Source organism: Paenibacillus radicis (ex Xue et al. 2023) (genome assembly GCF_024722015.1).
Lineage (GTDB): Bacteria > Bacillota > Bacilli > Paenibacillales > NBRC-103111 > Paenibacillus_S.
The window spans coordinates 57,672-115,342 of the sequence record NZ_JANQBD010000011.1 but is presented as its reverse complement, the minus strand read 5'-3'; the positions used below and the strand labels follow the sequence as shown (position 1 = coordinate 115,342).

The 57,671-nt window shown below is 44.4% G+C and carries 43 protein-coding genes (2 of these 43 cut by a window edge); 34 read left to right on the top strand and 9 right to left on the bottom strand.

Going from position 1 to position 57,671, the window contains the following annotated elements; genetic code table 11:
* Positions 1–716 carry the 3' portion of a phytanoyl-CoA dioxygenase family protein gene (locus tag NV381_RS16315; protein ID WP_258214355.1) on the top strand. It extends 178 nt beyond the left edge of the window, so the window shows 716 of its 894 coding nt (coding positions 179–894); its start codon lies beyond the left edge, outside the window; it ends in the stop codon at positions 714–716.
* Between the two features lie 209 nt (positions 717–925).
* On the opposite strand, the gene NV381_RS16310 is transcribed toward NV381_RS16315, so the two are convergent.
* On the bottom strand, positions 926–1,303 hold the full coding sequence (locus NV381_RS16310) for a winged helix-turn-helix transcriptional regulator (protein ID WP_258214354.1): 378 nt from the start codon (positions 1,301–1,303) through the stop codon (positions 926–928).
* A 144-nt stretch (positions 1,304–1,447) separates the two neighbouring features.
* Here NV381_RS16310 and NV381_RS16305 point away from each other — a divergent pair, with 144 nt between their 5' ends.
* The 22 genes from NV381_RS16305 to NV381_RS16200 all read left to right on the top strand — a co-directional run bounded on the left by NV381_RS16305 (position 1,448) and on the right by NV381_RS16200 (position 39,727).
* On the top strand, positions 1,448–1,810 hold the full coding sequence (locus NV381_RS16305; RefSeq protein WP_258214353.1) for a DoxX family protein: 363 nt from the start codon (positions 1,448–1,450) through the stop codon (positions 1,808–1,810).
* A gap of 196 nt (positions 1,811–2,006) precedes the next feature.
* Positions 2,007–2,858: an SDR family oxidoreductase gene (locus NV381_RS16300; RefSeq protein WP_258214352.1), complete on the top strand. Its 852-nt coding sequence runs from the start codon at positions 2,007–2,009 to the stop codon at positions 2,856–2,858.
* A 769-nt stretch (positions 2,859–3,627) separates the two neighbouring features.
* Entirely contained in the window at positions 3,628–3,891 is a 264-nt protein-coding gene (locus NV381_RS16295) for a copper amine oxidase N-terminal domain-containing protein (RefSeq protein ID WP_258214351.1), read from the top strand.
* Positions 3,888–4,994 (top strand): low temperature requirement protein A, encoded by a 1,107-nt coding sequence (locus NV381_RS16290; RefSeq protein WP_258214350.1) that lies wholly within the window; start codon positions 3,888–3,890, stop codon positions 4,992–4,994. Before NV381_RS16295 ends, NV381_RS16290 begins: the two co-directional genes overlap by 4 nt.
* 251 nt (positions 4,995–5,245) lie before the next feature.
* On the top strand, positions 5,246–5,677 hold the full coding sequence (locus NV381_RS16285; RefSeq protein ID WP_258214349.1) for a hypothetical protein: 432 nt from the start codon (positions 5,246–5,248) through the stop codon (positions 5,675–5,677).
* Between the two features lie 879 nt (positions 5,678–6,556).
* Positions 6,557–8,074: a malate:quinone oxidoreductase gene (locus NV381_RS16280; protein ID WP_258214348.1), complete on the top strand. Its 1,518-nt coding sequence runs from the start codon at positions 6,557–6,559 to the stop codon at positions 8,072–8,074.
* Between the two features lie 348 nt (positions 8,075–8,422).
* Positions 8,423–9,283 carry an ABC transporter permease gene (locus NV381_RS16275; protein WP_258214463.1) on the top strand — a complete coding sequence of 287 codons (861 nt, stop codon included), beginning with the start codon at positions 8,423–8,425 and terminating at the stop codon, positions 9,281–9,283.
* Entirely contained in the window at positions 9,277–10,137 is an 861-nt protein-coding gene (locus NV381_RS16270) for a carbohydrate ABC transporter permease (RefSeq protein ID WP_258214347.1), read from the top strand. Before NV381_RS16275 ends, NV381_RS16270 begins: the two co-directional genes overlap by 7 nt.
* A gap of 86 nt (positions 10,138–10,223) precedes the next feature.
* Positions 10,224–11,747, top strand: coding sequence for an extracellular solute-binding protein (locus NV381_RS16265; protein ID WP_258214346.1), 1,524 nt, complete (start codon positions 10,224–10,226; stop codon positions 11,745–11,747).
* Positions 11,748–12,020: 273 nt separating this feature from the next.
* Complete coding sequence (locus NV381_RS16260; protein WP_258214345.1) at positions 12,021–12,905, top strand: carbohydrate ABC transporter permease; 885 nt, start codon at positions 12,021–12,023, stop codon at positions 12,903–12,905.
* Positions 12,902–13,783, top strand: a complete 882-nt coding sequence (locus tag NV381_RS16255; RefSeq protein ID WP_258214344.1) for a carbohydrate ABC transporter permease — start codon at positions 12,902–12,904, stop codon at positions 13,781–13,783. The genes NV381_RS16260 and NV381_RS16255 overlap by 4 nt, the downstream gene beginning before the upstream one ends.
* Before the next feature lie 243 nt (positions 13,784–14,026).
* Positions 14,027–15,856: a sensor histidine kinase gene (locus NV381_RS16250; protein ID WP_258214343.1), complete on the top strand. Its 1,830-nt coding sequence runs from the start codon at positions 14,027–14,029 to the stop codon at positions 15,854–15,856.
* A gap of 33 nt (positions 15,857–15,889) precedes the next feature.
* Positions 15,890–17,530 (top strand): response regulator transcription factor, encoded by a 1,641-nt coding sequence (locus NV381_RS16245; RefSeq protein WP_258214342.1) that lies wholly within the window; start codon positions 15,890–15,892, stop codon positions 17,528–17,530.
* Positions 17,531–17,645: 115 nt separating this feature from the next.
* Positions 17,646–18,953, top strand: a complete 1,308-nt coding sequence (locus tag NV381_RS16240; protein WP_258214341.1) for an ABC transporter substrate-binding protein — start codon at positions 17,646–17,648, stop codon at positions 18,951–18,953.
* A 162-nt stretch (positions 18,954–19,115) separates the two neighbouring features.
* Positions 19,116–25,430: a discoidin domain-containing protein gene (locus NV381_RS16235; RefSeq protein WP_258214340.1), complete on the top strand. Its 6,315-nt coding sequence runs from the start codon at positions 19,116–19,118 to the stop codon at positions 25,428–25,430.
* A gap of 78 nt (positions 25,431–25,508) precedes the next feature.
* Entirely contained in the window at positions 25,509–27,299 is a 1,791-nt protein-coding gene (locus NV381_RS16230; protein WP_258214339.1) for an S-layer homology domain-containing protein, read from the top strand.
* A 280-nt stretch (positions 27,300–27,579) separates the two neighbouring features.
* Positions 27,580–32,283 carry an NPCBM/NEW2 domain-containing protein gene (locus NV381_RS16225; protein ID WP_258214338.1) on the top strand — a complete coding sequence of 1,568 codons (4,704 nt, stop codon included), beginning with the start codon at positions 27,580–27,582 and terminating at the stop codon, positions 32,281–32,283.
* A gap of 77 nt (positions 32,284–32,360) precedes the next feature.
* Positions 32,361–32,501, top strand: coding sequence for a hypothetical protein (locus tag NV381_RS16220; protein ID WP_258214337.1), 141 nt, complete (start codon positions 32,361–32,363; stop codon positions 32,499–32,501).
* A gap of 412 nt (positions 32,502–32,913) precedes the next feature.
* Positions 32,914–34,701, top strand: a complete 1,788-nt coding sequence (locus NV381_RS16215) for a sensor histidine kinase (RefSeq protein WP_258214336.1) — start codon at positions 32,914–32,916, stop codon at positions 34,699–34,701.
* Between the two features lie 17 nt (positions 34,702–34,718).
* A complete protein-coding gene (locus NV381_RS16210) occupies positions 34,719–36,182 on the top strand; it encodes a response regulator transcription factor (RefSeq protein ID WP_258214335.1) in 1,464 nt (487 codons plus the stop codon).
* A 107-nt stretch (positions 36,183–36,289) separates the two neighbouring features.
* Complete coding sequence (locus tag NV381_RS16205; RefSeq protein WP_258214334.1) at positions 36,290–37,369, top strand: alpha-L-fucosidase; 1,080 nt, start codon at positions 36,290–36,292, stop codon at positions 37,367–37,369.
* A gap of 48 nt (positions 37,370–37,417) precedes the next feature.
* Positions 37,418–39,727, top strand: coding sequence for a glycosyl hydrolase family 95 catalytic domain-containing protein (locus tag NV381_RS16200; RefSeq protein WP_258214333.1), 2,310 nt, complete (start codon positions 37,418–37,420; stop codon positions 39,725–39,727).
* Between the two features lie 261 nt (positions 39,728–39,988).
* Here NV381_RS16200 and NV381_RS16195 read toward each other — a convergent pair whose 3' ends face one another.
* Positions 39,989–40,783 carry a helix-turn-helix transcriptional regulator gene (locus NV381_RS16195; RefSeq protein ID WP_258214332.1) on the bottom strand — a complete coding sequence of 265 codons (795 nt, stop codon included), beginning with the start codon at positions 40,781–40,783 and terminating at the stop codon, positions 39,989–39,991.
* A gap of 282 nt (positions 40,784–41,065) precedes the next feature.
* Here NV381_RS16195 and NV381_RS16190 point away from each other — a divergent pair, with 282 nt between their 5' ends.
* Positions 41,066–43,117, top strand: coding sequence for a carbohydrate-binding protein (locus NV381_RS16190; RefSeq protein WP_258214331.1), 2,052 nt, complete (start codon positions 41,066–41,068; stop codon positions 43,115–43,117).
* Positions 43,118–43,263: 146 nt separating this feature from the next.
* Here the strand turns inward: NV381_RS16190 and NV381_RS16185 are convergent, their stop codons facing one another.
* A complete protein-coding gene (locus tag NV381_RS16185; RefSeq protein ID WP_258214330.1) occupies positions 43,264–44,025 on the bottom strand; it encodes an SDR family oxidoreductase in 762 nt (253 codons plus the stop codon).
* A gap of 14 nt (positions 44,026–44,039) precedes the next feature.
* The gene (locus NV381_RS16180; protein WP_258214329.1) at positions 44,040–44,417 is read right to left on the bottom strand and encodes a MerR family transcriptional regulator; all 378 of its coding nucleotides are present in this window, start codon (positions 44,415–44,417) and stop codon (positions 44,040–44,042) included.
* Between the two features lie 357 nt (positions 44,418–44,774).
* Here NV381_RS16180 and NV381_RS16175 point away from each other — a divergent pair, with 357 nt between their 5' ends.
* A complete protein-coding gene (locus tag NV381_RS16175; RefSeq protein WP_258214328.1) occupies positions 44,775–45,368 on the top strand; it encodes a YdeI/OmpD-associated family protein in 594 nt (197 codons plus the stop codon).
* A 78-nt stretch (positions 45,369–45,446) separates the two neighbouring features.
* On the opposite strand, the gene NV381_RS16170 is transcribed toward NV381_RS16175, so the two are convergent.
* A complete protein-coding gene (locus tag NV381_RS16170; protein ID WP_258214327.1) occupies positions 45,447–45,851 on the bottom strand; it encodes a CBS domain-containing protein in 405 nt (134 codons plus the stop codon).
* A gap of 543 nt (positions 45,852–46,394) precedes the next feature.
* On the opposite strand from NV381_RS16170, the gene NV381_RS16165 reads away from it, so the two are divergent.
* Together NV381_RS16165 and NV381_RS16160 are read left to right on the top strand one after the other, a co-directional pair.
* Entirely contained in the window at positions 46,395–47,000 is a 606-nt protein-coding gene (locus tag NV381_RS16165) for a zinc dependent phospholipase C family protein (RefSeq protein ID WP_258214326.1), read from the top strand.
* Positions 47,001–47,713: 713 nt separating this feature from the next.
* The gene (locus tag NV381_RS16160) at positions 47,714–49,558 is read left to right on the top strand and encodes a copper amine oxidase N-terminal domain-containing protein (protein ID WP_258214325.1); all 1,845 of its coding nucleotides are present in this window, start codon (positions 47,714–47,716) and stop codon (positions 49,556–49,558) included.
* Positions 49,559–49,830: 272 nt separating this feature from the next.
* Here NV381_RS16160 and NV381_RS16155 read toward each other — a convergent pair whose 3' ends face one another.
* Positions 49,831–50,658: a copper amine oxidase N-terminal domain-containing protein gene (locus NV381_RS16155; protein ID WP_258214324.1), complete on the bottom strand. Its 828-nt coding sequence runs from the start codon at positions 50,656–50,658 to the stop codon at positions 49,831–49,833.
* A gap of 498 nt (positions 50,659–51,156) precedes the next feature.
* Here NV381_RS16155 and NV381_RS16150 point away from each other — a divergent pair, with 498 nt between their 5' ends.
* On the top strand, positions 51,157–51,936 hold the full coding sequence (locus NV381_RS16150; protein WP_258214323.1) for a sugar phosphate isomerase/epimerase family protein: 780 nt from the start codon (positions 51,157–51,159) through the stop codon (positions 51,934–51,936).
* A gap of 131 nt (positions 51,937–52,067) precedes the next feature.
* Here NV381_RS16150 and NV381_RS16145 read toward each other — a convergent pair whose 3' ends face one another.
* The gene (locus tag NV381_RS16145; RefSeq protein ID WP_171656115.1) at positions 52,068–52,319 is read right to left on the bottom strand and encodes a hypothetical protein; all 252 of its coding nucleotides are present in this window, start codon (positions 52,317–52,319) and stop codon (positions 52,068–52,070) included.
* Positions 52,320–52,650: 331 nt separating this feature from the next.
* Between NV381_RS16145 and NV381_RS16140 the strand changes: the two genes are divergently transcribed.
* From NV381_RS16140 to NV381_RS16120, 6 genes are all read left to right on the top strand, one after another.
* Positions 52,651–53,037 carry an AraC family transcriptional regulator gene (locus NV381_RS16140; protein ID WP_258214322.1) on the top strand — a complete coding sequence of 129 codons (387 nt, stop codon included), beginning with the start codon at positions 52,651–52,653 and terminating at the stop codon, positions 53,035–53,037.
* Positions 53,037–53,171, top strand: a complete 135-nt coding sequence (locus tag NV381_RS16135; RefSeq protein ID WP_308861937.1) for a hypothetical protein — start codon at positions 53,037–53,039, stop codon at positions 53,169–53,171. Before NV381_RS16140 ends, NV381_RS16135 begins: the two co-directional genes overlap by 1 nt.
* 370 nt (positions 53,172–53,541) lie before the next feature.
* Positions 53,542–53,898, top strand: coding sequence for an NAD-dependent epimerase/dehydratase family protein (locus tag NV381_RS38220; RefSeq protein ID WP_308861934.1), 357 nt, complete (start codon positions 53,542–53,544; stop codon positions 53,896–53,898).
* Positions 53,899–54,086: 188 nt separating this feature from the next.
* Complete coding sequence (locus NV381_RS38215) at positions 54,087–54,398, top strand: nucleoside-diphosphate sugar epimerase (RefSeq protein ID WP_308861932.1); 312 nt, start codon at positions 54,087–54,089, stop codon at positions 54,396–54,398.
* A gap of 477 nt (positions 54,399–54,875) precedes the next feature.
* Positions 54,876–55,781 (top strand): AraC family transcriptional regulator, encoded by a 906-nt coding sequence (locus NV381_RS16125; RefSeq protein ID WP_258214321.1) that lies wholly within the window; start codon positions 54,876–54,878, stop codon positions 55,779–55,781.
* 155 nt (positions 55,782–55,936) lie between these two features.
* Positions 55,937–56,734, top strand: coding sequence for a phytanoyl-CoA dioxygenase family protein (locus tag NV381_RS16120; protein WP_258214320.1), 798 nt, complete (start codon positions 55,937–55,939; stop codon positions 56,732–56,734).
* Between the two features lie 148 nt (positions 56,735–56,882).
* Here NV381_RS16120 and NV381_RS16115 read toward each other — a convergent pair whose 3' ends face one another.
* Together NV381_RS16115 and NV381_RS16110 are read right to left on the bottom strand one after the other, a co-directional pair.
* Positions 56,883–57,323: an RrF2 family transcriptional regulator gene (locus NV381_RS16115; protein ID WP_258214319.1), complete on the bottom strand. Its 441-nt coding sequence runs from the start codon at positions 57,321–57,323 to the stop codon at positions 56,883–56,885.
* Positions 57,324–57,468: 145 nt separating this feature from the next.
* On the bottom strand, positions 57,469–57,671 hold the 3' portion of the coding sequence (locus NV381_RS16110; protein ID WP_258214318.1) for a nitroreductase family protein. The gene runs 451 nt beyond the window's last position; 203 of the gene's 654 nt are visible here — the last part of the coding sequence; its start codon lies off the right edge, out of view — the gene reads right to left on this strand; the stop codon is at positions 57,469–57,471.

Here is a 57,671-nt window from a genome sequence, read left to right as displayed (position 1 = left end):
TGTGGCATGACCAGCAAAGAGGCATGATACCTTTTATCCATCATCCTTCGCTTTGGGATAATCGTCAATTCCCGCGGTTGTATCAGGCTTTTGCCGAGCTGCTGGAGGAAGAGAAGCTGTGGGTGACGGTCGACCGGGTGAACATGAAGCCGCCGAAGAGAGAAGACAAGCCGGAGCTTAATACCAGCTTCATTCATTGGGATACGGATACGACAAATTTGACGTTCCCTTTGCCACGACCGCGTCCTTTACAAGGCGTTCTGTTCTTGGAGGATACGAATATTCATCAGGGTGGATTCCGTTGTGTGCCCAGCATCTATAAAGACTTCGAGCAGTGGATCAAGGAGCAGCCGGCGGACAGAAACCCGATCAATCCGGATTATACGGGGCACGAGGTGAAGGTAATTCCCGGCGAAGCAGGTGATTTGCTCCTGTGGGACGTTCTGGTTGCCCATGGCAACGGTGAAAATTTATTCGACCGTCCACGACTGGCTCAATATATTACAATGTTCCCTGCCAAGGAAGAATTGTTCGAAGAACGTAGAAGACTTGCGCTTGAAAGCTTGAAGAACAAAACTTCGATGCATCAACAGTCCAATAAGTTTAATCCGTTTCTTAAAGATCCGCGAGACTGGGAGCATGCTCATACGCCTAATGATCCCGAGCTGACCGTTCTGGGCAGAAAACTGCTTGGTCTTGAAGCCTGGAACTGGTAATAATTATTGTTGGTGCATAAGAGGATGATTGGCTGATTAAGCTACAGATGCTAAATACAACAAGGCAAGCACCCCGAATTTCTTTCCGGGGTGCTTTTGAATGTTGATAGATAGTGTGATACCGTTATACTTCGTATTTCCGTATCTTTTGGGTTGAGTACAACATTTTTTGAAGAACCGAACTCGGATAGTGGTTATTACTACATGTATTACTTCCCTACGAGCTCATCATTTACTTCGAATGATTCCACGGATTGATCTTTCCCATATAACTCATTCAAATGCTCAACATGAGCCATTCCCCAATCATTCATCGCCTGTAATAGAGGGGTCATTTTTTTACCGTATTCAGTAATGGAATATTCAACTTTGGGGGGGATTTGGAGATAGATCTCTCTATGAACGATATCATGATATTCTAATTCCCTTAATTGTGCTGTAAGCATTTTTTTTGTTATATCCGGAATTGCTTTTTGAAGTTCGCTAAATCTCATCGTACCGCTCGAAAATAGATGAAACAGAATGACAGGCTTCCATTTACCGACCAGGATCTCTAATGCAGTTTCGACTCTGCAACTATCAGCCATTTGAAGTCCTCCTTTAGAAATAATATATCCATGTAAGGTATCATTTTGTATACTATGTTTATTTTAAGTGCCTACTTCCGATAATCTATCCTTGGCATTATTATAGCTCTATAAGTAAGTCATATACAAGGAGGAAGCGTCAAAATGAAGTGGGCAGTTCGAATATTGCAGGGCTTGGTTGGAGTTATGTTCTTATTGACCGGTTTTATGAAATTAAGTGGAAATCCAGATCAGATAGAAGCATTTAATGAGATTTACGGGTATGGTTCCGGTTTTATGTATGTTGTAGGGGGGATAGAAGTTCTCTTAGCAGCGGGATTACTGCTAGGCTTTTGGAGGAATAAGCTAGTCTCTGTATCTAGCGGTGCATTGATTATTGTTATGGCAGGAGCTGTATTTACGCATCTCAAGGCTGGTCAAGGTTTTGGCATCGCCGTCACGCCATTGGTGCTTCTGGTGCTGAGTTTAATTGTGTTTTTGGGGCAAAAAAAATTCATGAAGACATAAATGGCTTAAAAGGGCATTCCCTTAATGAATACCGCAACATGGATCTTCGAAGAATCTGAATTCACAGGATTTCTGAAACGCTTCTGCAAAGGAAATCGACCCAAGGCGATTGTAATATTTTCCGGCCATTTTGAAAATGATATTACGACTATTGCCGCTATAAAATAAATAAGTTTACATAACGGAGGCATTTATTATGAAATTAATGGTAACTGGAGCAACAGGAAATCTTGGAGCGTTAGTCGTTGAAGCATTACTGAAGACTGTTCCGCCAAAAAGTATCGCTGTAAGCGTGCGTGATCCGAAGAAGGCAGAACACTTGAGCGACCTGGGAGTCGATGTGCGGTACGGGAATTTTAATGAATATGAATCGTTGGTAGCAGCTTTCGCCGGCATTGACAGGTTGCTTATAATTTCATCAGGGGATTTGCAAAATCGAATTGAACAGCACATGACAGCTATAAGAGCTGCAAAAGAAGCTAATGTTGGCTTCATCGTGTATACAAGTGCACCAAATGCCACAGACAGCCAATTTGATCTTGCCAAGGACCATCGCGAAACGGAGGAAGCAATCAAAAAGTCAGGAATTCCATACTCCTTCTTGCGCAATAACTGGTATTTAGAAAATGAAATGGGGACGTTCCAAGCCGTTCTGAATGGAGCGCCATGGGCCGTAGCCTCGGGATCGGGCAAATTAGGTTGGGCAGCCCGCCGCGACTATGCTGAGGCAGCAGCTCATGTCCTTGCAGGACAAGGACATGAGAACACGACTTACGAATTGTCGGGCAAGCTGTTAACGCAAGATGAGCTTGCATCGATCTTTGAGGAAGCTATGAACCGTGAAGTACGCGTTCTGCATTTAGATGACGAATCCTATGGCAAAATGCTGGGTGAAGTCGGTGTACCTGAAGCTGTGATTCCATTTCTTATATCTATGCAACGCGGGATTCGGGAGGGCGGGCTAGACGTTGAGAGCAAGGATCTCCAACAATTACTAGGCCGTCCAGCTACACCGCTTAGCGAAGCCATTCGTCAAATGTTAAGCTAATGGATTTTATTACCTAGCAGAGTGGTAACGCGGAAAAGGGCTGTCCCAAAAGACATTTTGAGACAACCCCTCCACCATTTTATCCTGAATAGATGGTTGCAAAAGAGCCCTCAATTCCACTTTAATAGTTGAAGGCTTTTTTGCATATTCTTGTGTATTCTTAGTGATGAATAGGATGAAGTCGCTTTCCAGCGCGTACTCATCGCGGGTATCGAGTTCGTGGCTCAATGGTTCGTGGTTCGGTTACGGCATTGCATGGCAGTCTGGCGCACTTCGTGCAATTATCAGGAAAATGTCAAGTTAGTTACTCCGAAAATAGCGTTCCAAGTCTTATAGCTGGAATTCCTCATGTTAATTCTACGTATTTTGGCTGATATCGACCATTTCACCTCTATTAGAGTTAGTTTTTCCAGTTAGATTGATTTCAGGCGATATCCACGCTGGATTAGCGTTACAATTTCCATCTATTTTCTTTCCTTCCGCAGCGGCCCCGACAAATCATGGTCTCCTCTAGATTGAAAGCAGGCTTTGAACATCGCTTCTCGCCCCATCACTTAAGTAACATCCAAAAAGCGGCCGGATTCATTTTTGGATTTTCGAACCGCCTACTCTGATGGGAATTTCCCTACAACAAAAGCGCTTCCATTTCCGCTTACATGGTGGCGAACGGGCAGGAAAATAGGTGTTTTTGGAGAATACTGAAAGGCAACATTATACTTAAGCTGAATCGGCTGAATGGTCAATAACTAACAGAAATGAGAGGCTTGCTATGCTTTTCTCAAAGAGTAGGAAGAGGAATAAGCGAAAAATTATGTTTGGTACCCTGTGCTTGATGGTAGGGATGATGGTTCTCTTTAGCCAGAGCAGCGCAAAGGCCGATGATTTTCAGGAAGCGAGGGTCACAGTAGACAACACCGAACTGGCGTTGGAAGTTCCACCTATAAACTATCAGGGGGCCGAGATGGTTACCATGCGTTCAATCTTTGAAGCACTAGGGAATAACATCACCTTAAGTTGGGGAGCAAAACGATGAATGAACACTTATTTGCTGAGAAGAAAGTTACCTGGCTGGAGTTATTTTATGATCTGCTGTTCGTAGCTGCAGTTTCTAAGGCGAGTCATGTCTTGCTGCATGTCGAATCTGGTTCAATTCCAATTGAATACTTATCCAAATTCATTCTTATATTTGTTCCGATCTGGTGGGCGTGGGTTGGGCAATCTCTCTTTGTAAACCGGTTTGGACAAGACATCCTGTCACACCGAGTTTTTCTGATTGTACAATTATTTTTTGTATTAATAATGACAGCGAGCCTATCGGTTAATTTTGATCAATACTATGTTCCATTCTTGATAGGCTATGTTGGGTTAAGAGCTATGACCGCCATTCAGTATCTTTCAGTACATAAGAAAGAAGAGGATCATAGAAAAATCACTGCCCGTTATTTGGGGAGTCGTTTTTGGATCGGATTGGTGATCTCATCTTTATCCATTTTCTTTGATTCTTGGATTCGTTATGTAGTTTTGTATGCGGGAATTATTGTAGACATATTGCTCCCATTAATCGGCCGGCAATATTTAGTGAAAAGCCCTATAAATACTCACCATTTATTAGAACGCTTCTCGCTGTTCACACTCATTCTTCTTGGTGAATCAGTGATCAGTATACTTGCAGTATTGCAGCAGTCTAGCTACTGGACGTGGCAATCTATTTTATTTGCGTCAATAACTTTTTTATTAATTATTGCTATATGGTGGCAATATTTTGATAATGTTGAAAAGAAAGTGAACAAGAGCATAGAGACAGCCGGGCAGACTATAATTTACGGACATTTATTCATTTATTTATCCTTGTGTATGCTTGCAGCTTCGATCCAATTGCTATTTCTGGAACAATTAAATTATACATTTATGCTAAGCTTTATTTTTGGATCTGTACTGCTCTATTTCTTCTCAACCTCGCTGGTTTTCCATAAATATAGGCACATCCATCAACGATTGGGGAAATTTCATTTAGTTTTATTATTAGGCTTACTTGGAGCTTTTTTCACAGTAGATTTATTTTTCCTTGTACCAAATTACTTGATCATTGGAGAGATGATGTTGTTTTTTATTGTATATGCTAAATTAACGACTTGAGCTTTGCTTTTTTTGAGTATGTTAACGGTAGAGTGTTGTTTATCAGAAAAAGCTGGCTGACGAGCTCGCGGCGGAAGGTGAACATGCCGTGGTCATGATGGAACAGGGTAATTCCTTATTGTTCCGCAGGAAGCTATGCAGCGAAGTGCTAATATAATTCCATGTCGACTATACAAAAAACCATCTCAAAATATAGTGTAATTCTGTAAAATACAGGTAGAAATCCTTACTATTATTTTAGGAGGCTTACTATGCCAGAAATCTCTATAGAAGAAGCACGTTCTTTTGGTATTGAAACTAAATATGATTTGATGCCGAATGGCGAACGTAGATTCAGATTAAATTGTTCAACTGATGGAAATTCCTATTGTCGAACAGTAGCCTCAGAGAATGGTGCTTGGCAAAATAGCCATTACCATAAGTCGGTATCAGAGTTTTATATTGTACAGTCAGGATGGATTGTGTATGCGGAAAAAAGAGAAGGTGAATTAAAGTTTCGGTTATTACGGGAAGGGGAGAATGTCTCATTCGAACCATTAGTTCATCATAACATTTATTTGTCTTCAAACTCAGTCATACACACTATAAAATATGGTCAAGCTCTAGACAATGACTGGTTCGCCTCCCCGGAATTAGATAATCTGACAAAACATTTACATCCAAATGCCCTTTTTTCATTGTAGAATGGATGTTGGCATTGCTTGATCCTCTTTCGAACATCAGTCCTCAAAAAAACTGCAAACATGCAGTTATTTTCTAACAAAATTGCCGTTTAGACAACATACCTGCAAAAATACATCAATTTTCATGGAAAACTCCTCGGTCCGGCTAACAATGAAAAAATAACTGCACATTTGCATGAATTCAAAAAGACTGCCGATATCAAGCCAAAAGGATGTATAGAAGCAGGTTTTTAGGAAGAGGCATTGACTTCGAATCGAATAATTCGTATTAAGCCGTGTGTGCTAGCATTGTCGTTCTTAAGGTTTTGTCTACAGCTGGGCAGGGCACGGCACGGCATGTAAGACAATCGAATAACTTCTTCGTCAAGCGCTGATTTCATTTTTAAGTCATTTTAGTAACACTATAAATTAGGTAGTGCAATACTATATATAGACCTTCAATCGAGGATGTTCTGTTGCATGCAAAAGCTCTAACTAAGGCAGTACTACAAACAAAGGTTTTACGTATCTGAGTGATTAAGCTCCCTCAAGAAACAAGAGTTCAATAATAGCAAGGACGAGGCTGCCGGCACAATTAGGCGGCCTCGAAACGCTATCAGACACAATTCATTTCACAAGTGGATTGGATTGCTCTATGATTTCACAATAATGATACAAATGAAGCAAGATAAAGGTTATAATAGGATTAGTGAAAACTAAAAAAAAAGGTACAAGGACATGCACAATTATTTTAATATATAATTAATAATGATACACTATGATAGGGTTATAATTGATCCAGAAAAGATGTGTGACTAGGTCGCGCCTTGGCTTGCTGTGGCGCCTAAACAGGATCGCCTGCATCCTTTCTGAAAATATTAGGGTATAAGGACGGTAAAAATGAGCAACAGACAAACTAAAACAGACGTTATCTTAATTGGTGCCGGAATCATGAGTGCTACTTTGGGTTCACTGCTGAAAGAATTAGTACCGGACTGGGAAATTACAGTGTTTGAAAGGCGCGCAAATGCAGGAGAGGAGAGTTCTAACGAATGGAATAATGCGGGAACGGGGCATTCTTCACTATGCGAGCTTAACTACACTGTCGAACAACCGGACGGATCCATAGATATTAGCAAAGCTATAAAAGTTAATGAAGAGTATCAGGTTTCAAAGCAGTTTTGGTCTTATCTTATAAACAGCAATCTAATACGTAATCCACGGGATTTTATCATGCCAGTGCCTCATATGAGTTTTGTACAAGGGGAACAAGATGTAACATTTTTAAAAAAGCGTTTTGAAGCACTGTCTAACAATCCCCTGTTTCAAGGGATGGAATTTTCCGATGATCCGGCAAAACTGATGGAATGGATTCCACTTATGATGCAAGACCGGAAAATGAATAAACCAATAGCGGCAACAAGAATCGAATCTGGAACGGATGTCAACTTTGGCGCTTTAACGCGGCTATTGTTTGCCCATTTAAAGAGTAAAAATGTGGATATAAAGTTCAAACATGATGTTGATGATATTAAACGTACTAGCGACGGCTCTTGGGAGTTGAAAGTGCGGAATGTCGATACCGGTACCGTCGAGCGACGTACTGCAAAATTCGTCTTTATCGGCGGCGGGGGAGGAAGCCTGCATTTGCTGCAAAAATCCGATATTCCTGAAGGAAAAGGTATTGGAGGATTTCCGGTAAGCGGACTATTCATGGTGTGTCAGAAACCGAATATTGTAGCGCAGCATCATGCAAAAGTGTACGGCAAAGCTTCTGTGGGTGCTCCTCCCATGTCTGTTCCGCATCTTGACACAAGAGTTATCGACAAAAAGGAATCGTTATTCTTTGGACCGTTTGCAGGCTTCTCACCCAAATTTTTAAAATTCGGTTCCATGCTCGATTTGGTGACGTCCGTAAAAACGCATAATCTTGTTACTATGATGGCGGCAGGCGTAAAAAACGTTCCATTGACAACATACCTGATCAAGGAAGTTATGTTATCAAAAGAGAAGCGCATGGATGCTTTACGGGAGTTTGTCCCGGACGCCAAAAGCGAAGATTGGGAGTTACTTGTGGCAGGCCAACGTGTGCAAATTATCAAAGATACCGCTGCCGGCAAAGGAACGCTTCAATTTGGTACGGAAGTCATTAATGCCGCTGATGGCTCGATAGCTGCTTTGCTCGGTGCTTCTCCGGGTGCTTCTACAGCCGTTTCCGTTATGCTTGAGGTAATAAAAAAATGCTTCCCGCAGCATTTGAAAGCATGGGAGCCGAAAATTAAAGAAATGATTCCTTCCTATGGCGTGTCACTAATGAAAAAACCAGAGCTAATCAACGAAATTCATACTTCAACGGAGCGGACGCTTGGTCTAGGCGAAAACTTGCCGTTACAGATAGCACGCCGAACTGTATCATAAATAACGAAGCTATGCTATCAAAAAGAATCGTAATTCAAGCTGCCGTTACGTTCATATATAAGCACGGGCAGTAAAGCTTGGTACCAGGGTGATATCTTCCTAGTTCATCCTGCCATTAGTTCAATAACACAAAGAGCAGTCCAAACTCTAGTTTGGACTGCTCTTTGTGTTATTGAGAGAGGTAATAAATGCTATTACTTTGAGAGATAAGTAAATTTGTTACTGATGATGAATAAATCTATTCCTTATTTTAAATGGACTTCATAGCTGATAATAGGGTTACAACTAAGAAATAAAAGGAGGTCTGGCAATTTGACAGCACTATGGAAGAATAGAGTGCTTTACATCATGCTTTTGCCACTGATGGCGTGGTATATCATTTTCAAGTATGTGCCAATGTATGGTGTTATCATCTCATTTAAGGATTACAATATTATGTCGGGAATCGGCGGATCCGATTGGGCTAATCCGTGGTATAAATACTTCGAGATGTTTTTCAGTTCGCCCTATTTCTCCCAATTGCTCACCAATACGCTATTGATTAGCTGTTACAAGCTGATTTTCAGCACGATACCCCCTATTTTACTAGCCGTTCTGTTGAATGAAAGCAGGAGCATTCATCTGAAAAAATGGGTTCAAACTTTGAGTTACATGCCGCATTTTCTATCCTGGGTTATCGTTTACGGTATCGCTGTTGCATTCTTCTCCGAGACGAATGGGTTGATCAACCGTTGGATAAGTGATTTGGGATTTGATGCCATCCCTTTTCTGAATGCGCCGGAATGGTTTCGTTCTGTTCTGGTCGGAACGGATATTTGGAAGGATCTTGGCTGGGGAGCGATTATTTATATAGCTGCAATAGCCGGAATCGATCCTTCGCTTTATGAGGCGGCCATGATGGATGGCGCAGGACGCGTTCGGAGAATCTGGAGCATAACATTGCCCGGTATTGCAAATGTTATCGTTCTGCTCTTGATATTAAGACTTGGATACATCTTGGACGCCGGGTTTGATCAAGTTTTTATGTTCTATAACATTCGGGTCTATTCTGTGGGCGATATTATCGATACGTGGGTCTATCGCACAGGTCTAGAGCAATTGAACTTCAGTATGGCATCTGCAGTAGGCTTGTTTAAATCGGTCATTGGCATGGCGCTTGTTCTTGCCGCTAATAAGATTGCAAAACGATGGGGGGGCGGCATATGGTAATCAATCGCGGAGAGCAGGTTTCGGCAGCAGCTATCAACTTGATTTTATTGCTTGTAGGTTTTGTGAGTCTTTTCCCGTTGTTGTTCGTTGTGTCGATGTCGCTGACCCCTTACAGCGAAGTTATTAAAAACGGGGGATTTCTAGTCATCCCCAAATCAGTAACATTTGAAGCCTATAAATATCTCTTTCAAACCAAAGAGTTACCCCAATCGATGCTAGTATCTCTATTCACTGCCACGGTAGGGACAGCGGTAAACTTGCTTCTCACGATGCTTGGCGCTTATCCCTTAAGCAGGAGATTGCTTCCTGGACGGAAGGTCATCCTTCTTATGATCGTATTTACGATGCTGTTTAATGGTGGTTTAGTGCCAACGTATCTGCTCATTCAATCATTAGGCATGCTGAATACTGTATGGGCTTTGATCATTCCGAGTGCGGTCGCTACTTACAATCTTTTGATTATGAAAACGTTTTTCGAAGGTCTTCCAGAGGAATTGTTTGAGTCCGCTCGCATAGATGGAGCCGGAGAATTGAGGATACTGTTCCGTGTCGTCGTTCCACTATCGGTGCCATCGTTGATGACCGTAGGTTTGTTCTATGCTGTATCTAACTGGAACAGCTTTTTCGCAGCCGTTCTCTACATTACAGATTCGCATTTAAATCCGCTGCAAATTGTCGTTCGCAAACTATTGCTCTTGAGTAATTCCGTAGACAACATGACGGATATTGTCGTACCGACACCGACCCTACAAATGGCGTCTGTTATCATCGCCAGTCTGCCCGTTTTAGTGGTGTACCCGGTTATTCAAAAATATTTTTCCAAAGGCGTACTAATTGGGGCAATTAAAGGATGAGTACATTGTGTTCCACATTTTCTCGTACCGTAGAGGGACGAGCCTAACGATCACTTATACAAATTACCATGGAAGAAGGGGTAAAAATGAAAAAAAATGCAACAGTTGCTGTTCTCCTCACCGTGAGTTTGCTTACTGCATGTTCGGGCAACAATTCTTCGACGGGCGCTTCACCTAATGGGGAGGCAATGAATGCTGCTCCTATGAAGCTGGAGGTCATGCAGGAAGGGACTATCACATCTGCAGACGGACCTGGCTTTCCCAAGGATGATTTTGTTAAAAATGAGCTGAATAAAAAGCTTAACATTGATTTGAGGATGACGCTGGAAGCAACCGATTTTCCTACCAAACTCAGCGCACGTATGGCGGGTGCGAATGCTCCGGATGTCATGCTCATTTTGAAAGACCAGGTTCAGAAATTTGCCCAAAGCGGCGTACTGTTAGATATGGGACCCTATCTGGATAAACTGGCCGATTATAAGAAATTTGTAGGCGTAGACGAACTGAAGAAAGGGTTTGTGAGCGGTAAGCAATTTGCTCTGCCTAAGGCGCCTCCGCTTTTGAACGGTACGTATTGGATCCGCAAGGACTGGTTAGACAAATTGAAATTGGCCGCACCGACTACGGTAGATGAGCTGTACAATGTGGCCAAAGCATTTACGGAGAACGATCCTGATGACAACGGAAAGAAGGATACGCTCGGCATTTCGGGGACTGGTATGGATACGTTTGCACCTGTGTTTGGAGCCTACGGCATCAGCCAAAGCACGATATCGCTTTCGGTAAGTGCTCTAACAGATGGCAAGATTGTTAACGGATTTTATGATCCGGCGATGAAGGATGCTTTAGCGGAAGTGAAGAAATTCGTTGACGCTGGCGTTGTCGATCCTGAGTTTTTGAGCAATAAAGGGAATACTTCCAAAGATAAGGCATTCCAAGGAAAAGTCGGCATCATTTATGACGGCTGGGCAGGCATAATTAAAGATGCGGCGGTTAAGATTTGGAAGGATGCAAATCCAAATGCCGATTGGGTTCAGCTTCCGGCACCAAAGGGACCGAAGGGCTTGCAGTTTGCCGGCATAAATGATTTAGGGGCTTCCGGCTACTTGGTCGCTCTTCCGAAGTCGTTAGAGAAACAACCGGAGAAGCTGAACAAAATCATCGAACTGCTCAATTATGTCTCGACGACTGAAGGCAATCGCTTGGTTGATTACGGGCTCAAAGATGTTCACTATAAGGTGGAAGGTGATAAAATCACTATCACGGACCAAGGCAAGAAGGAAAACGGGTATACGTTCGTTTATCAGTTCACTGGTCGGCCGGAGCTTTCGTACTTGCAAACCAAATTCCCGGCACAAGCGTCATATATAGATTTTGAAGCTAAATTGCCGCGTTTGCCTGTCGTGGACAAATTGGTCGATTTACCGAGTGGCTACAATAAGGCTGATGCGGATAGGTTCGTGCAAGAAGAAGTTACAAAATTCATTTATGGTAAAACGCCGATTGCAGATTATAGTAAATTCCTTGCTACTTTAGATGGTACATTCAACTATAAGCTTTATACCGACGCGGTTGCAAAGCAAGCGAAGGATCTCGGGCTCACCAAATAATAGGAAAATCCCCCATTGCACAAGAAGCGGTGGGGGATTTTTAATCAGGAAACATTATGGTGCAGCCCTTATGTGAAGGTTGAACCTGGATGAATCCAAATGCTGATTCGTCCGGGTTCGTTCTTTTAGCCCAACAAAATTTATCAATTGAAAGCACAAAAATTATCATGTGAAAGCGTGTCCAATCTCTCTAAAATTAGGCTTACAAAAGGATGATCTAAGGGAAGTACTTAGTCATTACGGCATCATAGATCAAGGAATGAGGGGTAGCACATGAGTAACATGATGCAAAAGAGAGTGCTTGTTTTTTCTTTTCTGGCGTTGCCGGTTGGATTATTGCTGTTATTTCTGATTTATCCTACAGTGAAGCTGTTTGAATACAGCATGACTGACTGGAATGGGATCAGTAGGGAACTGCATTTTGTAGGAATTGAAAATTATTTGAAAGCGCTCAAAATGTCGCAAGTTTGGGAATCGCTGTCGAACAACTGGCTTTATTTTATCATCCATGCCCTGCTGATTCCGTTTGAGATTTTATTAGCAGTTATGCTAAATGCCAAAATGAGAGCCAGCGAATTTTTCCGCTCGATCATTCTATTGCCCTACATCATCAATGGTGTAGCTGTCGCTTACATTTTCGGTTATTTGTACAACCCGGTGAACGGTCCCATCAATGAGCTGTTGACAGCTGTCGGCTTGGAAGGATGGATTCATAATTGGCTAAGTGATGTGAAAATTGTAAACTATTCGCTTGTTGCTATCTCGCTATGGCGGTTTGCAGGTTTTCATATCATATTATTTCTGGCGGGCGTCCAGTCCATTCCGAATGATCTGTATGAAGCTGCAACCATCGACGGAGCAAACAAAATGCAGCAGATTCGTTATATTGTCCTGCCAGGTATCCGCCGCGTCATTGAAATTATATTGTTTCTGAATATTCGGGGAGCGCTCCAAGTATTCGATATTCCTTTCCTGGTTACACAAGGCGGTCCAGGAACTTCAAGCAGTACGTTCACAATTTTCACTATCGATACAGCATTTAAGTTTAATAGTTATGGTTTAGCGTCAGCAATGGCCATTATTTTGATGGTTATGATCATCGCATTCAGTTTCATTCAAAACTTATTGATCCGTGAGAAGGGAGAAAAATCATCATGAGCATGTACCAAACAGAAATTGCAATCAAGTCAAACAAATTGGAAAAGGCTGCGATGCTTTCCTTCCTCGGTAAAATCCTTTATTACGTCATTCTTTCCATCATTACGTTAATTATTTTTGTACCGCTGCTTGTGGTTGTTTTCGCAGCCTTCAAAACATCCCCGGAGCTCGCGGCTACATCGCCGTTTTCACTTCCGAAGAGCTGGTCGCTTCACAATTTTGCCGTTGCATTTGAGAAAGCGAATATGCTGGTAGGACTCATTAACTCGCTTAGCGTTACGGTGTCTAGTGTAGTCATTAATGCTATTCTCGGAGCTATGACAGCATTCGTACTGAATCGATTTAATTTCCGTTTCAAGAAAACGATATTTCTATTATTTATCGTGGCATCCGTCGTACCCGCTTATACCACGGAAGTAGCGCGTTTTCAGACCATTAAGTCACTAGGATTGTATAACACGATTTTCGCGCCGCTGATTATTTATGCAGGTACGGATTTGATGCAAATTTTCATTTACTTGCAGTTCATCGAGAAAATATCCAAGCAACTGGATGAAAGCGCGCTTCTGGATGGCGCATCGTATTTCCGGATTTTCCGTTCCATCTTATTCCCGCTCTTGCTTCCGGCAACGGCTACACTGGCGATTATCAAAGCCGTTGATATTATGAATGACATGTACATTCCTTATCTATACATGCCGTCTAAGAAGCTAAGCACGTTATCAACCGCTTTGATGACGTTTGTAGGCGAGCGGGCTACCTATTGGAATGAACTGTCGGCCGCTATTATTTTAGTCATGCTCCCAACCGTTTTGATTTACTTGGTTTTGCGTAAATTTATTTTTGCCGGACTAATGGATGGAGCGATGAAAGAATAGATCTGTTCGACTATTCATAGGGTAAATCCAGTGAAAAACTGGTAGTATCAGGGTGTTGACGAAGTAAGTAATTAAATTTATGATGACGGTAATTAATGTCGAATTCTGTTGAAAAGAGAATAGAGAATTAATGAAAGCGCAACAACTTTGACACAATACACTTGGTGTCCCGGTTATCCCATCCGATGTGGGAATATGTAATCTCATTGCATAGTTGTTATTTGAAAATGGGGGGACGCCGCAGTGAATATTTTAAAAAAGAGATGGCCAATCACATCGATCCTATACGTGATGTTCTTTTTCGTTATTGTGATGCCTATTGTTTTGGTTGCTTTTTTGTCATTACGAGCTTATACCAATATTTTGCTGACTAACATCACCTCGCGTACGATGCAGACATTAGAACAAGTATCTTACTCCATTGATCAGGAAAAAAGTAGATATATCAGGACCGTTGCCGCCATTGCCTCGGATAATAATTTAATTTCCCTTGCCACTTCTTTTCATCGCAGCACGCAGTCCAAAGACCAATTCAACTATTCCTTCCAACTAGAGCATCAATTAAAAAATTATTTGCACGATATGCCTGACGTTGTTTCTGCAATGTTCGTCTATCGCGACGGGGGTGCATACTTTTTTGAGGGTACCCATTTTCATAATATCGACACGCGGATCAACGAAAGTTTATTGAAGACGACGCCGCTTTATCAGAAAACACTTCAAAACCAAGGGCGAGTACAGTTATTCGGTTCTGAAGAAAATGTATTGATTGAGTCGAATGATAAATATATTTTATCCGCAGCCATAGCACCTCCGTATGAAAGGTCATTTAGCGATGTAGAAATGATCTATTTTGTGATTCAAGCAAAGACTTTCGAGAACCTGGCAGAATCCACTTCCAACCAAAACGGCAGCTTTATCATCCTTGACGGGAATGGAAATATCATGTTGGACACGAGCAAAGATAAAAATAAAAACATCGAAAAGCAAGCGATCGAACAAGCTCGAATTAAGAAAAGCGGCAACTTTAAAACAATGGCTTCTGGTGAGCAAATGTTTGTTACCTTTCTGACCATGGAGCGAACGGAATGGAAAATCATCTATATTGCTCCGTATGATCAGATGACTTCTGAGGTCAGGCAAATATATAGATTTATTATGAATGTATCAGCGGCAGGTTTGATCTTGTTTTTGATTGTTTCTTTTTTCTTAGTTCGTAGTATCGTAGGCCCGATCAAATCATTAATCTATCAAATGAATAGAATGAAAAGCGGATCCTTTCATGTCGATCTGGATCTTTCAGGGCCATTAGAGATTTATTCGTTAGGAAAAACATTTCAAAATATGACAGTGCGCATCCAGGAGCTTATCATCGAAAGGCAAGAACAAGAAAGGCTAAAAAACCGTGCAGAAATTGATGCGCTTCAATCTCAAATTAATCCTCATTTCTTGGTGAATACCTTAAATGCCATAAAAATTATGGCGATGTTGTCCAAAGCTGCCAATTTGGTTGAAATGACAGATTCTCTCATCAAATTGTTATCTTCTACGTTCCATCGTGGCGGCTCTTACATCCAATTGTTTGATGAGATGCAGAGCTTGGAAAAATATATTCATATAATGAAAGTTCGTTATGGGGACCGTTTTAAGGTTGAATACGACTTCGATGAAAGTGTAACAAACACCTATATTCTCAAGCTGCTTCTGCAGCCTATTTTGGAGAATGCAATTATTCACGGATTTTACGGCAAAGAAGCGATGGGGATCGTCAAAATTACATGTAAAAAACATAGAGATCAACTCATTATTACAATCACTGACAATGGGAAGGGGATGGAACAGAGGACGATGGAAGCCTTGCTGCAGGAGAAAAAAGTGGAGTCACTATGCGGTATAGGCATTGCCAATGTCAATGATCGGATTCGCTTAAATTACGGAGAACCGTATGGGTTGGAAATTGACAGTGAGCTGGGTGTTGGAACAGAAGTCATTGTGGTATTGCCGCTCTTACCGAATAATCCGGATCAACCTTCGACTAGATTGACTGACGAAAAAATCAGCTTGGACCGATAATCGCCGGCAGCGATAAGATTGGGGATGAAATGAATGTTTAGAGTGATGATCGTCGACGACGAGCCGCTAGTGAGACTGGCGATGAGTGCGATTATTCCGTGGGGTGATCTGGACTGCGAGGTGGTAGCTGAGGCCGCGGATGGTCATGAAGCTTGGGAGCGAATATCGGAGCAGCAGGACGTTGATTTAATGATTGTCGATATGAGCATGCCCATTATGGATGCCCTTACCTTGCTATCGAAATTGCAGGAAGCAAATTTGGCAAACTCCCCTCTAAGCATTGTATTGAGTGCGTATTCCGATTTTGATTTTGTGCGGAAAGCGTTTCTGCTGGGGGCCGTAGATTACATTATGAAAGCTGATCTTGATCCGGAACATATCATTCCAGTGATTGAGAAAGCTGTAAATCAGTTAAAAGAAAAAACGATTTCTTCTGCCAGTTTGCATAAAAACAATAGGGATGCTGATCTCAAGCAGAGAGAAACATGGCTCCGTGGATTGTTATGCGATAAAGATTACATCTATAGCCATAATTTAACGCAGGATGATTCCTTTCAAAAATGGATGCTACAATTTGCGAGCTTTCAGCATGTCGTTGTATCTGTGATGCCGGATAAACAAAATTCCATAACAAATACGATGCTTCATGGAGATTCGGACAATAATGATCATTTAATCAGGATCATAAAACAAGCGATGGAAATCGTCAAGCACCCCTATGAATTACTGCAAATCCAAGAGGATGAGCATGCTCTTCTTCTATGTTTTGAGTCATCCACAAGCTTTTTGAATTTGCGGGGACGCGTGATGGAACTACTGGATTCTTTGCGCAATACGGTTAAAAACTTTCTAAATGTTTCGCTATCTGTCGGTGTAGCGGAATCCAGCACAGATTGGAAAAGCTGGCATCTTAGATACAGCCAGGCGAGTAGCTTAGCCAATCTTCGGTTCTCGGAAGGTCCTGGGCGCGTGTATTATCCTGAAACGGTAAGTGTGAACGAAAGACAGTTCCCTGCGCAGTGGGATTACACGGAGATGATGTATCTCATGGAGAAGGGAGATAGCCAATGGCAGCAGCAATTGTACAGGGGATTAAGTCAATTGAGCCATATGCCGAATGTAACGCTGGAAAGCTCTCTCCCGATTTATGAAGAATTGATTTGGAATATAGGCGCATTGCTGCATGCAAAAGGGATGAACTGGACGCATGTGATAGAGACACGGCGAAGGCCCTATGAGATTGTTGAACAATTCACTTTCCGTGAAGATTTACATGAGTGGATTGAGAAGCTTGTATTTCGCCTCGCGGATTTACTGCATCCTGATAAAATACGTGAAGAAAACCCGCAGCGGTTGGTGGAGAGAGTCAAACGTTATTTAGAGAAAAATTATTGCAATACAGTTACCCTTGGTCAAGTTAGCGATTGGGCACAAGTGACGGAGAGCCATCTCAGTAAACAGTTTGTAAAAGAAACGGGCGAGCATTTTATTGAATATGTGACAAAACTGCGGATCAATGAGGCAACCAGGCTGATGGAAACCGATATGAAAATGTATGAAATTGCCGTGAAAGTAGGGTACGAGAACCCTGAACATTTTAGTCGGGTGTTTAAAAAATACCGGGGGATGAGTCCTCAGAAATATCGGGATAACTATTCAAGGAAAAAGGAGTGAGCACAAAATTTATCAAGGTAATCACCAAATATATCAATGAAAGCGTATTCTGTATTTTTGTAAGATAAGGGTGTAAAGAACAACTTATGTAATCTTGAGGGGGTTAAGAAAGACTATGAAAAAAAGATTAGTAACATCTGTACTGTCAGTTGCCTTGACGTTTGGAGTTGCAGGTTGTAGTGCTAATATGGAAATTACTGACAGAAGCCCTGTGGCTGATCCTGCTACAGCAAGCGGCCCGAAAGAGAATGCGGTTACATTAAAACTTGCGATGTGGGATAGCGATAGCGAATTCCTGGATAGCTGGACTAAAAAAGTGAAAGAGTTCTCAAATGTAATGCCGAACGTGAAAATGGAAGTTGAAACTTTTAAAGGTGATGGCGACTATTTGCAAGCGATGAAAGTAAGATTAGCCGCTAACGAACTGCCGGATATTATCGAGTTGAAACCCAATTTCATCAACGATTTCAAAGCGGAACTTCTACCACTTGATGATTTAGGTGTTACGGCTAAAAATACGAAAGCCAAGCAATTTGCTGTAGACGGTAAAGTTCTGGCATTACCTGTTATATCTTTTCCTGAACTTGTTTATTATCATCCGAGTGTATTTAAAGAGCTAGGCTTAAGCGTTCCAACAACGTGGGAGCAGTTTGTAAGCGTATTAACGGAGATTAAAAAGAGTGGCAAATATCAGCCTTATGCAATGGGCGGCAAGGACTCCTGGCCGAATTATCCGTTTAATGAATTTATGCCGTTGCTTGCATCCGGCGATGAAAATTATTACGACAAAATAGCTGGAATGGACAAGCCGTTTGATAAAGGTACGCCTTTCTACAAATCTTACAGTGATATCCAAACTTTGTATGAGGCAAAGGTGATGGGCGCAGATCCGTTAGGCTTAAGCAATGACCAGGCAACAGGATTGTTTGAAGCGAAAAAAGCAGCCGTCATAGCCGCAGGACTTTGGTACTTGCCGCAATATAAATCCAAAGTTGGAAACATCGATGATCTGGCAGCATTCCCGCTGCCTACTCGTCATTCAGAGACGGAACCACTGAAAGTGATGACTTTTACGGATAATTTCTTCGGTATTAACAATAAATCCAAAAACATAGATGCGGCTAAGAAATTCCAAGAGTGGATGTTCTCCTCGGATGCTTACTCTTTCTATATCAATAAGAAGCAAGCGAACTCCGTTATGGAGGGTGTTAAAGCAGATGTTCCGTTCTTGAATGATTTCTACAAAGCTAACAAAGTTGAAGAGTTCAACTATCGTCCAGGCGGCGTGAACTTCAATAAGTATGTCAACTCTATCCAATTGGATTGGAAAAAGCTTGGTCAAGAAATGATGGGCGGAACGCCGATTGATAAGATTGCTAACGATCTGAATGACAAATGGACGAAAGCAAGAGCAAACAAGTAAGGTTTAACCATAAAAGGGGGAGAGAGATGTATTCTCATCTCATCTCCTTATTTTCGGAATATGGATGTAAATCAGTTTCCATATTTTTAAAAGACTTTGGTAAGTGGTTCCAAAATATGGATTATTATGGTGCTTATGCCATCTAAGAAGGAGGCTGTTTTGATGTTTACAAAAGTTGGACGACGAAGATTATTTGTTTCTTGCCTTGTATTTTCCTTAATTTCACCTACGTTTTACGGATTAACTGCTCAGAAGGCGAGTGCCGCTGCGACTACGATTAATTTAGATCCAAGCAACATGCAGCAATCGTGGGACGGATGGGGAACATCGCTCGCTTGGTTCGGTAATATAACGGGCGGCTGGAACGATGCTACCAAAAATGCATTGGCCGATGCGCTCTATTCCCACCAAGGATTGAACTTAAATATTGCCAGATACAACATTGGCGGCGGTGAAAATCCTCAATATCATTCGATGCGCCAAGGCGGTGCAGTTCCTGGTTATTCGCCATCCCCTGGTGTATTCGATTGGACGCAGGATGCTAATCAGCGTTGGTGGCTTCAAGCCGCAAAAGCAAGAGGCGCCAATAAATTGGAAGCGTTCTCCAATTCAGCTCCGTATTATATGACGGTCAGCGGAAGTACGACTGGAAATGCAGAGTCTTGGAAAGACAACTTGAAATCAGATGAATATGATAACTTTGCTAACTATATGGCGGAAGTTGTGAAGCATTTTAAAGAAAACTGGCAGATTGATTTCGATTATCTTTCCCCGATTAACGAACCTAATACGAATTACTGGGGATTTGGCGGGGGACAAGAAGGCTCTCACTATGACGTTGCCTCACAAATGAAGATCATAAATGCAACCAGGGCAAAGCTGGATGCAGCAGGCCTTCAATCCGTTAAAATCGCGGCAATGGATGAATCTATTCTGGATACCTTCATAACCAATTGGAATTCGTATGATGAAACAACGAAAGCAAATATCGGGAAAATGAATACCCACTCCTATGGCGGGAATGATCGGGTCGGAGTCAAAAATCAAGCCAAAGCTGCCGGCAAGCCGTTATGGATGTCTGAAGTGGATCTTGGTCCTTCAGGAATTGCTCACAATCACGATGATATTGAACCGGCATTGGCCTTGGCAGAAAGAATTATGACGGACATTACATGGCTTGAACCTAATGGGTGGGTACTCTGGCAGGCTATTGAGAGTGAGAAAAACATGCAGAAGGATAAGGAGAACATGAACTGGGGTCTCCTCCATGCAGATTTCGATACCCAACAATGGTGGTACACGAAGAAGTATTATGCGATGCAACAATTCAGTAAATTTATCCCGCAAGGCTCCAGATTCATAGCAGATAACAATGATAACACGTTAGCCGCTTATGATCCTGCTAAGAATAAAATCTATATCGTATATAGAAATCCTAATACGACCAGTCAAGATATTTCTCTGGACATGTCTCAGTTTGACGCTGTCACTGGGACTGCAACGCCATATGTTTCCTCAGCGACGGAAAATGGGGAGCAGCAAGCAAATGTTCCGATTATGAATAAAACATTAAATACGACAATTGGCCCGAAATCGATTACAACGTTTGTGATTGACGGAGCATCGTATACGAACAATACGGTGATTCCGCAAAGCGGGATGACGGCTACGGCAACTAGCACCGCCTCAGGCGAAGGACCTGAGAAGACGTTGGACGGCAATACAGGAACCAATTGGCATTCCGCTTGGTCCGGTACTCCGGCGCCTGCTCCGCACTCCATCACCTACAACTTGGGCAACTCTTATGACGATGTGTACCAATTGAAGTACTTACCTAGACAGGATAGCAGCTTGAATGGTGTCGCGACCAAGTATGAAATCGCTGTCAGCACGGACGGCACGAATTTCAATAAGGTTGCCGAAGGATCGTGGAGCAACGACAAGACGGAGAAGACGGCCACCTTCTCGGCGGTAAGCGCTACGCATGTGAAGTTTACGGTAATGGAATCGAATAACGGCTCCGGCACTCAATTCGGTTCGGCAGCCGAGATCAACATTTTGAGAAAACCAGGCTTTACGGTAGATAAGGATACGCTGAACGAGACAATTGCCAGCGCAGAGGCTTTGCTGGCTACAGACGCCAGTTTGACGATATTGCAATCGCTAGTTAACGAAGGTAAGACAATTCGGGATACCGCGTATGTAACGCAAGAAGCAATCGCAATGGTTGCAGGCAAAATTGCCGCTGAGTACAATCTGCAGTTAAATTCGGCCGGACGCATCCCGCAAAGCCAAATGACGGCATCTTCAACCAGTTCTGCCTCCGGTGAAGGATCGGCAAAAACGTTGGATGACGACATCAGCACGAAATGGCATACGGCCTATGACGGCTCCTATACACCGCTTCCACACTCCATAACTTACAAACTTGGCAAGGCGTATGACGGTGTGTACAAGCTAAGCTATGTGCCGCGGCAGGATGCGGATTGGAACGGTGTTGTCACCAAGTTTGAAATTTCCGTCAGCGCCGATGGCACCGCTTTCACGAAAGTTGCCGAAGGAACATGGGATGCGGACAGGCTGGAGAAGTCGGCAACCTTTAACGCACACGGTGCTTCCTATGTGAAATTTACAGCGCTTGCTTCGAAAAGCGATGCAGGCAAGCAGTATGCATCTGCTGCTGAAATCAATATTTTCAACAAAACTGGATTTACTCTGGATACGTCCAAACTCGACAATGCGATGGCTGCTACGACTACGTTCATCAATGGTTTTTCGAGTGATCCTGCCTACTTGGATGATTTGAAAACATTGCGCACGCAAGGTACAACACTGCTGAACAGCAGTGTGGCGACTCAGGAAGAGATGGTGAATTTGGCAAACGGACTCACTGCCGAAATCGCGAAAATCCAAAGCAATGAACAGCAGGCAAACGGAATTAGTCTCTTCTACGTTCCGGAAGCTTATGCCTCAAATCCTTCCAGTCTCATGCTGGATAACAACAATTCAACGTTCTATGAATCCAACTGGGCATCGAACGGAAGAAAATACAGATCTGGCGATTACATCATTGTGGATCTGGGTCAGAACAGGCCGGATGTTGGAAAAGTGATGGTTACGCCAAGGCAGGACAAGGCGAACGGAAGAATTGGGCAATTTAAGGTTTACTATAGCGATGCGGATTTAACGAATAAACCGGCGAACGGCATGCAAGCTTATTTGGACCAGAATTTCACTTTTGCAGCGAATGGCGCTTGGGACGCATCCAGCTCCAGCGCGCTATCGGCAACATTCAAATCGCATAAAGCCAGATATGTAGCGATTCAGGCTATTTCTACAGGCGGTGACGGTAATACGCTAACTGCCGCAGAGATTGCTGTCAGCCAGAAAAAATCCACTGGCTTCGATACGTTAAGCTTGGAAAATGCCATTACGCAATTGCGCACGGCGTCTAGCACTAGTCCGAAAGTAGCAGTGGCGATTGAAAATAAAATTGCAACGATCGGTACGCTCAGCGACTTAACGGAGGAAAGCATTCCTTACTACACTAGAATTCTGCAGGACTTATACAAGTTATATCAGACCGTAGGTAAAACAGATTCCATTAAAAGCGGTCAAGTGTGGCTGGATGGAGACGGCATTCCAATCCAGGCTCATGGCGGAGGAATTCTGTACAACAAGAAGAACAAAACGTATTACTGGTATGGCGAAGACAAATCGGAAGATAATGTTGGCTCGGGTTATGTACCAGTAACAGGCGTTCACGCGTACTCTTCTAAAGATTTGTACAACTGGAAAAATGAAGGGATTGTATTGCCGGTATTCAACAACCCGCAACTTGGCGAATCGGTATTGCCTGGTGGGAATTTGCCTTTATATTTGGACGAGAATAGCGAGACGTATAAGACTAGCGGTGTTCCTTTCGATCCGGATCGGGTCGTTAACATCACTAACAGAGATGGCGACTATACAGGATCAATGAAATCGCCGGCCAATTCGTTGAGCAAACATAATTCGCCTGAACGCATAGCTGAGCTGAATGCATTGCACGCGGACAAAACGAATGCAGAGAAGCAAGCGATGTATAAAGATTTCAACTGGGATAAAGTTGTCGAACGTCCGAAGGTCGTCTACAACAAGAAAACGGATAAATATGTGATGTGGTGGCATCAAGACGGACCGATCGCCGGTGAATATTGGGCGGCGGAAGGCGGCGTTGCGGTCAGCGATTCGCCAACAGGTCCATTTAAATTTCTAGGCACATCCAGATTGCCGAATAATGGATGGGGTGGCGGCGAAGGCGAAGGCATGCTGCGCGATATGACGTTGTTCGTCGACGATGACGACAAAGCATACCTCATCTACGCATCCGAAGGTAACGAAACGGAGATTGTTATGCAGTTGAATGATGACTATACCGGGCCTGCGAAGAACGAGAGAAACCAGTCGCTAGAAGGCGTTCACTGGGCTAAAGCTATCTGGAAAAAGAATCGAGAGGCTCCGGCGATCTTCAAGCAAGACGGCGTGTATTATATGATTACGTCAGGTACTGACGGCTGGAAACCAGTCGCAGCCCAATATCATACAGCGACCAATATTTTAGGTCCATGGGAAGATAAAGATAACCCAGCTCGGGGTTGGAATAACAACAGGACATTCGATAGTCAAAGTACTTTTGCGCTTCCGTATAGGGATGCAAATGGAGATATCGTTCCCAATAAGTTCATCTTTATGGGGGATCGTTGGGATGCCTCGAATCTAAAAGATTCCAGATATGTATGGCTGCCGATCGAATTGAACACGCAAGATAGAACAATCGGATTCTATTGGCATGATGAGTGGAATTTCTCCGTCTTCAAAACAGGCACGACAGTTAATTTCGATAGTAAAGGCGGAAATGCTGTTCGAGCTATTTTCGGAGCAGCTGCCGGATCGAAAATAACTGCGCCTGAAGTTCCAATTAAGCTCGGAAATACGTTTGTGGGCTGGTATCAAGATGAAGCGCTGACGACAGCATGGGATTTCAGCGTGAATACGATCCCGGCAACCGATATCACGCTGTATGCGAAGTGGCAGCAAGTTGTACCAGTGATTAACAGCGTAATGCCTGTGACTGTGGTTACAGCTACCTATGTTCCACCTGTTCTGCCTGCGAATGTAACGGTCGTTTATAGCGATAACGCAACGGCAAACAAGTCGGTTCAATGGAACGTGATTAATCCTTCTCTGTATGCGAAAGTGGGCAACTTTAGTGTGAACGGAGCTGTATATGGCACAGCGATACCTGCTGTTGCTAACGTGACAGTTACCGATAATGTGTATCCGGCGGTGTATGTACAATCGATTTCCGTGAGCGGCGCAGGCGGCATGAATGCAATTACGGTTCAAGGCGGCACGCTGCAAATGCAAGCCATAGTACTGCCTTCCGGTGCAAACGGTCAAGTCACATGGAACGTTTGGGAAGCCGACGGTATCACGATGACCAATAAAGCAACGATTAATGCCAGCGGATTGCTTACGGCGAAAAATGACGGAATTGTGAAAGTGGTGGCGACAGCTGCTGACGGCAGCGGTGTTCGAGGCTCCAATTATGTCGTGATCAGCGGTCAGACAGCGCCACCGACCAACGTGCCTCACACCACGCTAACGGGGGCGGCCACGGTTCAAGCAGGAGCTCCGTTCGCAACTCGTTTCGGATTTACCAACGTAACGAATAGCGTATCTTCTACCGTATATGCGGCAGACATTACACTGGGCTTTGATACGAATGCGATTGAATTTGTATCCGTGGATTCATTGAAATCGAGCTTTACAGCGGTTGAGACGAACACGAATGTACCGGGTCAAATTCGGATTATCGCGATCAGTGAAGGAGAAGCGGGGGCAATCACCGCAAACGGAGATGTATTCAAGATCAATTGGAAGGCGAAGCTGCTGAATTCACCTACGATAACCAACCTGACTCTATCCAAAGTAGCCGTTTCTAATGCATTAGGTCAAAAAATGGATGCGTCTCTGGCTAATCTAACGGTTTCTGTTACGGCGGCTGTAGCTGTAGATAAGACAACGTTGCAAACGGTTCTCAATTTGGCACAGTCCATCTATGATCGCGCGGTAGAAGGAACGCAAGTCGGGCAGTATGCAGCAGGTTCTAAAGCGGTTCTGCTAGCTGCGATCCAAGCGGCCGCTGCCGTCAATACGGCCCCGGCGGTTAGCCAGCAGCAGCTGGATGACGCGGCCAATGTGTTAAACCAAGCGATCCAAACGTTTAACCAGCAGATCATCACCATCTATGCTCCAGGAGATATCAATGGAGATAACACCATAGATATCGGAGACTTGGGTATAATAGCGGTGAATTATGGTAAGACCTTCGCAAGCAGCGATTGGAATCAGATAAAAGCTGCCGACTTCAATCATGACGGCAAGATTGACATTATCGATTTAGTAGGTGTCGCTAAACTGATCCTGCAATAACAATCAATCAGAAATGGAAAGAGAAAGGCGAGCCCTTTCTCTTTCCATATTCGGATGATATTAAAAGGAGTGAACCCCATGTTACGCAAAACAGGGTTATTTTTCACGGTTATGATGCTCTTATTCACAGTCATTCTAATCGGCACGGTTGTAGGTGCCGGAATCCCTTCATTCAAGATTAATCTGAATGCTTCTCAAGTAACTATTGGCGACAATGTGGTCGTTGCGATCCAAGGTAACAATGTGACGGATTTATATGGGTACGAAGCTGTTTTAACCTATAATGCAGATCTGCTGGAATTCAATTCAACTCAATCGAATGGCTCATTCGAAGGGTATAAGATCGCACAAGATTCGGGGAATCAAGTCACATTTGCTTGTACGAAAATGGGAAATAAATCGGGGGAAAATGGAGATCTAGCTATTGGTACACTGACTTTCAAGGCTAAGAAGAACGGACAAGCTAACATAACCTTGAAACAGATGACAACAATGACATCGCAAGAGCTAGCGTCTATTTGGAATGTAAATGCACAAGCTGCCGTTAAAATTGACGGAACGATTCCTGGTCCTGGATCCGGAAGAGGCGGGGGAGGAGGCGGCTCATCGACTCCGCCAACGAAAGAAGATCCGAATCTCTATGTAGCAAAAGAATCCGAGCTTCGGATTGAAACTGCACAAGACGGTCAAACCTCTGTAATAGCGGTTATCGACAGCAAACGTCTGGCGCAGAAATTAACTGATCTGCAAGCAACGAGCGGCAGCAACGTTTTGAGCTTTGAGATTCCTGGCGAGCATGACTTGAATGCCTTGCAGTTACCGCTGCCAACGTTATTCAATAGCCTGAAGGAGCACAAAGATACAATTTTGAGCGTACGAAGCCATTTGGGCACTTACGATCTTCCAATGTCGATACTGAACCAGGCGGATTTCGCAGGCAAGGCTGGCGTAGAAGGAGCGACGCTGATCATTCGTATCGATAAGGCCAAGTCACTGCATGAAACGAAATTCGATCAATCCATTTCCGATAAGGGCATGGTGCGTGTGAGCGATATGATCGATTATAAAGTAATTCTTAAGACCAAGGACAAAGAAGAGGAAATTCATAGCTTTGGCAACAGCTTTGTGACACGCGTTATCCTTGTAGATGAAATGATACAAGATCCGTCGGCTGCGACTGCGGTTGTGTATGACCCGGCTACAGGAGAAATGAAATTCGTACCTTCCGTGTTTACCGTGAAGGGCGGCAAAACCGAAGTGAAGGTAATCCGGAATTCGAACAGTATGTACGCGATCGTTCAAAACAAAAAAACGTTTGACGATATGATCGGTCACTGGGCGCAGCAAGAAGTGGAACAGCTAGCTTCGAAAATGATTATTAACGGGACTTCGGACCGTACGTATACGCCTGAGATGCAAATCACCCGCGCCCAGTTTGCCGCTTTGCTCGTACGAGGGCTGGGATTGCCTGAGGAGGCCGGGCTGAATGTCTTTACAGATGTCGCAGACACGCAGTGGTATGCCCCGGAAGTGAATACAGCGGCGAAGTATGGCTTGGTTCAAGGCGTCGCAGAGGGTCAATTCAACCCGGATGCGCAGATTACAAGAGAGCAGATGGTCGTGATGATGATGAAAGCGATTGGGCTCGTGAAAGGAACATCAGCATCTGGCGCCAGTGTGATGAATGCCTCTTTCGCCGATCAAGACCTGTTGTCCGATTATGCCCGCAACGCGGTGGCAGACGCCGCCGGCAAAGGGTTGATTCACGGCAAAACAGAAACGACGTTTGCACCTCAAGATGTAGCCACTCGCGCTGAAGCGGCTGTCATCATCAAACGAGTGCTGCAATATGCGAATTTGATCAATTAGAAAATTGCTCCAGGAGAAAACGAAGGAGACTAACATGCCCCTATTTAAAAGAAAGTATATGTCAAAGGGAATAACGGTAAGCCTGCTGTTAGCAGGCTTGCTTCTTCCAACTATGGGAGGCATGGTGTTTGGCGGCATAGAGTAGGAACGAATTTAGTTGAATGAGAAGATGTTATGGTCCGGTGGTCCGGGTTCTTCTTTTCTGTATAATTGGCCTTCTACCGATGACGAGCTAATTAAATGTAAGTATTAAACTATAAGAGTATAGGAGGGGAATTAATTGTGTAAGAAGATTTCAACATACGTAGGACTTATATTTATGCTTTTTTTTGTCTCAGTGGCCCCAGTTTTTGCGACTACAAATAATCAAAACACAGCAAGCCCCGTTGTAAACGATATTTACACGAATCAGAAAAACTATGTGGATCTCAGGTTTGGCATGTTTATCCACTATAACATGGGAACCTATCACGATCAGGAATGGGTAACGCCGGGACAAGATCCTCTATCTTTTAATCCCGAGCATGTGAATACGGACCAATGGGCGGCAGCCGCCAAATCTGCAGGCATAAAATATTCCGTTCTAACGACCAAGCACCATGACGGGTTTGCCCTGTGGCCAACCCAATATGGCGATTACAACGTGATGAACAGCTCCTACAAGAAAGATATCGTAAGGCAATATGTAGATTCCATGCGTGCTCAAGGAATTTTGCCGGGGCTATACTTCTCCATCTGGGATCGTCAGCAAGGTATCGCAAAAGGTTCCGTCAGCAGAGCGGATATCGAATTCATTAAAGGTCAATTAACAGAATTGCTGACTAATTACGGCGAAATTCCGGTTTTGATTATCGACGGCTGGGCCTGGGAGATGGGTCATAACGAAGTTCCATACCAAGAAATTCGTGAATTGGTAAAGCGCTTGCAGCCTAACATTCTTATTGTGGATCACAATGGACAAACACAGCCTTGGGAAGAGGACATCATTTATTTCGAAGAACCTAAGGGCGTATGGGCACCTTCTAACAATACGTTTGCCGCTAACCAGGGCATGCCGCTCGTCTCCAATCAATGGTTCTGGCACAATTGGATGCCTAATACAGAGCCGGCCAGCGTAGAGAATATTGTGGAGGATCATCTGGGTTATTTGGAACCGCGTTATACAAATTTTTTGCTCAACATTTCGCCGAACCCGGATGGGGAGTTGGATGATAACGTAGTCAATCGATTGGCGGAGATCGGACAAGCATGGACGCCGAATGAATCTCGTCCTCCATTGCCGCAACAGCCAATCGTGATGGATCATCCGATTACAGCTAATTCAGCAACGGCTACAAGCGGGAATGCGAGCAATGCTATTGATGGACTTATGGATTATTATGGAAACACTTACTTTGAGACTGTTTGGCAAACCAACACATCTCTGCCTCAATCCATTACACTGGATTTGGGCTACACGTACAACAACATTAATATGTTGAATTACTTGCCTTCGCAAAATTTATTACAAGGTATGATTACTTCCTATACGTTATACGTGAGTGAAGACGGAACGAACTTCACTTCGGTTAAAAACGGCACATGGGATGGGGACAAGACCATGAAACGTGTGACCTTCCCATCGCAAACAGCACGCTATTTCAAACTGGAAGTGAATTCGGCCGTAGGCGGCTTTGCTGCTGCAGGCGAGCTGGCAGTCGGCTCTCACACCAATGAAGTTCCTACTCGGACGGGGATTGACTCCTTTGATGTCAACACGTTGTATCGCATCGTCAATAAAGCGACCGGCAAATCATTGGGGGTTGGGAATTCGTTGGCGAATGGAGCGGCTGTTGCCGGGCGAACGCAATCAAATGCGCTGGATCAGCAATGGGTGATTGATGATTTGGGTCTGGGCAAATATAAGATTGTCAATAAGCAAAGTGGACAAGTTATGGATGTTCCAGGCGCCAGTAAATCGCCTGGAAAACCAGTCGTTCAATGGACTGATTCTGAAACTGCTGCAGATCCTGCAGTCATAAACCAGCAATGGGTCATCTCCAATGTTGGCAATGGCTACTTCAAAATTACTAGTACAAACAGCCTGTTGGCATTGGAAAACAGCAACGGTTCTGCAATTGAAGGAAATCCGGTTGTTCAAAACACGTATACCGGCAGTGACAGCCAATTATGGAAAGTGGAAAGCCTGCCTTCTCTGATTAAAAAGGTAAAAGTGAACGGAGTGCCAGTCAAAGGCCTTCATTCTGAGAATCGTACGGCGACGCTGACTGTTTTAAGAGAAAAAAACCTGGAAGTTCCAACAGTTACAGCCGACACAACATCTGAAGAGGTGGAACTACAAATCCATCCAGCTAACAGCTTGCCAGGTGCGACGACCATCATAGCAACAACCAACGGCGGTGCGATGCAAGAAGTATACACGTTGAACTTTGAGCTGGTGGACCGTTATGCGAGCGATCTGAACTGGTTAAGCGCATCTTCGGGCTGGTCTACTGTTAAGAAAGACAAGAGCCTGGACGGCAATGCGATTAGTTTAATGGGCAGTAGCGGCGCTGTAACGTACGAGAAGGGCTTTGGCGTACATGCTGATTCAAGAATTATGTTTGAAATATCCGATGAAAATTATGAGTCCTTCACTGCTCTTGTCGGGGTCGACCAAGAAATGGCCAAATCGCCGTCTTACGCAGATGTGGAATTCAAGGTGCTTGTAGACGGCGTAGAGAAATTTGCGAGCGGTGTAATGAAGGTTACGGACGTGGCTAAACCGGTCGATGTCAGTGTAGCTGGCGCAAGCATCGTGGAACTTGTTGTTACGCAGAGCGATAACAATAATAGCGAGGATCATGCAAGCTGGGCCAATGCGACGTTTAGAGTTGCGGAAGGTAAATCCGAACAGAAGGAAGAATTGCCTGAAGTTGACTATTTGAGCGATCTGAACTGGTTAAGCGCATCCTCGGGCTGGTCTGATGTTAAGAAAGACAGGAGCATCGCCGGCAATGCGATCGTATTGAAGAATGGGGCCGAGGATCTCTCCTTTGCCAAAGGCCTTGGGACCCATGCCAATTCAATGATCAAGTATGATCTTACTGGAGCTGATTATGAAACCTTCTCCGCCTTTATCGGCGTAGATAAGGAAGTGAGCGGCGGAAGCAACAACGGCTCGATACAGTTTAAAATATCGGGAGTGAAGAATGATGACACGATTGAATCACTTTACTTCGGAAGCACAATGTGGGAGTCGCAAAACGCCAAATTTGTAAAGGTGAATGTTAAAGGTTATAAGCAGCTTATATTGGAAGCGACCGATTCCGGCAATGGAAATAGCGAGGATCACGGGGATTGGGCAGATGCGAAGCTGACTAAGCTGACTGTTGAAGCGACTCCAGTGATTTCGGGAGTTATGCCAGTAAACGTGGTTACGGCTACGAATGTTCCACCGGTTTTGCCTGCGAGTGTCACAGTTGTGTATAACAATGGGACAACGGCCACTAAATCGGTCCAGTGGAATCCGATTAACGCTTCTGCGTATGCAGTAACTGGCAACTTTAGTGTAAACGGAGCTGTAGATGGAACAGCTATACCTGCTGTAGCTAACGTTACGGTTACTGAAAACACGTATAGAGCTGATCTAGTGGAGCTTATCGCGAATGTCCAAGTTCAATATGATATTGCTGTAGTAGGAACAGCAGTCGGCAATTATCCGGCAAGCGCGAAATCAACCCTGCTAGCAGCAATCGTACAAGCGCAGCATACTGTAGACCTGAATGCTGCTACTAAACAGGAATTCGAAGCTGCAACGGCAGCGTTGAACACCGCACTGCAAGCGTTTGTGCAAACAAAGATCCAACAGGTGAATGTACAATCGATCGCTGTCACAAGTTCGACGAATACGATTACCGCGAAGGACGGAAGCCTTCAATTACAAGCTTCGGTGCTCCCTGCCAATGCTACGTACAAGTCTGTGACATGGGCGGTCTATGAAACAGATGGCGTAACCATAACAGATAAAGCAATCATCAATACAAATGGTGTGCTTACGGCCAAGAAGAACGGGATCGTAAAAGTGGTAGCAACAGTTACAGACGGCAGCGGCGTTCAAGGCTCCAATTATGTCATGATCAGCGGTCAGACACCGCTGCCGACTGACGTGCCGCAGGCTACGCTTACGGGTCCGGCTGTGGTTCAAGCAGGCGCTGCGTTCTCGACCCGTTTCGGCTTAAACAATGTCACAGCCAGCGTATATTCAGCGGTTTATGCAGCGGATATCATATTAACTTTTGATGTCGGCGCCATCGACTTTGTATCTGTAGATCCGTTAATTTCCGGCTTTACGGTTCAGACTCATACCGACGTACCGGGCCAGGTTCGGATTGTGGCTGTGAGCCAAGGCGATAGGGGAGTGGTAACGGCAAGCGGAGATGTATTCAAATTCAATTGGATCGCGAAGCCGAATAGCCCGTCCACGACAACGAATCTGGTACTAACCAAAGTAGCTGTTTCCAACGGGCTGGGGCAGAAGTTGGATGCTACTCCAGCTAATCTAACGGTTTCGATTACGGCGGCAAACAAGACATCGCTGCAGACGGTCATCCTTCTGGCACAGTCCATTTATGATCACGCGGTGGAAGGAACCAAAGTCGGACAATATGCGGCCGGCTCCAAAGCGATGCTATTATCCGCCATCCAAGCAGCCTCTGCCATTAATTCGAATCCTGCGGCTACCCAACAGCAGCTAGATGAAGCGGCCAATACGTTAAACCGGGCGTTACAAGCTTTTAGCGAACAGATCATCACCGTTTATGCGCCAGGAGATGTCAATGGAGATAACGCCATCGATATTGGAGACTTGGGCAAAGCAGCCGTGCATTACGGAAAGACTTCGGATAACAGTGACTGGAATGAGGCGAAAAGTGCGGATATCAATCATGACGGCAAGATTAATATTGTGGATATCATGGGGATCGCTAAACTGATCCTGCAATAATAATCAACCTGAAATGGAGGAGAAAGGTGAACCCTTTCTCTTCCATATTCCCATGTTTTTAAAAGGATCAAGATCAGTTGTCGGCCTATGCAAGCAAGGCTGTAGCAGAAGCGGTTTGCAAAGGATTGATTCATAGCAAAACAGAAACAGCCTTTGCTCCGCAAGAGGCTGCGGTGCTTATCAAACAAGCGATGCAATATTTGAAATTGATAAATTAATACGAAATAGCTTTTTTACCTGTGCTCGGTTCAACATTAAAGTTGCCGGGCACAGTGTCATTTCTAAGCTAGTACACTTATGTTTTTTTGCGGCACATGCTGGGACCATATTCGAGTGTACGCATGTATATGAATGAATACGGAGTCAAATGTCCCAACTTTTTGAAAAAGAGAGGAAGTTTGTTACTAATGATGAATAAATCTGTTCCTTACTTTATTGGTACTTTATAGGTAATAATGGATTACAGCGAAGACATCATATGATCCGGCCAGATCCCCCATGTGGATTTCAATCAGCAGTTTCTGGCAATTATTGCATTAGATCGCTGATAGCTTCACGACAACTTAGGGACATGCTATGCTTACCCAAAGGCTCGTTTAGACTGGGCGTCGGCTCGAGAGGGGGAATTGTATGTTTCAGCGAGTTCGAAGGCTATGGCCAGACAAATTGCAAAATCGTATTTTCCTTAGCTTTCTATTAATCATATTTTTTCCTCTCTCGATTCTGCAAATTCATAATTACAATCAGATTGAAGCTATTATTGGAGCAAAAATCAGTGAGCAGAACGTCACTCAGCTAATCCAAATGAAATTCCAGCTTGACGAGGTACGCCGGACCGCCCTATATTCGGTCTTACAGATGGAGCGAGACAGCAGCATTCAGGAACTGATGGCAAAAGCTCATGACTTACCAAGAGCAGAATCAACCCGTATTGTTGAGGAAAAACTGGACGCAATGAAAAGCACATTTTTACCCAATAGTGTATTTATTCAATATACGTTGGTCAAAGAGAACGGTAAGGCGTTTACATCTCTGCCACATGCTGAGAGCAACGAAGGGCCGTTGCATACTCAGATGGCTAGCGATTTATTGATGAAACTTCCGTCCGGCGGTCCGCTGCTCAGGTGGGAATTGGAGCATATACGTAATGAGTTGCAACCTGAGTCCGAGGCCAGGAACGTTCTCTCTTTATATTCACTTTCGCAGGATGCTGGCGGAGAATGGCTGCGTGTGCGTGCGAGCATTGATATTGATCAGTGGTTGCGGAGTTCGGCAAGCAGCATACAGATCAAGCAAAACTATTATGTATTAGATCAAAAAGGTACAGTCATTTCCCAAACAAACTCAGGATCCGTGGTGGACCCCCTTTTAAAATTAAAAATTCTCAGTGAAGCCAAAGCTACACCGAATGCTTATACAATAGATAAGCTTGGAACATTTGTTTATAACGCTATTTATGTTCCTTCCATTTCAAGTTATTTGGTTAGTCAGTTTCCACTCGATTTCTTCTTTGGCGATATCCAGGAACTCAAACAAAAGGTGTTTAGTACCTATTTGTTATTTATAGCTTTTTTTGTAGGTATCTCCTTTTTGACGCTATCAACGTTGACCCGTCCGCTTCGGCTTCTGGAATCCCGGATGAAAAAGGCTGCGGAGAAAAGGATGAATATCAAACTATCCGAGTATCCTCATAGGGGCGAGATCTTGTCCTTCGTCCGCGCATTTAATGGGATGGTCGACGATGTTACAAGCTTGATCGGGCAGCTCAAACTCGAAGAGAGACAGAAAGAAGCGATTCGGTTTCAAATGCTTTTGAACCAGATGAACCCGCACTTTTTGCTCAACACAATCAATACGATTAAATGGAATGCCAGTAATTCCGGTGATGAAACGACGGCGGAAATGTGCAAGGCGCTTGCCAAGCTGCTGGAAAGCAGCCTGAACACGGATAAGGATCTGGTTTTTCTGCATGAAGAAATGAAATTGTTGCATTCCTATGTTTATATTCAATCGTTTCGGTACGACCACCGTTTTGAGGTGCAATATGAAGTTCAGACAGGTTTGGACTATGCGCTAATACCGAAGCTAAGCTTGCAGCCGCTTGTCGAGAATGCCATCCAGCATGGGCTTGTATACCGTAAGCAGGGGGGCATTATTAAGGTCAGTGTGGCCTGTGAGAATCGCTTTCTCATTATTGATGTTCAAGATAACGGTGTCGGTATGCACAAGCAGCAACCAGATTTGCACCGAGTACGTAAAGGGATCGGTTTAAACAACCTGAGTGAGCGATTATCGCTTCTCTACAAGGAGGATGGCAAGCTTCAGATGATTCCGCAAGAGGAAGGAACGCATGTTCGAATCACGATACCTTTATTGTTGTCGAATCCATATCAGCCTGAACCAATTGAGGATCTATAAGAAAAGGGGTGCATGTTATGTGGAACCTGCTGCTTCTGGAAGATGAACCTTTCGTACGCCGATCTATTCGCCAGGCAGTCAATTGGGAGGCATTAGGGTTCAGAGTCGTGGCAGAGGCTGAGGATGGAAGCGAGGCTTGGGGGCTCATGCAAGCTCAACAGGTAGATGTGGTGTTATCTGACATTATGATGCCCATCATGAACGGAATTGAATTGATCCGAATGGCCAAGCAAAACGGTCATGAGGCAGAGTTTGTCATGCTTACCTGTGTGAATGAATTTGAATATGCGAGACTGGCGCTTCAGTATGGAGCTGTAGGGTATCTTCTCAAAGCCTCTATGGATGTGGAAGAGCTGCAAGCGATTCTGCTAAAAATAAAACAAAGTTTAATCAAGAAGCGCGATCAACGAACGAGAGCACCTATGTTTAACTTATACCATAAAATTTGGAGATCCATACATGGCTTGGAAGAGATGGAACAAAAGGAGGATGAAGAAGGACTGCCTCCACTTCCTGCCTATGTGCGCCTATTTGTTGGTTCAGCAAATAATGTCTTATCAGGAAATGATCAGATGATCGGCCTATTCAACACGAACTGCCGTGACAAATTACTCGTACATCGATTTGTCAGTTGGGGAATTGAAACCATATTTGTTTGGTCGGATGAAAAGGATATTCCCCTAACATCGTTTCCCATGCAACTAACTTCCACCCCTTGGCAGACATCCGATTCTCTGATAGAGGGATGGGTTTCGCTGCTTCAAGAGATGGGTCGAACCTGGTACGAGTTGGATCCCTCCCTTCGAACGATGGGAGGATTGCAAGTGGAGAACGTAGCTTGGAAAAAGGAGCCTCTCATTCTTTCGCAGTTCGAAGCAGCACAGTGGGCGGAATGCGAAAAATCGTTGCAAACGGTATGGCATTGCTTCAAAAAACAACAAATGGCAGTAGTTATGGTAAAGAAAGCCGCTGACCGGCTGGACAAGTCGTTTGCCAGGTTATCCAATCAATCTCCTGCCGGGAAGGCGGCCTGGGCCGCAGTGGAAAGTCACGGGCAAGCGTTGGAACAACTTATAAATCGGGTTCGCCATTATTCTAATCATAGGATGAAGGAGACCCTTACGGATCATCCGGAGGTAAATAAAATCATTGAATATGTGAACAGACACTATGACAAGGAACTTACACTCAAGGGGATGGCCAAATACGTAAACATGGGTGAGCAGTATTTGAGCGGTTTGTTTAAGAAGAAGACCGGCGAGCAATTTATCCAATATGTGCAGCGTATTCGAATTGAGCGGGCTTGCTATTGCTTGGCGGAGACCGAATTGCGCGTAGCGGAAATATGTGAGCAAGTAGGTTTTGTTCATCTGAATTATTTCTTGAAGCAGTTCAAGAAGTGGACAGGAGTAACTCCATCGGAATTTCGCGAGAGTAAAAAGGCGGAACGGAAGAAACGGTTGGACGCCGAGGAAATGTAAGAAGGAAACTGAGGAGGACGATTCGATGCTTTGTAGGCGGCTAGGGTTGGGAGTGTGCTACGTTTGAAAGTCTTTTTCATATTCCAGACTAGGAGGCAGAAAAGAAGGTGATTCCTTCATATCTTAAAGGTTATGAGGAGCTATATGCCGAAGATCCGCATGAAGCAGGACTTGCATGGTTTCGGGATGCCGAGTTAGGGATGTCCATCCACTATGGTTTGTACAGCCTACTATGCCGTGGAGAGTGGGTTATGTATCATAAAAAAATCCATGTAGCTCATTACGAGTGTCTTAGCGACATCTTCACGGCCGAATATTTCAATGCGGAGGAGATTGCCGATCTGGCTGTCCAGTCAGAAATGAAGTATATCAACTTTACTACAAGACATCATGATAGTTTTTGTTTGTTCGAAACCAAAGAAACCGCTTTTAACAGCATTAACTCTCCTGCGGGAAGAGATTTTCTTAAAGAACTGGCGGCAGCTTGTGAGAAGAGGGGGCTCGGGCTGTTCCTTTATTACAGCTATGGTGCAGATTGGAGGCATCCCTATTTTTTATCTAATGAAGTGGGAATACCGTGGTCCCGCCCTCCTTACAGGAAGACAGAACCAAGCTACCTGTATAAGGAAGAAAAAGATTTCCAGCATTACATCGCATTTATGCATGCTCAAATTCGTGAGCTTTTGACAAATTATGGAGTGATTGCAGGCATATGGTTTGATGCAATTGTACCTTGTTATTTCCGTCCGGATTTGTTCCCAGTCGGGGAAACGTATAATTTGGTACGCAGTCTGCAGCCTCAATGTTTGATTTCATTTAAACAAGGAGTGACAGGTACCGAGGATTTCATGTCACAAGAAATGCAGTTCGTCCCGCTTGAGGTATTGCTCAGTAAAACAGGAGCTTCGCAAGAAGCGATTGATCGGTCTAACGAAGTTTTGAGGAAACATAAGAATAAACGAAATGAAGTTTGTACGGTCATGCAAAAGAAGGGCTGGGGATATGTCAATTATGTAAAACATATTTGTGCGGATGAAGCGATGTTGAGACTCAGATATGCTGCCGAAAAAAATTGCAATTTGCTCCTCAATACGGGACCCTATCCAGACGGTACGATTCCTCCTGAGGATGTCAGTGTATTTAAAGAGCTGGGCAGGCGTATTCGAAGACATGGCACATTCCAATAGCTTATTTATTCCATTTTGATACGCAATCTGGCTGAGGAGAGAAACCTGATGAGTAATTCAAGCGAATACTGGCGCCTCTGGTACGATCGTCCAGCGGAACAATGGACAGAGGCACTTCCCGTAGGAAACGGCAAAATCGGGGGCATGATTTACGGTGGAATTCATGAAGAAAGAATAGGATTGAACGAAGAGTCCGTATGGTCGGGAAAGCCTCATTATGATGCTAGTCCTGGTATGCTGCAAACGATTAACCAAGTTCGAAATCTACTGTTCGACGGGAACTACCGTGGGGCTCATGAGCTCGCGGAACAATCAATGAAAACACCGCTTAATCCGCATTATGGCAGTTATCAGTCACTGGGAGATCTTTATATCAAGTTGGATCTGCCAACTGGCGAGGTAACCGATTATCGAAGAGAATTGGATTTGAATCAAGCTATTTGTAAAACTACTTATACGATAGGGGGAACGCAATATTCACGTGAAGTTATTTGTACCAACCCTGATCAAGTCATGGTCATTCGCCTGGAGGCCAGTGATTCGACAAGTCTCAGCGGTTGTATACGCATGGAGCGTGAATTCGACACAATTGTTTATCAAAATGGTCAAAGGGGGCTAACGCTGCGCGGAGCTTGCGATTATGCAGGAGTATACTTTGATGTGAGCGTTGAAGTTCACGCAGAAGAGGGACAATGCTCCTCAGCGATGGATTCCGTCATATTCAGAGAGTGCAAGGCAATTACGGTGTATGTTAGTGCAAATACGACATACCGCCATAAAGATCCACATGCAGAGAATCAATCCATTCTCCAATTAGCGGGCTTAAAGTCGTGGGAAGCTTTGAGAGAGGCCCATATATACGACCACCAATCCTTATTTAATCGATTGGATATCAATTTGGGTATAGATCTGTATAAAGAGCTTCCTACGGATGTAAGGCTAGCGCAAATTAAATCGGGCCAGCATGACCCCTATTTAGCTGCCTTATATGTGCAATTTGGCCGGTATTTATTAATCGCAAGCTCGCGGAAGGGAACTTTGCCTGCTAATCTGCAAGGAATTTGGAATGATAGCTTTACGCCACCCTGGTTTTCGGATTTCACCATTAATATTAATGCCCAGATGAATTATTGGCATGCCGAGACATGCAACTTATCCGAATTGCATGAACCTTTATTCGATTTGATGGATTCGTTGGTTGAGCCGGGACGCAAGACGGCTAAAGAGCGCTACGGTTGCAACGGTATGGTCCTTAGCACGAGGACGAATCCTTGGCTGAATACGTCGCTTCGGGCAACGTCCTCGCTGCTGTGGCAAGAAGGAGCTGCATGGCTCAGCAGACATTATTGGGATCATTATTTATTTACAGGCGACATCAAGCTGCTGGAGCAAAGAGCTTATCCGTTTATGAAGGAAGCAGCCCGGTTTTATCTTGATTTCATGGTGGAGCACCCACGTTACAAGTGGCTTGTAACCGGTCCAACTACATCGCCCGAGAATACGTTTACAGCAGCAGATGGCACAATGACTGCACTGGACATGAGTCCTACGATGGCGGTCCAAATCATTGATGATCTTTTTGAAAACTGTATTCGGGCAAGCGAGGAGCTTGGACAAGATCAAGCGTTCAGGGAACTGCTCATTCAAAAACGTTCACAATTACCTCCGATGAAGGCAGGTAAATTCGGTCAACTGCAAGAGTGGCTTGAGGATCATGAGGAAACAGAGCCGGGGCATCGGCATATCTCGCACTTGTTTGGCGTTTATCCAGGACACAGTATTAGTCGTAAGACACCGGATCTGTGGTCTGCTGCCCGCATCGCGCTAGAGCGAAGACTTCAGCACGGAGGAGGACATACCGGCTGGAGCTGTGCTTGGATCATTAACTTATGGGCGCATTTGGGAGACGGCGAACAGGCGCATCAGTATATGAATACGCTATTTACCCATTCCACGCATGATAATCTTTTTGACAATCATCCGCCATTTCAAATCGATGGGAACTTCGGAGGTGCTGCAGGTATTGTTGAAATGCTTATTCAGAGCAATGAGGATGAAATCAGACTGCTGCCCGCGCTTCCTGGTATCTGGGCAACGGGGAACATTCGGGGCGTTTGCGCTAGAAACGGATTTGAGTTGGAGTTTTACTGGCAAGACAGCGTTGTAAACAGAGCGATAGTCTATTCTAAATTAGGCCGGCGCTGCCGGCTACAATGTAATTCCAATGTGACCGAAGCTGAAGTTCTATGCAGCAACGAGCGGATTCCAATAACCATAGATCATGGAAGCTTGGAATTCGACACACAACCCGGAAAACAATATCAAATTATCTTCACGAGCGACAACAGTTTGATATGAAGCTGAATCAACTGCTTCTTAATAACCTTTGCCTATTAAGGGCGAGGTTTTTTGTTATGAATCGCAGCATTGTAAGCGTTGGTATAAGAAAGTTTAAGTTCTTACAGCGCTAAAGGAAGATGCCCTTTCTAATATTTTCCGGGGTATCTTATTTATCTCGTAAGACAAGCTGGCTTTATGATTGAAATGTATCTTTAATGAAAGAGTTGCACAACAACCGGGATTCGAATGGGCTCAGTAGGTTACATCGAGCTGGATGATTCATTTGATATATTTGCGAATATTAGTCCTGAACTCTCTTGGGGACATCCCGTATTTGGCATGGAAAATGCGATTAAAGGTGCGTTGGCTGTCAAATCCGGCATTGCTGCTTATCGTTGTTAATGCGGCATCTGTTGTACGAATCAGCTTGGCAGCGTATTCGGCGCGGAGCAATCCGAGGTAATTCCTGAAATTCATTTTTATTCGGTCTGAAAATATATGAGAAATGTAGTATTTGCTGACACAAAATTCAGCGGCAAGAGAATCAAGTGTAAGCGGTTCTGTAAAGTTGTTGGCTAAATACTCCATAATTTTTTTGGACATATCCTGAACAGGAGTTCGCTGTCGCTGCTTCAGCTCAATACGGCGAAGAAGATGAGACATGATGACATAGGTCCAGCCAAGCCTTACGGCAAATTCATCTTTCTTCTTAATATGTCTCAGCGCATATACAGCCTCTTCATGGATCCCTTCTTTAGATATGAAAGGAATTACAGGCTGGAAATTTTCGAAGTTCGGAAAAACCCCTCCAAACAATCGCGGGTTACATATAATCAGTATAGCATCAGCTGTATTTTCTCCTATTTTATAATAACTGTGAACAATATCCGAGAAAATTATTGCAGCTTCGCCTTCATGGATTTCATACGCAGTTTCATCAATGTCAAGATATTGAACACCGGAAAAAACATAAAGTATTTCGATATTTCTGTGCATGTGGGCAGGAAACGTCAGCTGTCTAGTATAACGGATTAACCTCAAATCTTTAGCTTGTATTTCGTAGAAAGGTAACATGATCAACCCACCCAGTGCAATTTTTGGCTGATTTTAAATGCTTTATGTCTAAATTCATACCATGCGCGATGTTATAATTCAAGTAATTATTTCCAATTTTCCTGGTGTCACGACAGTAATCCGGATAACCGGTTGATCATTTTCGGATATTGATCAGAAATCGCCAATAGGAAGAGCATGAAGGAAATAATATGGAAGCGCTTTAATGAGGTGGTGGTGACAATAACAGGCAATACATAATGCGATTTTGAGGAAGAGTTCAAATTTGGGAGGGATTTAATCATGATTAAAAAAATTTTAAGTAGTTTGGTGATGGGAACTTTATTAGTGACTTCTTTCTTTAATGCAGGAAACGTAGCAGAGGCAGCTGTGATTAACACAATACCTAACACTTCAAAGGTTGAAAAGAGTTATGACAGCAGCTTTTTATCGGTTCCCGGCTATGCATCTTTAGGAGTAAAGGATAGAAGTAGTTATGTGGGAACCTCTTATTATCGTACAGTGAGTAATGGAAGACAGTTTTTACAAGCAGTCCTGGATGCGAGAAATGGTACTGTAAAAGTAATTGAAGTTACAGCTGATATTAACTTAGGATGGACTGAATTAGCACTTAATTCAACAGAAGTTTCACAGTATAGTTTTATTACAAAGTATCCGGATCCGACGAACGGGTTTACGAATCCGCTGTTGATTGCTTCCGGAGTATCCAAATTAAATATTTCGAATGTAGATGGATTAACCATTTTCTCGACTTCAGGCAAGACCATTAGGCATGCTGAAATGAAATTACAGGCTTCAGCGAATGACATTGTATTAAGAAATCTCAATTTTGATGAAATGTGGCAGTGGGATGATGCAGGAGATCATAAAGAAGTAGGCTGGTCATTTATCAAGGTAAATGGCGCTAACAATGTATGGATTGACCATTGTAAGTTTTCTATCGCAGCAGATGGAATGATTGATATGGAAAATGGCGCATCCAATGTAACTTTTTCTTGGAATGAATTCGGATTGGCAGCGAATCAAAATCCAGCTACAACTAGTTCTATTTATAAGTCAATTGATTATATGGAGCAAAAATATGCAGCAGGTACGTTGAACACATCAACAAGTCTCTATTATAAAATGCGTCATGGGGGGGCTACCAAAAATCAGATTATGGCTTATGCGGCCTATCACTCCAAAGTTCATTTGGTAGGCTCTGGTGATAAGGATTATACGAACTACGTTGGTTCTAATGGAGTCGAAGTTAAAGATGGAAATCAAAGACTTCGATTGACCATGGCGTATAATCGTTACACGAATGTTGGCCAACGCCTGCCAATGATTCGTCAAGGCACGGGTCATTTATTTAATAACTATTTTGATAATTCTACTCATCATAGTGCACTCAATAGTGCTTCTGCTATCTCGACTTATGGCACAGATAAATTATCACGTGCAGTCAATGCAAGAAATGGTGCTTCAATAGCGGCAGATACTAATGTGTATAATTCATTTAATGAGCCGCAAATCGGTGCAGAACGCCAAGGTGATGATACAGCGAATATGAATGCACCTTTTGATGTTTTATTTCAAAATGCGCTGAACCATAGTTTAATTGTAAATTCAACAGTAACAAATTCCAATGGAACAACCTATACAGGCAGCAGCTGGGACAATAATGGTGTGAATGCCTTTACCAGTGGAATGACTTGGTATAACAAATCAACCATCGGCAATTGGGCTTGGTCTTCACATATCGTCGGGGTAGAAAACATGAGTAAATCAACTCCGCCAAGTACACCGTTTACATTCACATATGGGACCACCGAGCAATTGCCTTATGCTTATCAAACATTTCCTTTATCCAGTGTTGTAACAACAGTAAACCAATACGCCGGTGTATCCAAAGTTACTATGAGTGCTGCAGATTGGTTGAAAAAATCTTATGGAGCTATTGATGCCTATTCGACAATCGAAGCTGAAAGCTACAGCAGTATGTCGGGCGTACAAACTGAAGCAAGCTCTGAAGGCGGCCAGAACGTAGGATATATTGATAATGGTGATTATCTCGTATTTAATAATGTTAACTTTGGAACGACGGGTCCAACAAAATTTGCTGCAAGAGTTGCCTCTACAGCGGGAGGAAACATTGAAATTAGACTCGACAGCCTAACAGGAACACTGATAGGAACTTGCCCGGTAACGGGGACCGGAGGCTGGCAGACTTGGGCGACACAATCATGCGCGGTCAACGGAAGCAGTGCCACGGGTACTCACAATGTATACCTGAAGTTTACAGGATCAAGCGGGTATTTATTCAATATCAATTGGTTCAAGTTTATCAAATAATTAAAGAAAAGATCATGCTCTGTGGTGCAACGCAGGGGATGCTTGGATGGATAGTTGGATAAGAAATGGATAACTATAATAAAGAAAACTCGCCAACACTGCGGCGAGTTTTGCTTTTTTATATGCCAACTTTTTCGTCAGTATAGTTATTCAATTGTGTTTTTCGTTGCCTTATACAAATTTTCTACGTGTTCGTCGACTTCATCTCGTGACATGCGTAAGCGATTCACAGAAGTACCATATCCAATTTCCTTTTTACCCTCTGCTAATCCTTTGAAAATTCCATCTGCGAATGCATCTAACGGTTCTCCATGCATATGCAGCCCCGCTCCGCCTAAATCTGTATTCACTGCCGGAGGAGCTACCTCAATTACTTCTACAGACGTATCAGAAAGTTGATGTCTCAGACTCATTGTAAATGAATGAAGCGCCGCTTTTGTTGCTGAATAAATTGGAGCAATCGCAAGCGGTGTAAAAGCTAGCCCAGATGTCACGTTAATGATAGCCGCCTCTTCTTTTGTTGCAAAAAATGGAGCGAACAGCATAGAGAGATGAAAAGGTGCTTCAATGTTGGTTGTGATTTCTTTACTGAAATAACTCCAATCGTTCTTCGCTTCCGCCTTTAACACATTAAAGCGTTGTTGGATTCCTGCATTGTTAACTAACACATTCACTTCTGGATAGTTCGCTGTTACCCAATCAAACAATGCTGCACGCTCGGATTCAATATCCAAATTACTTACACGAGTAATAAGGTCAGGGGATTTTTCTTTCGCATTTTGAAGTACATCTTCACGTCGTCCACAAACAATGACTTTATTTCCAGCTTTTATAAAGCGCTCTGCAAAAGCTAATCCTATTCCTGAACTTCCGCCTGTAATAAGTATTGTATTTCCTGAAAGTTTCATTACAGTTCCTCTTCTCATTTTTCTTTTCTTTCCTGAGTGCGCTTTGTATAACGTGTAATTTTTACGTCTATTCCTTTTAAGGATTCTGTCATCAACGAAATTTCAGCTTGTACTGCTTGCTTGTGGTTCTTCATCAATTCAAGTCGGAGTTCAATGGTGTTATCTCCTTCTACTATCCAATCCATATATTGCTTGATACCATTTATTGGCATGTGAGTATTTTTTAAACAAATAACCGTTTCAAGGAGTGCAATTTGATCTTCTGAAAATAACCGCCTACCAGCCTCATCACGCTCGATTAGTGGTAGTAGTCCTTTTTTTTCATAATAACGTAACGTTGATTCTGGAATATTGAATTTGGCTGAAACTTCGCTAATTGAACAATACTTCATCTGGAGGCCTCCAAATTTTTATCTTTCATTGTCGACAGGAATAGGATACATCTTAAACCATGGTTTAAGTCAACAAAAAAATTTAGTCTGTTGAAGGAAAAAATTTGAATCGACTAGAATCTGTACGCAAACTGTACAATCCATAAAAAAGCCGTACAATTGAACCTATAAGACGCAGAGGAGATTGCATTCCTACTATGGGGAGTCAAGTCATGATCGACAACACGACCATAGCCCGTGTCTACCAGCATGGATCGGGCGCAAATGGGGGCAAGCTAACTAAGAAATGAAGTAGATTTTGAAAAACGAACTGTTATTTTGAAAACACTATATTATGATGAAGAGGGGTGCTCTTTGATGACAAATAGCAGTATGAATCCTAAGGTTGATGGATTTTTAAGTAAGGCTAAAAAGTGGAAGGAAGAATATGAGAAGTTGAGAAAAATCGTTCTTGACTGTGAGCTGACCGAAGAATTTAAGTGGATGCATCCTTGTTACACTTTTCAGAATAAAAACATAGTTTTAATACATGGATTTAAAGATTACTGTGCGCTTCTGTTTCACAAAGGTGCCTTGTTAAAAGATGCCCATGGTATCCTAATCCAACAAACGGAGAATGTACAGGCGGCACGCCAGATTCGGTTCACCAATGTTCGAGAAATAGTTGAGATGGAAACCATCTTGAAAGCCTATATTTATGAAGCTATTGAGGTTGAAAAATCCGGTTTGGAAGTGAATTTTAAAAAGAATACAGAATACATAATTCCTGAAGAATTTCAAACTAAATTAGATGAAATCCCGGCTTTGAAAACTGCTTTTGAAGCTTTGACGCCGGGACGGCAAAGAGCATACCTTCTTTATTTTTCTGAACCCAAACAATCCAAAACTCGAGAGTCAAGGGTTGAAAAATATATGCAGCAAATTTTCAATGGAAAGGGATTAAATGATTAGTAAAGGAGACTATAAGAACAGAGATAAGGCTGCCGACGAGCAGCAGCCTTCATCATCCGCAAGATCAGGTCTTTCCAACTAATCAGAAATATTACGGGTATAGTATTCGATTATATCTTTGCGGCGAATAATACCCAGGAAGACGCGATCAGCGTCTACGACCGGAACGAAGTTCTGATCAGCCGCCAGCGCCAGCATATCGTCCAAATCGGCGTTGATCTCGACGCATTCGACTTTCATCCGTTTTTTGATGGAGACGACAGGAATTTCGTGCATCGCGTCAAAGCCGAGGCCGGGTGTGGCTTTCAGCTTCCATAACAAATCTCCCTCGGATAGCGTTCCAAAATATAAGCCATTTTCGTCCAAGATCGGAATGGCCGTATAGTGGCTTGCCTCCAATTTATCCATGGCTTCTTTCATATTAGAGGATGTCATGAGGTAAGAGACCTCGTTCTTGGGATATAGAAACGATTTGATGTCCATTGAATCACACTCCTTTTATCTATTAAAACATATTTCGTCGCTGGGCGCATGTGGGAGTGAATGGGCCATGCCAAATATTATGGAATAAGGATGCTAAAAGACATGTCGAAGACAAGAACATAATCCGAATTAAGTCCGTGCAAATAGCGGGCTTTTTTGCGTTTTTGCGATTTTTCTTACCAATCTGCAAAAGCCGGTGCGATACATGGCCACGTTTATACAGCGGTGTTGCTTATACCATTCGATCAAAATAATAGTAAAAACATATTGTACGGAAGTAGGGGCCAGGCGAATGACACTTTAGCTCAATAAACATCAAGATGACGCAGGCTACCGGCACGAATGACAGTCTTTGTTCACCTAACGGCAGTTTAATGGAACGAATTAAAGGGACTCCTGATTATGAAGCAGGATACTGTATTATATTTGTTATCCTTTTGTCATTGGCATGTTAGTTTGTGATTATTGAAATATATCCATGTTTATCCGAATATAAGTGGCATGTGAATATTGCTATCTATCGCTTAAGAAGGGGGCATACAGATGGGTTCAAGAATTATGCACTATTGTATTTCATCTCTATTAAGTGACAAGTTAGGCATTGATAACCGGAATGAGTTTATGCTCGGGGGGATTGCACCTGATATACATGGATTCATGGGAGTTGCAAAAGGAGTAACACATTTTAAGGATATAGACGCATCTGGAAAAAGTCGTATAAACTACTTGCGGTTTTATGTTACTTACAAGGATGTTATGAATAAACCCTTTTATCTCGGTTATTTATGTCACTTAATTTCGGATGTAGTTTGGTTGGAGTTATATTTGAGAATCGTGGAATTCGCATCTCCTGAGCAATTGAAGGAGAAAGCGCAAGTTGCATATCGTGACTTCGAAAGATTAAACGGACGAATTATTAAACAATATTCTCTGAAACTTCATCAGCATGTGCTGCCTACCGTGAACATTGACGGATTTAACAGCGACTACTTACCTGCCTTACTTGATGGGATGCGAAAGGACTTTTCAATTGATGAAGTCCTCATGAATGAAACGCTGGAACTGTTTAACAACAATAACTGTGAAATCATTGATTATATTAACAGGTCGGTTGACGAGAGTATGGCGTTTTTATCCAGTATGAAATAGACTACGCAAAGAGGCTTAATACCGAAATCAGCGCTTGAAGAAGTCATTCGATTTCGTCTCTTTGTCCAGCCTAGCCCTGGATAAAAGCTAAAGAACGGTAATGTCAGCACACACGACTTTATTCGAATTTATTCGACTGGGAGCCATGGTCTTCTCCCAAAAACCTGCATTCATACAGCCATTGGCCGGTGTATATCCGAAGTCTTATTGAATTCCTGCAAATGTACATTTATTTTTTCATTCTTAGCTGAAGCGGAGCGTTATCCATGAAAATGGATGTACTTTTGCAGGTTTGTTCTCTCTACAGCAATTCCGGTAGGAAAATAACTGCAGTTTTGCAGGATTTTGCGAGGGCTAATGGTCATGGAGAGGGTCAAGTACTGATTTTGGGGTTGAGCCTGTAAAGAAGAACTATATTTTGAAAAAACCAATAATAAAAAAGGGATATATTTAAAGTATACCTATTTTTGTCATTCTTATTTATCAGCTTGCCCGGTACAGAGATTGCTTTCATAGATGTTTGCAAAGGCGTGTCGCAGTTTATCCAAGGGTCAACAGGGTGCGCCAAGTAAAGTGGAAGCCTGGGGGGGGTCAAAGTCAATCAAGGCTCTAAAAGACTAGTAAGTACAGCTTCAATTTTAATAGTGAATGGTATAATATAGAAAGATAAAAAAATGCCCCTAATATTAGAGGAATATGGAAGAGGAGAAAGTATGAAGCTTAAATTATCAATCATCATAGTCATCCTACTGTCTTCTCTGATGAGTACGGCAGCCGCAGCAGCCAGCGGGGAGTCTGCCCCCCCTTTAAGTATTCAGCGAATTCCCGCGGAGCATCCGGTGAAGAACGTCATCGATAATACCGCCGCTTATCTGAACGGATGGAATAGTGTGATGTCACCCTTGGTGATGCAGGTGAACGCAGATGGTACGACTAGCGTGGGGGTCGCCGAAGAGAAAGGGCCAATCCATATTTATGAATTAGATTCGGATTATGGTGTCAGTAAGCATTTGACCATCCGCCGGGAGCTCCCGCTCTTCGGCAGCTATGCGAAGGATAGGGAAGGCAATTATTACATTCTGTTTGGACAAGAGCTCGAAGAAAATCAAGAGAAAGAGACCGCCATTCTCCTCGCTAAGTATCGTTCAACGGGTGAGAAGGTCAGCGAGTTACGCATATCCGGTGACGATCCGGATACATTCTGGAGCGATAAATATTGGGGGGTAAAAACGCCTTTTGCGAATGGAAATTGCAAGCTGGTCATCAGTGATCAAACGATAACCGCGTATTTCGGCAGGTTGATGTTCAAATCATCCGTGGATGGATTAAATCATCAGGCGTCTTTTGGGTTTGCCGCTTCGACCGATACGATGAAGAGAGTCTTCGATGCCAATGGAAGATTCTCAGCATCGGCCGGACATTCCTTTGACCAGGCGGTGCTTTATGACGGTCAGGATCTGCTTTTTGTTGATCAAGCCGATGCCTCACCGAGAGGGTTCACGTATTCGAAGCGGTCGTTGAAGGGGCAGAGACTACAGAACTGGTACATTCCGTTCAAGTTCAAGCAGGGGAAGGTCTATCAATACACGTACGCCCAATTGGGGGGCGTGGTCTCGACAGGGGAGCAGTACTTGTTTGCAGGAGCATCGGAGATGACGGATAGGATCGATCCTGCATCGGAGCGCCAGAATGAATCGAGGAATATTTATCTGCAGACAGTCAGCCGGTCGCTGGATCAGCATAACGAACCGATCTGGATTACAGATTATACCGATATGAAAGAGGAGAATGCCGCACACTCGAAGCTGCTGAGCCTTGGTGGTGACAAGTACCTGGTACTCTGGGAGAAACAGAAGGATACAGGATTCGGTAGCAATAGCAGCTACATCACGACCTACATGGCCCTCGTCAACGGCCAAGGCAAGGTCCTTAGGACGGAAGAGATGTCGGGGATTCGGTTGGGCATCGGCGTAGAGATTCATTACAACCCGGTAAGACAATCCGTTCAATGGGTGGTAAGCGACGAGCGTGCGGTGAAAGTCTACGAACTAAAGCCGTTGGTTTATACGACGGGAACCCCTCCTATGGAGCGCCAAATTGTGGTGAAAGTCGTAAACGATGCACCACCCAAGGCGTTCGATGAGAACGACATTGGCATTCGCTTGAACGGGAAATACGTGGACGTGAATCCGAAGGCAAAGCTGGTGGACGGATCGACGTTCATACCCCTACGGGGTGTGTTAGAAGCCATGGGGGCTACCGTGAAATGGTCACCTCCGCCAAGCGGTGTAATGAATTGGAAGGGAGAAAGCTCGAAACCCGATTATCTCGGTACGGTGAAGATTGTCCTTGGGTCAACCACGATTGAGCTTTACATAGGAACGGCGCGAGCGGTCATCAATGGGGAATTAGCAATGCTGGCGGATGCTCCATTCATCTCAGAGGATGGGTCCACCTACGTGCCGCTTCGACTCGTCAGCGAAACACTGGGGGCGCAGGTGCAGTGGGAGCCCGAACACTGGACGGCGGTTATTGATACGTTGAACGCCGCGCGTTAATCTCTGCTCAGCAGCTTATGCAGGAGCTGCGTCAGGCTGTTGATTATCACACATGACTAAAATATTTTAAGAGCCTCCCGAGACTAGGGAGGCTCTTTCCAGTGGTTTGATAGTCAAAAGAGATGACAGCAGCGAAAGAGACGTTCCAAAATACTGGTCGAGTATCCATTCCTAGTGGGGACGCAATCTGGTCGATTTACATGTATGTCCGAAACCCCCGGGAAGGATATAAGGCTGCCGGTCATCTTCATTGCTCTGCAGCCTATCTGCGTTTAAGGAAGATTACGAATGCTAAAACCAACCAATCCATTAGCCATGCTGCGATTGAAGTTATGCGTGAGGATCTCGGATGATCCGTTAATGATCCCATATTGTAGATGAGCGCCTTCCTTTTGTCTTAAATAATAAAATCCCGGTTTGAGCGGAACACCGTTAAGATCTTTACCATCCCAGTTCCAGGCCGGCGACTGAACGCCCCAAAACATATCGTTATTCGCTGCTGGAATCGGTAGCCCTTTGATATGTACCGGGCCATCCTTCAAAGGGGTATGTTCGATGGACCCTTCCCATACGATCTTGCTGATTCCATCCTCGTCTGCTCTTACGATTTCCAAATCGATCTTGAACCCGTTCATCAGCACAATATCCTGTTTACTAACGTTATAAATCGAAGCTTGAAATTGATATGTGCGGTCCTCCAAAGGTTTATTTTCCTCTGGATTTACTTCTGCCATGTTCAGCATTAGGGAAAGTGGGGCATCTCGATGATTGCCAGGCTGCATCAAGAAGGTCAAGTGCCATCCTTGTTCTGTCGAACCGCTGTAGGGAGAACTTAGCGAGACGCTGCTTTGCTCGTTTGTAGGGCCTTGCTTGTAATCGATCTGGTGGCCAAGCTGTTCAGAGAAAAAACGGAGGGGGACATACGTTTGATTGTTGTAGTTCAGGATCGGGCTTTCCGTAGGAAGTGCCTGAGCTTTTTGATTAATTACTACTTGAATGGGAAACAGTACTGCTTTCACGGCTTCGGCCGCAAAAACAGTCGTCATACCGGTCACTAGCAGTCCGGCGCTTAGAGCAAGCGTTAAAGGAACTTTTTTCAAGGCAGCACACACTCCATCACTCAGCATTAATCATTCTAAGTTAATGGACGCAACGAAGGCGACAATGGTTGCGCAATGGAGGAATCTTCTCAAAATGATCAGTTATTCATTGAACGGGTAGTTTAGTGCGAATGATGTCAACTCCGTTAAGGGGCAGTTGAGGTCAACCCTTCTGAGGAGTATCTATTTGATAGACTCTCACTTCAAAAAAGTGAGATATATAAAGATAAACAAAGATCTCATTTTCTGAAAACCCCATAATCAGGCATCGTAGGGCGAATATATGTTTCTATCCAGAAAGATAACGTGTGTTTTTAAGGTTTGCCAATTAATAAATAGTATAATAACATAGCTTCACAAGGACCAATTATTGGGAACCGAGGAGGATTATTTATTATGAATTTACCAGTAATAAATAATCAGCAAGCAATTTGACCGCGGCAGCTGTTGTTTTTGACACGAGGACGGCAATGATGTAAACAAGAAAGGAAGCGGCTTATGATTACCATTTATGATTGGTTTGGCTATGAATTGCCGATTAAGGAACGCTATCAGTTAATAAAAGAGGCCGGATTTGATGGCGTTTTATTATGGTGGAGTGAAGACTTTAATCGGAACGATTACAGCAATGGGCCACAAATTGCGCGAGAAGCGGGTCTTTTTATAGAAAATATCCACGCGCCTGTCAAAAACCAACACAGCCTCTGGCTTGACAATCTGGACGGTGAAGCCTTAACCGATTGTTATTTGCAATGTGTTGCAGATTGCGCCGAATTTGAGATTCCAACAATGGTGGTGCACCTGCCCAAAGAAGACAATCCATATAATGCATTGGGACTGGATAGAATCAAGAGAATCACTGAAAAAGCTGAACAGCTTGGTGTCAATGTTGCACTGGAGAATTTACGGAATCTTACCAATTTGGCCTATGTGCTGGAGCAAGTGGATTCCCTGCGTATCGGATTCTGTTATGACTGCGGACATCACTACCGCTACTATCCAGGCGTTGATTTATTATCTATGTACGGTTCCCGGGTGATGGCACTCCATTTACATGATAATAACGGAAGTCGTGCCCAACACGGGTTACCCTTTGACGGCACGATTGATTGGTCTACAACCATGAAAAAAATTGCGCAAACGAATTATTCAGGTGCGACTGCAATAGAGGCTATGAATTGGGATTATGAGGATTTAACGGCTAAAGAGTTTTTACATAAAGCGTATGAGCGAGCAAAAAGGCTGGAAGCATTACGCTGCGCAAGCTCGGTGAATTAGTTGGCAATTTCGTGATTGGCGGCGACAGAGCCCCTTTGGAAGGGCAGCTCACGGCTTTTTTTGGTGAGTAAATAGGTGTAGGTTTGGCCTGTTTTCTGTAGAATGAGAATAAGGAGTTATTCCCTAGCCATCTAAGATGACTTACGGTAAGGCCCAGTATTTGTGCTGTTTTCTTGAATCGTTGCCTGCTCAGCTTCTTTAAATAATTTACGTTGTTCCTGAACCGCATCAAGCCAAGACCAACCGTAAATAACGATGAAAATCACAAATAGGAGTGCCCCAAGCGCTTCCCACCAAAAGCTTTCTCTAACGCTTGGAAGCGCTCCCAACCCTAAAATCATTAGCGGAATAAACCAGAAAATGAGTGGCTTTTTCTCTTTCACGACGTGACCCCTTATATGTTTGTCTACTATCTCCCTAAAATGTTGTCAAATCCTCAATACAAGGATGATCCGTTTATCTTTCATGAAAACATTTATGTAATTGCAAATAAGGATGGATGGAAATTCAAAAACATAGAATATATATACATTATAATGTATTTATATTCTATGTTTTGGAGGGAGATTATGAAATATAAAGTATATGTTGATGGACAGGAAGGTACTACAGGTTTAAAGATATTTGAGTATCTGTCAAAACGATCAGACATTGAAGTTCTCAAGATCGACTCCCACAAAAGAAAAAATCCTGAAGAACGGAGTAGATTTCTGAATGATGCGGACATCGTTTTTCTTTGTCTACCCGAGCGCCGATTTGGGCATTATGGGCGCGGTAAAGAGGCTGATGGATTGTCTGCTGAATCCCGGCGATGCTGAATTGCTTGCCCCACTCGTGATGGATGAGATTTTGATACGAGTCCTGCGCAGCCCCATCGGCGTTCACGTCGCTGAAATGGGTTTTGCGGATTCCAGCGTGCAGCGAGTTGCGAAGGCGATTGCTTGGCTATGCGACAACTTCTCCCAGCAGATGAAGGTTGCAGACTTGGCCGAGCTGGTACACATGAGCGAGTCCTCGTTTCGCGAGCATTTTAAGTCCGTCACTTCGATGAGCCCGCTACAATACCAAAAAGCGCTGGCCTTCATGAAGCGAGACGTCTGATGGTCTCCAGTTCAATGGATGCGACCTCTGCATGCCTGCTAGTGGGGTATGTGAGCACCTCTCAATTTAACAGAGACTACAGCCGCTTTTTCGGGAGCCCGCCAAGGAGAGACATCGCTAAATTACGTCGATAAATACAAGTACTGGACTGATCAACCGTATGGGATGGCACCAAAGCTGTCATCTTCCCTGTGTCGGACTATACGGACCGAGATGCATACGCCCCCGATTATTCCCTCGTACCCCGCAGCCATCAGGCTTGGCGGGTTTTCTTGTTTTACCCGCGGAATATCGGACGTCAGTTACCTTCATATTCTTTCATGCGCAGTCAGAGGTCGGGAACGTTCCGGTGAATTAGGCAAGAAGTGACGCGGAACAGGCAAACATCCGTGAAAAACGCAATATATAATGAGTTTAGCCTTGGGGCCGGCGGTACTGATCGTTGATTCGCACCGTTAGTATTCAAGTAGCTCTACTATATTAACAGCTTAGGAGGACTTCATTATGCGTGTTTTTGTCACAGGAGGGACTGGATTCGTCGGCTCCGCCATAGTACGCGAACTAATAGGAGCAGGGCACGAGGTACTTGGCCTCGCTCGCTCGGATGAGGCCGCAGCAATGCTCGCCGCGGCCGGAGCCGCAGTGCACCAAGGCTCGCTTGATGATCTCGATAGCCTGAGGCGCGGAGCCGCTGCCTCGGATGGTGTCATCCACACCGCCTTTATTCACGATTTCTCGAACCTTACGGCCTCCGGTGTGACAGACAGGCTCGCGATCGAGGCGCTTGGCACCGCGCTCGCGGAATCTGGCCGCCCCTTAGTGGGACCGAAGAAGATGCTCCCGATCCTAACTCCGCAGTGAGGCACCGCGCCGATTCGGAAGCGACAGCGCTTTCGATGGCGCTGCATGGCGTGCGAGTGTCGGTAGTGCGGCTTCCGCACTCGGTACATGGCGATGGCGACTATGGCTTCGTTCCGGCCTTGATCAATGTCGCTCGCCGCACGGGTGTCTCGGCCTATGTGGGCGATGGCGCTAACCGCTGGTCTGCCGTGCACCGACTCGATGCTGCACGTCTTTACCGGCTGGCGCTTGAGTCGGCACCTGCGGGTGCCAAGCTGCACGCGATTGGTGAAGAGGGAGTGCCGATCCGTGATATCGCTGACGTAATGGGCCGCCGCCTGGGTGTTCCGGTGAAAAGCAAGTCATCCGAGGAGGCAGCCAACCACTTCGGTTGGTTGACGCACTTTGTTTCGGTGGACCTCCCGGCATCAAGCGCTCTGACTCGGGAACGATTCGGATGGCAGCCTGTGCAGCCAGCGCTCATTCCTGACCTTGATCGGGAGCAGTATTTCACAACCTGATAATGCGGGCTGATCAGCTGAACGGAATAATATTGGAACGGGTGGTCGCCATGACAGAAGATGTTCGGACATTGAGCAATTCACCGACGACACGCTATTCTTTAATAACGGCCCATCTTAGTCTGGTGTTCTCATGTTGTCGTGTCTGGTATATAAGTTACTTTACCGATGGGCTCTGTATTGACGGGCGCATTTCATGCATCGCCGGCCGAAGTGGCATGGACGAGCAGCGAGTTCTCTTTCGCCTACGCTCTGGGCTTTCTACTGTTCGGGCCTCTTTCCGATCGCGCTAACCACAAAATAAACCAAGCAGCCTTGATCCGAATCACAGTTTGCCGGACATAGGCTGCTTTTTTTCACGTATCGCTCCCACTTCCCCGAAAAAGAGAAATGTTCTATCATACGAGTATGCATGATTCCATTCTCTGCAACCATCGGACCATTATCGATGAAATAAGGCATTGGGGGGGCACCGCGTTGACAAGGATCAGCAATTCCCGGTATTTCGAAAGCGCCGACTTTCCGTTCCATATCGCTCAGTATCCGTTCCGAGCAGAGGAGATGGTGGAGCCGCACTCGCATGAATTCGTCGAGCTCGTCTATGTAGCAGAAGGGTCAGGCCGGCACGATTACCGCGGCGACACGTACAGGATCTACGAAGGCGACGTTTTCGTCATCGAGCCGGACGCCGAGCATTCCTATAAAGGCGGGAAGGATCCGAACCTGACGGTATACAACGTGCTGTTCGCGCCGTCGATTTTATCGAATGAGCTGCAGATGTTATCTACAGTGGATTCGTTCGTCGACTTCTTTTATGTGGAGCCGTTTCTGCGGCAGTCGGTCCACTTTCAGTCCCACCTGAATGTAGAGCCGCACGATCAGCTGGAAATGAAGCATTTGCTGGGTCGAATTCTTTCCGAGTACAAAGAAAAAAAGCCGGGCTACCGCCTTCTCGTCAAAACGCGGTTGATCGAGTTGTTCGTTTTCCTGAGCCGCTGCTACGACCGGTCGCTGCATCGTCCGATGACGGTGCTCGCTCCCGAGCGAGAAGTGATGAAGCGGATGGTCGAATTCATCGAAACGCATCATGCCCGCCCGCTATCGCTCGATCAGGTCAGCAGATTATGCAGCATGAGCCAGTCGTCGTTCACTGCCAAATTCAAGCAGCATATTGGCAAAACGTTCATCGAATACCGCAACGAAGCGCGCATCGCCATGGCGAAAAAGCTGCTGCTCGCCTCAGACGCCGGTACTTTACAGATCGCCGGGCAGGTCGGCTTCGACGACCTGAGCTTTTTCAACAAAGTGTTCAAGCAGTTGGTAGGTGTTACGCCTGGGCAATTTCGCAGGGCGGCGAAAGCAGAAGGCGGAAACAGCGGATAATTGGCTAGCGACGTCAAGGCCACCGTGTTCCGGTACTGTCTCTTCGGAGAGGTGGCCCTCGGGATGGCGGATCGGCGTGTTTTTTTTGGCAAATTAGCCAAGATGCGCTGCACTTCCGCATTGTACATTGGTATCAAACGAAAGGAGTGATTCCGATGTATGACACATTTGAGCCGAAGAGCCTGCTTCCGCAGGAAAAAGTCGAGTTTTACCGCAAAAACGGCTTCGTTCAAATCCACAACGTACTCACGGCTGACGAGCTGGAGGAATTGCGCGACTACATGGACGAAGCGATGAATTCTGCCCAAGGTATGTCCACGCAGACGGATCAAAAAGGGGGATCTTACTACCGTGTGCTGAATCAGCGGGTTAATATTTGGCGAGATCATGCCGGCATGGCCAAATATACAGCGCATTCGCGCTTTGCTGAAATGGCTAGGCAATTGGTCGGCACAAGCGGGATCAGGCTGTTTCATGATCACGCCCTACTGAAAATGCCCGGTGATTCGAAGCCAACCCCTTGGCACCAGGACTTGACGTATTGGCCGATGAACGAAACCGGCGCGCTGTCGATCTGGATCACGCTCGATGACGTGGACGAGCGCAACGGCTGCATGATGTTCATACCGGGCTCGCGCAGCATTGGCAAGCTGAACCCGATCAGTCTCGTCGATCCGCAGGATATCTTCGAATATACGAAAGGGACCGAGCACGAGCATACGAAGCCGGTCATTGTCCGCATGAAGGCGGGAAGCTGCACGTTCCACGACGGCCTGACGTTCCACTACGCCCATGCGAACGTCACCGACAATCAGCGCCGGGTGCTCGCCATCATCTACATGACCGACGGCACGACGTACAGCGGCAAGTCGCATACGATTACGAACGGCCTCGGTCTTGCCGTGGGTGAGCCGATCCGCGGCGGTCTGTTTCCACTGCTCGCGCGGGCTTAAGTCAAAGTTTGAACAACAGCAGGAGCAGTTGCCGCGGCAGCAGTTCCTGTTTTCATTAAACGGGCAGTTTAGCGCGGGGGATAAGTCTCTACCCATGCTCGATAACAAAAAAAACCGTGCAGCGCACGGATGTATCGGAACTTATAATTCAACTATTATTGCATAATGGAATGCGCGTCATCATGTCGGCTATCGTAAATTGACGAAGATATTCAATCGTTTGCTGCTCCGCATCGAATAATATAGTGACGAGCATAGAATCCAACTGCTTGTCGGCCTCGCTGCAATTATCATTGTCTTCCAGCTCTGCACATTCGGCTTTGAGTGCGACGTAGACGTCAGCCAACGTAATTTCATTGGCCGATTTGCCGAGTGCATAACCGCCGTCTCTGCCTTCTCTTGCTTCTACCATCCCCGACTGAGTTAAAACCTGAAGAACTCTACGCAAAAAAGTCGCATGTGAATTAACCTGGCAAGCGATCGCCGAACTGGGTAGAAGCTTCTCACTTCGGGCCAGCCACACCAATGCATGTACAGCAATTACGAAACGGCGAGGTCCTATAGGTATCCCCCGATTCGTCATACCCATGTCGTTCACTCCTTATTATAAATCGCTCTACGATATCTTGGTGTGAATGTTGTTGTACTATTTATCTTGTTTCGTAAGCTCATTATAATAGTTTTCGAGGAGTTGAACAACAAGCTGGACCAATGTTCAACTATACACCTAATGTTTACACTTCTTCTGGAATTGCATTCCAGAAGGTGACTTCCTCCACTGGCAGGCGCACCGTTTTATGGGCCTCCTGAGCCGCTTTTCCGACTGCAATCAGCATGACAACGGAGTAGCGATCGGAAATATGAAATGCGCTTCTAAGGGATTTTTCATCGTAACCGCCCATTGGAACCGTATCGTAGCCTCTTGCTTTGGCCGAAA

Bases quoted from the DNA above. Each gene is read 5' to 3' on its own strand.
- NV381_RS16235 (WP_258214340.1), top strand. From the start codon at position 19,116: ATGTTTACAAAAGTTGGACGACGAAGATTATTTGTTTCTTGCCTTGTA.
- NV381_RS16245 (WP_258214342.1), top strand. From the start codon at position 15,890: ATGTTTAGAGTGATGATCGTCGACGACGAGCCGCTAGTGAGACTGGCG.
- NV381_RS16140 (WP_258214322.1), top strand. From the start codon at position 52,651: ATGATGCGGACATCGTTTTTCTTTGTCTACCCGAGCGCCGATTTGGGC.
- NV381_RS16135 (WP_308861937.1), top strand. From the start codon at position 53,037: ATGGTCTCCAGTTCAATGGATGCGACCTCTGCATGCCTGCTAGTGGGG.
- NV381_RS16255 (WP_258214344.1), top strand. From the start codon at position 12,902: ATGAGCATGTACCAAACAGAAATTGCAATCAAGTCAAACAAATTGGAA.
- NV381_RS16290 (WP_258214350.1), top strand. From the start codon at position 3,888: ATGAATGAACACTTATTTGCTGAGAAGAAAGTTACCTGGCTGGAGTTA.
- NV381_RS16300 (WP_258214352.1), top strand. From the start codon at position 2,007: ATGAAATTAATGGTAACTGGAGCAACAGGAAATCTTGGAGCGTTAGTC.
- NV381_RS16275 (WP_258214463.1), top strand. From the start codon at position 8,423: ATGCTTTTGCCACTGATGGCGTGGTATATCATTTTCAAGTATGTGCCA.
- NV381_RS16190 (WP_258214331.1), top strand. From the start codon at position 41,066: ATGATTAAAAAAATTTTAAGTAGTTTGGTGATGGGAACTTTATTAGTG.
- NV381_RS16285 (WP_258214349.1), top strand. From the start codon at position 5,246: ATGCCAGAAATCTCTATAGAAGAAGCACGTTCTTTTGGTATTGAAACT.
- NV381_RS16280 (WP_258214348.1), top strand. From the start codon at position 6,557: ATGAGCAACAGACAAACTAAAACAGACGTTATCTTAATTGGTGCCGGA.
- NV381_RS16175 (WP_258214328.1), top strand. From the start codon at position 44,775: ATGACAAATAGCAGTATGAATCCTAAGGTTGATGGATTTTTAAGTAAG.
- NV381_RS16260 (WP_258214345.1), top strand. From the start codon at position 12,021: ATGAGTAACATGATGCAAAAGAGAGTGCTTGTTTTTTCTTTTCTGGCG.
- NV381_RS16185 (WP_258214330.1), bottom strand. From the start codon at position 44,025: ATGAAACTTTCAGGAAATACAATACTTATTACAGGCGGAAGTTCAGGA.
- NV381_RS16295 (WP_258214351.1), top strand. From the start codon at position 3,628: ATGCTTTTCTCAAAGAGTAGGAAGAGGAATAAGCGAAAAATTATGTTT.
- NV381_RS16195 (WP_258214332.1), bottom strand. From the start codon at position 40,783: ATGTTACCTTTCTACGAAATACAAGCTAAAGATTTGAGGTTAATCCGT.
- NV381_RS38220 (WP_308861934.1), top strand. From the start codon at position 53,542: ATGCGTGTTTTTGTCACAGGAGGGACTGGATTCGTCGGCTCCGCCATA.
- NV381_RS16120 (WP_258214320.1), top strand. From the start codon at position 55,937: ATGTATGACACATTTGAGCCGAAGAGCCTGCTTCCGCAGGAAAAAGTC.
- NV381_RS16160 (WP_258214325.1), top strand. From the start codon at position 47,714: ATGAAGCTTAAATTATCAATCATCATAGTCATCCTACTGTCTTCTCTG.
- NV381_RS16150 (WP_258214323.1), top strand. From the start codon at position 51,157: ATGATTACCATTTATGATTGGTTTGGCTATGAATTGCCGATTAAGGAA.
- NV381_RS16115 (WP_258214319.1), bottom strand. From the start codon at position 57,323: ATGGGTATGACGAATCGGGGGATACCTATAGGACCTCGCCGTTTCGTA.
- NV381_RS16270 (WP_258214347.1), top strand. From the start codon at position 9,277: ATGGTAATCAATCGCGGAGAGCAGGTTTCGGCAGCAGCTATCAACTTG.
- NV381_RS16240 (WP_258214341.1), top strand. From the start codon at position 17,646: ATGAAAAAAAGATTAGTAACATCTGTACTGTCAGTTGCCTTGACGTTT.
- NV381_RS16165 (WP_258214326.1), top strand. From the start codon at position 46,395: ATGGGTTCAAGAATTATGCACTATTGTATTTCATCTCTATTAAGTGAC.
- NV381_RS16310 (WP_258214354.1), bottom strand. From the start codon at position 1,303: ATGGCTGATAGTTGCAGAGTCGAAACTGCATTAGAGATCCTGGTCGGT.
- NV381_RS16170 (WP_258214327.1), bottom strand. From the start codon at position 45,851: ATGGACATCAAATCGTTTCTATATCCCAAGAACGAGGTCTCTTACCTC.
- NV381_RS16180 (WP_258214329.1), bottom strand. From the start codon at position 44,417: ATGAAGTATTGTTCAATTAGCGAAGTTTCAGCCAAATTCAATATTCCA.
- NV381_RS16230 (WP_258214339.1), top strand. From the start codon at position 25,509: ATGTTACGCAAAACAGGGTTATTTTTCACGGTTATGATGCTCTTATTC.
- NV381_RS16200 (WP_258214333.1), top strand. From the start codon at position 37,418: ATGAGTAATTCAAGCGAATACTGGCGCCTCTGGTACGATCGTCCAGCG.
- NV381_RS16210 (WP_258214335.1), top strand. From the start codon at position 34,719: ATGTGGAACCTGCTGCTTCTGGAAGATGAACCTTTCGTACGCCGATCT.
- NV381_RS16305 (WP_258214353.1), top strand. From the start codon at position 1,448: ATGAAGTGGGCAGTTCGAATATTGCAGGGCTTGGTTGGAGTTATGTTC.
- NV381_RS16215 (WP_258214336.1), top strand. From the start codon at position 32,914: ATGTTTCAGCGAGTTCGAAGGCTATGGCCAGACAAATTGCAAAATCGT.
- NV381_RS16265 (WP_258214346.1), top strand. From the start codon at position 10,224: ATGAAAAAAAATGCAACAGTTGCTGTTCTCCTCACCGTGAGTTTGCTT.